Source organism: Streptomyces sp. NPDC048473, assembly GCF_043200155.1.
In the GTDB taxonomy this organism is placed as follows: domain Bacteria; phylum Actinomycetota; class Actinomycetes; order Streptomycetales; family Streptomycetaceae; genus Streptomyces.
Genome location: NZ_JBICXE010000008.1, coordinates 56,110 through 113,780, shown reverse-complemented (window position 1 = coordinate 113,780; position 57,671 = coordinate 56,110). Strand labels below are relative to the sequence as shown.

Below are 57,671 nucleotides of genomic sequence, written 5' to 3'. Positions count from 1 at the left end.
GACCCGAAGGCCCATCTGCGCGGGCTGAAGACCATCCCCGAGGTCGAGCTGATCGCCGACCCCTGCATCGAGTGCGGCTTCTGCGAACCCACCTGTCCCAGCCATGATCTGACCACCTCGCCGCGCCAACGGATCGTGCTGCGCCGGGAGATGATGCGGCAGCCGGGCGGTTCACCGGTGGAGAAGCAGCTGCTCGACGCGTACGGCTATGACGCCGTCGACACCTGTGCGGGCGACTCGACCTGCAAGCTCGCCTGCCCGGTCGGCATCGACACCGGCGCCATGATGAAGGACTTCCGCCACCAGCGGCACTCGCCGCGCGAGGAGCGGATCGCGGCGCTCACCGCGAAGAACTTCAAGGCGGTGGAGGCGGCGGCACGGCTCGCGGTCGCCGCGGCCGACCGGATCGGCGACCGGATCGGTGACGGGCCGCTGGAGACGCTCACCGGGCTCGCCCGCAAGGTCGTGCGTCCCGATCTGATGCCCGAGTGGCTGCCCGAGATCCCCGGCGCCGCCGCCCGGAAGCTGCCCCGTACCGCCCGGGTCGGGGCGAGCGCCGTCTACTACCCGGCGTGTGTGAACCGTATCTTCGGCGGCCCCGAGGGCCATCGCGGCCCGTCGCTGCCGCAGGCCGTCGTCGCCGTCTCCGCCCGCGCCGGAAAGCCGGTATGGATCCCGGACGATGTCGCGGGGACCTGCTGCGCGACGATCTGGCACTCCAAGGGGTACGACGAGGGCAATGCCGTGATGGCCAACCGCATCGTGGAAGCGGCCTGGGGCTGGACAGCGGGCGGAAAGCTGCCGCTGGTCGTCGACGCATCGTCGTGCACGCTGGGCATCGCCCATGAGGTGGTGCCGTATCTCACCGACGACAACCGGGAGTTGCACCGGGAGCTGACCGTTGTCGACTCCCTGGTCTGGGCGGCAGACGAGCTGCTTCCCGAGCTGACGGTGCTCCGGAAGACAGGTTCGGCGGTCCTGCATCCGACATGTTCCATGCAGCATCTGGACGACGTGGAGCAGCTGCGTACGGTCGCGGAGGCCTGCGCGGAAGAGGTCGTGATCCCTGACGATGCCGGGTGCTGCGCCTTCGCGGGCGACCGCGGCATGCTGCACAAGGAGTTGACGGCCTCCGCGACGGCGAAGGAGGCCGCCGAGGTGAATGCGCGGGAGTACGACGCGTATCTCTCGGCCAACCGGATGTGCGAGATCGGTATGGACCGGGCCACGGGGCGGTCGTACTACTCGGTGGTGATGGAGCTGGAGCGGGCCACGCGGCCGGGGGCTGTTGTGCGGTGATCACCGGGGCCATCCGGTGACCGATTCGGCCTCGGTCGCCCGACGGTCCTGACGATGTCCTCAATCGCCGGGCAGGGCTCGCTTTCCGAGCCCGCCCGGCTTTTGCGTGTGCATAAATCTTTTCCGTGTGCACGAAAGTCCATGGTTTCGGAGCAGGAGTCCAATCCTCCCCCTTGCGCATCAGCAGCCTCAACTACCAAGGTCCTTAACGAGGTTCATCCACCAGCCGCGCACGTCAGACCCCCCTTCTGGAGGATCGATGAACGACGCAGCACAGCAGAACGACGGTACGCAGGACGGCGACGAAGGCTCCATGAGCCGCCGCTCGGTTCTATGGACGACCGCCTCAGTGGCCGGCGCCGGGCTCGGACTCGGCGGCATCGGCAGCGGCACCGCAGCAGCAGCCCCCGCCCGGAGCCCGGAGGCCGCCGTCGCGGGACAGCCGACCGCTCCCAAGCGCCAGGGGCGCACCATGGTGGGGGTGCCGTTCGACCCGCGCTCCACCGTCCGGGTCGGCATGGTCGGCCTCGGCAACCGCGGTGGCAGCATGATCGATCTCTTCCTCGCCGTCACCGGCGTACAGGTCGTCGCCGTATGCGACCCGGTCAGGGAGAAGGCCGAACGGGCGGCCGCGAAGGTGACCGCCGCCGGTCAGCCGGCGCCCGCCGTCTACACCAACGGCGAGGACGACTACGAGAATCTCTGCAAGCGCGGGGACATCGACTTCGTCTATGTGGCGACGCCCTGGGACTTCCACTTCGAGATGGCGAAGACCGCCATGCTGAACGGCAAACATGTCGGCGTGGAGTGTCCGATCGCTCTCCAGCTCGACCAGCTCTGGGAGTTGGTCGATCTCTCCGAGCGCACCGGACGCCACTGCATGCAGCTGGAGAACTGCTGTTACGGGCAGAACGAGATGCGGGTGCTGCGCATGGCGCATGCCGGTCTCTTCGGTGATCTGCTGCACGGCGCGGGCGCGTACAACCACGATCTGCGCGGCCTGATGTTCGACCCGGGGTACTACGAAGGTCCCTGGCGCCGGCTGTGGCACACCAGGCTGCGCGGCGATCTCTACCCCAACCACGGCTTCGGTCCGGTCGCCAACTACATGGACATCAACCGCGGCGACCGCGCGGTGAGCATCACCAGTGTCGGTTCCCCGTCCCTGGGGCTCGCCGAGTACCGCGAGAAGAACATGCCGGCCGGTGATCCGAGCTGGAAGGAGACCTATATCGAGAGCGACCGGACGATCAGTCTCGTCCAGACCGCCAAGGGACGGGTCATCCGGCTGGAGCACGATGTGTCCACTCCGCATCCGTACTCGCGGATCAACAGCCTCGGCGGTACGAAGGGTGTCTTCGAGGACTATCCGGCCCGTATCTACATCGAGCCCGACCACACCGACGACAACTGGGGAGACTTCGCCGAGTACGCCCAGTGGGACCACTGGCTGTGGAAGGAACACGCCAACCCGCCCGGCGGTCACGGCGGTATGGACTACATGCTGGTTTTCCGGCTGATGCAGTGCATGCGGCTCGGCCTCGTTCCCGACTTCGATGTGTACGACGCGGCGACGTGGACGTCGCCCGTGCCGCTCAGCCATCTGTCCATCAAGGCGAAGGGCGCGCCGCAGCAGATTCCGGACTTCACCCGCGGTGAGTGGAAGAAGGCCCGCTCCGGCATGGACTCGGAGAATCCGGAGAAGGCCTGACGGGCCGATACGACGGGCTGCGGGGCTCGCTCGGCTGGACCCGGGCCCCGCAGCGCCTCGCCCGCCCGTATCGCGACCATGGCGCGATATGTGCCGTTCCTGGAGAAAACCAATTGCTCCGAAGGACGTCCCGGGGCGAACCTTGCACGGTTTGAGTCATTCACCGAACAAACCGACACACACCGAACCATGGGACGTCATGCAGATTCGCGATCTTCCGTACTCGGACCCTGGCGATCCCGATGTCCGGTCAGGCCCACGCTTCCTGCTCTGGCTCGGCCGCAACCAGCTCCGCGGCCAGCTCAAGTCCATGTCCTGGGGCCTGTTGCACCAGTGCTCCCTTGCCGGGCTGCCGCCTGCCGTCGGCTTCGCCGTGCAGGCGGTCGTCGACCGTTCAGGCAGCCGGCTCGCGTGGGCGGGTGGCCTGATCGCGATCCTGGGTGTACTGATCGCGCTGGGCGACACCATGCTCCACCGGACCGCCGTCACCAACTGGATCACTGCCGCCGCGCGCGTTCAGCAGCTGCTGGCCCGTAAGACCGCGGAACTCGGCGCGGCACTGACCCGCCGGGTCGCCGCGGGCGAGGTCGTCGCGGTGTCCACCGGCGACGTCGAGAAAATCGGCTGGTTCGTCGAGGCGCTCTCCCGCTTCGCGGCCGCTGCTGCCGCCCTCGTGCTGATCTGCGTGGGGCTCATCCTCTATCTGCCGTCGCTGGGCGTCCTGGTGGCACTCGCCATGCCGCTGCTTGCCCTGGCCGTACTGCCCCTGCTCCCCCGGGCCACCCGGCGCGCCGACCTCCAGCGCGAAAAGGCGGGCAAGGCCACCGAACTGGCCTCGGACACCGTGGCCGGGCTGCGGGTACTGCGCGGGATCGGCGGCGAGGAGCTGTTCCTCGGCCGCTACCGGCGCGCCTCGCAGGAGGTCCGCAAGGCCGCGGTGCGCAGCGCGCGGATGTGGTCGCTGATCTCGGCGATCCAGGTGCTGCTGCCGGGCGTGCTGCTCATCTCGCTGGTCGTGTACGGGGCGGCCCTGGCCCGCGACGGCCGGATCGAGGTCGGTCAGCTGGTCACGGTGTACAGCGCGGCGTCGATGCTGCTGTTCCCGCTGCGCCACTTCGAGGAGATCGCGATGGCGTACTCCTTCTCGCGGCCCTCCGCCCAGCGCGCGGTCCGGGTGCTGTCGCTGCACCGTACGGACCGGCCGTCGACCGTCGACGCGACACCGACCGGCGATCTGTACGACCCGGTCACCGGGCTGATGGCCCCGGCCGGACTGTTCACCGCGGTGGTCTGCGGCGATCCTGACGAGGCGGGCCGGCTGGCCGAGCGGCTCGGCGGACACGCGCATGTAAACGCAGACGAGGACGGGAACGCGAACGGGGCGGAGGATGCGGCAGGGAACGGAACACGCGACTCCACGGACGACGCCACTACGGAGCCGAAGACCCCGTCCGTCCTGCTCGGTGGCGTACCGCTGGACGAACTCCCGCTGGACTCGGCGCGGACCGCCGTACTGGTCCAGGACAAGGACCCGGTACTGCTCTCCGGCACCCTGCGCGAGCTGCTCGACGTTCCGTCGTCCGGCCGGGTGACCGCCGAGGACGCGCTGTCCGCCGCCCACTGCGGCGATGTGCTGGACTCATTGGCGCAGGCGTCCGTCGCCACCGACGGCGACCCCATGACGACACGCATCACCGAACGCGGCCGGTCGCTCTCGGGCGGCCAGCGCCAGCGGCTCGCACTGGCCCGCTCGTTGGTGACCGACCCGGAGGCGCTGGTTCTCGACGAGCCGACCTCCGCCGTCGACTCGCACACGGAGGCCCGGGTCGCCGCCGGAATCAAGGCACTGCGCCAGGGCCGTACCACCGTGGCGTTCGCCTCGTCACCGCTGCTGCTCGACCTCGCGGACCGAGTGGTCCTGGTACACCGGGGCACGGTCGTCGCGGTCGGCGCACACCGTGAACTCCTGCACACCGACCCGCGTTACCGGGCGGTCGTGACACGCGATACGGACGACGAGATCGCGGTCCTGACCCCTCAGGACGCGATCAAGGGAATCAAGACGATCGAGGAAATCGAGGAACGGGCATGATCGGCGTCGCAGAACCGGCGTACGACCCGGCCGCACCTGAGTCGGCGACGACCCTGCCGGTCGGCACCCCCACCACCGTACGGAGCTATGTACGGGAGCTGCTGCGGCGCCACCGCAGGCCGTTCACCGTGCTCATCTCGTTCAACGCCATCGCGGTGAGCGCCTCGATCGTCGGCCCGTATCTGCTGGGCGGGCTGGTCGAGGACCTCTCCGACGGCGTCACCGACCTGCATCTGGAGCGCACCGCCGGAGTGTTCGCGCTCGCGCTGATCGTGCAGACCGTTTTCACCCGGATGATGCGCCTGCGCAGCGCGATGCTCGGTGAGGAGATGCTGGCCGATCTGCGCGAGGACTTCCTCGTACGGTCGGTCGGGCTGCCGCCGGGCGTGCTGGAGCGGGCCGGGACCGGTGATCTGCTCTCCAGGATCACCACGGACATCGACCGGCTGGCCAATGCGATGCGCGAGGCCGTGCCGCAGCTGGCGATCGGTGTGGTGTGGGCGGGGCTGCTCCTGACCGCGCTCGCCGTGACGGCTCCGCCGCTGGCACTCTCGGTCCTGATCGCCCTGCCCGTGCTGATCCTCGGCTGTCGCTGGTACTTCAAGCGGGCGCCGTCCGCGTACCGTTCGGAGGCCGCCGGATACGCGGCGGTCGCAGCGATGCTCGCGGAGACCGTGGATGCCGGACGGACGGTGGAGGCCCACCGCCTGGGCACGCGCCGGGTGGCGCTGTCGGACACACGCATCCAGCAGTGGACTGCGTGGGAACGGTACACACTGTTCCTGCGTTCCGTGCTCTTCCCTGTCATCAATGTCACCTATGTGACGATTCTCGGCGCGGTGCTGATGCTCGGCGGCTGGTTCGTCATCGAGGGCTGGCTGACCGTGGGGCAGCTGACGACGGGTGCGCTGCTGGCGCAGATGATGGTCGACCCGATCGGCCTGATCCTGCGCTGGTACGACGAGTTGCAGGTCGCGCAGGTATCGCTGGCCCGGCTGGTCGGCGTACGGGACATCGAGCCGGACGCGGGCGATGCGGAGGTCGTCCCGGACGGCCGTGATGTCCGGGCCGACGAAGTGCACTTCGGCTACCGCGCCGGGCTCGACGTCCTGCACAAGGTGTCGTTGGACGTCGCACCGGGTACGCGCCTCGCGCTGGTCGGCCCGTCCGGCGCCGGCAAGTCCACGCTGGGACGGCTGCTGGCCGGGATCTACGCCCCACGTACGGGTGAAGTCACGCTCGGTGGCGCTGAGTTGTCACGGATGAAGGCGGAGCGCGTACGTACACATGTGGCGCTGGTCAACCAGGAGCACCATGTGTTCGTCGGTTCGCTGCGGGACAACCTCCTGCTGGCCCGTACCGGCGCCGGGGACACCGAGCTGTGGGCGTCGCTCGCGGCGGTCGACGCGGACGGCTGGGCGAGGGCCCTGGAGGAGGGGCTGGACTCCGAGGTCGGCTCCGGCGGCCTGGCGCTGACACCGGCTCAGGCCCAGCAGATCGCACTGGCCCGGCTGGTCCTGGCCGATCCGCACACACTGGTGCTGGACGAGGCGACATCATTGCTGGACCCGCGGGCCGCCCGGCACCTGGAGCGCTCGCTGGCCCGGGTGCTGGATGGCCGTACGGTCGTGGCGATCGCCCACCGGCTGCACACCGCACACGACGCGGATGTGATCGCGGTGGTGGAGAGCGGCCGGATCAGTGAGCTGGGCAGCCATGACGAGCTGGTGGCGGCGGACGGTGCCTATGCGGCGCTGTGGCGGTCCTGGCACGGCTGAGGAGCTGAAGCCTGAACTTGTAGGTTCCGCGTTTCGATGGACAACGGACCCGTGAAATGGGCAACAGATGGGCAATTTCACGGGTCCTCGATCACTGACTGCGCTCAGTGACTACGGTCCTCCGCATGGTGATCAAGAGTCCAGCCCCTGTCAGCAGGAAGCACGAGTTGGCCATGACATCGATCCGGTACGACGACGTCAGTGCGTGAAGTCCCATTCCGTGATGTGCGGTTGGCGGATTTCACGTGGTCGGTACCGTGGCGAAGTTTTCGCTCCGTCCGCGGTCAGATGCATCACTCGGGACGCTCTGCATCAGCAACGATGGCTGGTCCCGTGGTCTATGAGAGCCGACTGGAGCTTGCTCGGCTGCTTTTAGCCGACATGGATCCTGCGGTACGCGGAATCTACGCCCAGCCGTGCCGTCTGACTGCCCGTGTCGGTGGACGTGTGCGTCGATATATTCCGGACTTCCTGCTGGTCATGGCCTCGGGGACAGTTCGCGTGGTCAACGTCGAACCGGCAGAGCGGCTCTCCGGTCCGGAAATCGTGGAAGCCCTGGCCCGGCCGGGGGAATTGATCGAGCGGCATGGCTGGGAGTAAGAAATCTGGTCTGGAACAGACCGCGTGCTTTTGGAGAACGTCCGCTTCCTGGCGGCATATCGCCGCCCCGGTGTGGTCGCTGAAGCCAAGATTGAGGTCTTCTCGGCAACGTGACGGTTGCGGTGCGTGACGGGGTGCGGGTGCCCGCTCGCGGCCTAGTTCTGCGGTGCCAGGGTGCGTAGGACGCAGAACTCGTTGCCCTCAAGGTCTGTCATGACCACCCAGTTTCGGTCTGAGCCCCGGCCCACATCCGTCTTGGTGGCGCCGAGGCCGAGCAATCTGGTCACCTCGTCCTCGGTGCTGCCGTCGATCGGGCTGACGTCGAGATGAAGCCGGTTCTTCACGGTCTTGCCCTCGGGCACCTGGATGAACAGCAGGGTGGGCGGCATCTGACGGGCCCGAACATCCCCGACGGTCGGCACCCAGGAGCCGATCTCGACCTTGCCCTCGCTCCGGTCGATCACCTTGAAGTCCAGGACCTCGCACCAGAAGGCCGCGAGCCTCTCCGGATCATGGCAGTCAACGGCCAACTCGGTGAACCTACTTGTCACGACTCTCCCAGATAGTGCGGACGGCGCTCAGAGTATGCCGCCCGTCCGACAGATCCGAGATCTTTCTGACTAGGGACAGGCTTGACCCAGCATCAGATACGCGTGAAGCCCCTGGTAGGAACAGGTCTGCGAAGAACAGGTTCCGGGTACCGAGGGGCTTCACGCGTTGACCAGTATCACCTGCACCGGCGTGCTCGATGTCAGCCGGGCCACTGCTGAGGCCCTCGCGAAGCTGCTGCTCGAACACCGCGAGCGTCTCGGGACCCGCAGGGGCACTCGCGCCCTGGGGCCTTTCAGGCAGAGCGTGTTGATCCTGCGCTGGTTCCTGGACGGTACCCGGCTGGCTCAACTCGCCCGCGACAACCGGATCTCCGTCCCGACGACCTACCGCTACCTCCACGAAGGGCTGACCGTGCTCGCCGACCACGCCCCAGACCTGTCCACCACCCTGGAGCGCGCGGTCGCGGCCGGCTATACACACCTCAACCTCGGCGGCACCGTCATCCGTGCCGATCGCGTCGCCGTCCCCGGCCCGAACAAGGCCGACCTGTGGTGGTCGGCAAACACAAGCACCACGGCGGCAACGTCCAGGTCATTTCCGCACCCGACGGCTGGCCGCTCGGCTGCGGACAGTAACTGGGACGCTCGATATTGGTTGGCCACCGGCCGTGCGGTTCTGCCAGGGTGGCGGCCATGACACGTGTCTTCCTGCCCGGTCTCGAGCTGGCACGACTCTTCCACGCCGAGGCCGTCACCCCCATCCTGAACACGGCGTTGGACGGGTTGCCGTATTCGGCAGCACTGATCGGCTGGGGCTCCGAAGTGCAGGGCTTCGACACCGCACGTTCAACCGACCACGCCTGGGGCCCACGGATGCAGGTGTTCCTCAGCAGCGACGGCTTCCGCGCACACGCGGATGAGCTCCGTGCACTGCTCGACCGCGAGTTGCCGGAGACGTTCCGCGGCTACCCGGTCCGCTTTCCGTTTCCCGACGATGCACCGGCCCGGCACTGGGTTGACGTCAATGACCTTCAGGGCTTCTTCACCGAGCACCTCGGCGAGGATCCGGCCGTGGGCCTGTCGGTGTCCGGCTGGCTGACGACCCCGACACAGGTGCTGCGCGAGCTGACCGGCGGAGCGGTCTTCCACGACGGACTCGGCCTGCTTGATTCCTACCGCAACGAGCTGACCTGGTATCCGGACGACGTCTGGCGCTACATCCTGGCTTGCCAGTGGATGCGTTTGTCGCAGGAGGAGCCGTTCGTCGGGCGCTGCGGTGAGGTCGGTGACGACCTGGGTTCCGCAGTAGTGACCGGCCGACAGGTGCGCGACCTGATGAAGCTGTGTCTGCTGATGAACCGGGTCTATCCGCCGTACAGCAAATGGTTGGGCACCGCGTTCGCGAAGCTCCCGTGCGCGGCAGCGCTCACGCCGCTTCTGTCAGGGGCGCTGGCGGCGCGAAGCTGGCAGGAGCGCGAGCGGCATCTTTCGCCGGCCTATGAGATCGCCGCAGGCATGCACAACGACCTGGGCCTGACCGAACCACTGGAGACAAAGGCCCGCTACTTCCACACCCGGCCGTTCCTTGTCATGGACAGCTACCGCTTCACCGACACCCTGATGGCGACAATCAACGACCCGCAGATCAGGTCGCTGCCGCCCGTTGGGGCGATCGACCAGTTCGTCGACAGCACCGACGTGACCCAATTCGCCGACCGTCGCAAGCGCTACATCACAGGTGTCGAACCGGCCACGTCACAGCTCGACAAGTAGGCAGGTGACGGCCCGCCGGACGCCATCACTGAATGTGACAGGCGGCCTGCCCGACAGGGCTCCGATTGCACACGGAGGACCGACATCCGCAGTGACTGCTTCACGCGGAATCCGGTTTTTCCGCTGGAGCCAGTGCGCACGAGAAGGTGGAACCTACAAACGTGCACGACAAAACCGGGTCAGGAGAGACGGGGCGGCGCTAGCCTGACGGGGTGTCGATTCGCTATTACCTCTACATCAGCGACGCCAAGGTCGACATGCTGCTCTCGCAGATCGACCCGTCCTTCACCGGTCGACGCACCACGGAGGCCGGCATGAGCTTGAAGCTCTTCAGTTTCAAGCGCAGCGTCGAGGCGTCCGCGCCGGACCGGGTGGCCAGGCTGGAGCGGGTGCTTGAGCACCTGCGCGAGCATGAACGGACAGGGTCGGTGGACGATCCGGGTCCCTATTTCCGCGGCACCCTGCCGATGCAGTGGGGACCGCTGCGCGGCGAGGGCGGTGGGTCGTCGGTGTACTTCGGCGGCCGAACCGCGCGGACGGTCGTCGGGCTCGGTGGAGCCGGCAGCCATGTGCTCGGCGGGAGCACTCCGCAGGATCCGGTGTTCGCGCCGTCCTCGATGCCGTCACTGCTCGCGGGTCTCGCTGCGGCTTTCGCCGCTGACGGCGTCGAGATGCCCACCGACCCGTCGGCACTGGCCTGGGTGCACTCCGCCGGACGCCTTCTGCGCGGTCCGGCGCAGTCCGTGGAATTCGTGGCCCGGCGCCTGCTGGAGGGCGCCAGTCCGTACCCCGAACTGGACCCCCGTCCGGACATGCGGGTTCTCCTGGGCAGTCCTCTGTACGTCGCCATGGCCGACTGATGGCACCGGAGAGCTGGCAGCCCGGCGAGGTGATCCTCGACCTGTACGAGGTGCTGGACGTCGTACACAGCGGCGGTATGGGCGTGGTCCACCGGGTGCGGCACCGCGGTTGGAACGTCGACCTCGCGGTGAAGACACCCCGCCCGGAACTGGTCGCCTCAGCCGGGGGCAGACGCCGGTTCGAGGCGGAGGCGGGCACCTGGGTCGGTCTCGGGCTGCACCCGCACGCGGTCAACTGCTCGTACGTCCGGACCGTCGACGGGCTGCCCCGGGTCTTCGCCGAGTGGGTCGACGGCGGCAGCCTCGCCGAGGCCGTCACCGACGGCAGGCTCTACGAGGGCGGCCCGGTCACCGCCCTGCGTCGGATCCTCGACATCGCCGTGCAGATCGCGTGGGGCCTGGACCACGCGCACACCGCCGGCCTGGTCCACCAGGACGTCAAACCCGCAAATGTGATGCTCGAACCCGACGGCACCGCCAAGGTCACCGACTTCGGCCTGGCCGGGATGCGCCCGGCCGGCGACGGGACCCCGCACGGCGCGCCTCCCGACGTCACCTTCGGCGGGATGACGCCCGCCTACTGCTCCCCCGAGCAGGCACTCGCCGCCACCGGGCGGCGGGAGATCCGGCTGACGCCCGCCACCGACGTGTGGTCGTGGGCGCTCACCGTGCTGGAGTTGTTCACCGGCCGGCGCCCCACCCGGCACGGCCAGGCCGCCGCCGAAGCGCTCGAGGAACTGATGGCGGGCGAGCCGGCCGACGCCCGGGTGCCCACCGTGCCCCCGGCGGTCGTCGGGTTGCTGCGCCAGTGCTTCGTGACCACCCCCGAGGACCGCCCGGCTCTGGGAGATCTCGCCGGCGTCCTCGGTGATCTGTACGGCGACCTCACGGGCACGCCGTTCCCCCGGAGGGCGCCGCAGGCCGTCGCGCTGCTGGCCGACGGGCTGTCCAACCAGGCGCTGTCGCTGCTCGACCTGGGGCGCGCCGAGGAGGCGGAGGCACTGTGGCGGGAGGCGATCGCAGCCGACCCCCACCATCCGATCGCCGGCTTCAACTACGGCCTGTACCTGTGGCGCAAGGGAGACAAGACCGACCTGGAGCTGGTCGCCGAATTGGAGGCCGCCCGGGACATCGGCGGGGACGCCCGGCTCGCCGGCCGCCTGCTGGGATTCGTCCACCTCGAGCGCGACGACCGGGAGCGGGCCGTCGAACTGCTGCGAGAAGCCGCACGTGAGGAGCCGGATTCGGCGGAGATCACCGAGGCTCTGGCCGAGGCGGAGCGCCGTCCGGACCTGCGGCCGGTCGTCCTGACCGGGCACGTCAACAGCGTCACCGCGGTGGCCGTGACCGCCGACGGGCGCCGGGTGCTGGCCGGCGACTACCACGGAGGCGTACGCGTGTGGGCGGCGGACAGTGGCCGCTGCCTGCACGAGCTGACCACCGATGGCGCCAATGTCGTCGCAACCGCCGTCGACGCCGAGGGCCTGACCGGCCTGGTGGTCCGCGGCCAGGCGACGTTGGAGGTGTGGGACCTCACCCGCGGCGAGCGGGTGCCGCTGCCGGACGGGATCGAAGCTGCGTCCGTCACCGCTGTCGCGCTCAGCGGTGACGGTACGGTCGCCGCCACCGGTCACGCTGACGGCACCTTGCAGTTCTGGAACCTCCGCACCGGAAAGATCCTGCGGCGGATGCGGGGCCATGAAGGGCCCGTGGACGCCATGAGCCTGAGCGTCGACGGCGCCGTCGCGCTGTCCGCCTCGTCCGACATGTCGCGAGATCAGACGGTCCGCGCCTGGGACGTCGCCGGCGGACAGTGTCATGCGGTTCTGACCGCGCCGTCGGACGAACGGGGACACGGGGCCTGGGGGGCGGTCCACTACGGCAGCGCGCTCTCGGCCGACGCGCGGCACGCGCTGCAGATCTGGGCCGAAGGACCGATGGTCCTGTGGGACTCCCGGACAAGCCGTGTCGTCGCCGAGGTACGGCACCGCCTCCGGCAGGTGCACATCAGTGCGCTCGCCCCGGGCGGCTCCCTCGCGGTCGTGGGAATCAGCGGCGTGCCGGTGCGCATGTGGGAACCGCTGACCGGCCGCTGCCTGCGCACGCTCGAATCCGAGGATCCGGACCGCGCGGACGACACGACATTCGCCCGATCCGCCGCCGTCAGTGCCGACGGCCGCACCGCCGTTCTGGGTCTGTACGAGGCGATCCGCGTGCAGCCGATGCCGTCGGTCGGCTACCGGGCCCCCTGGGCGTATGCCCGTCCCAAGGCCGCAGGGGAACTGACCGACCACGGCGAGCGGTTCCGGGACCGCATGGAGCAGGCGGTCCGGCTCGCACGCCAGGGGCGGTTCGCGCAGAGCGCAGACTGCCTGCGGGCCGCGGAGGCCGTTCCCGGCTTCGAGCGGCACCCCGAACTGCGGGACGTCTGGAGACACGTGGGCCGGCACGGGCGCCGGACGAGGCTGCGCGGCGCGTGGTCGGGTTTCGACCTCGACGGGGCCGGGCACTTCCCCGATCCGCTCACACTGGCGCTCAGCCGGTCCGGCAACTACTTCGCCACCGTCCGGCTCGGGGGACCGATCGACGTCTGGAATGCGGCCGACGGCCGACGGTTCGCCGAATTCACCTGGGATGTGGGGTCGGCGACGACCCTCCTTCTGACCGGCGACGACCAGGCGGCCGTCATCCACGACAAACACCACCGGAACGTGTCCTTGCTCGATCTCGTCGGCGACTGCGCCTACCCCCTGTCGAGCACCGGCAAGGCCGAAGCGATGGCGATGACTCCGGCGGGGGACCGGGTGCTCACCGGCGAGAGCAGCGGCGAACTGCGCTGGTGCGATCTGGCGATCGACAGGGCGCAGCGCACGGTCAATGCGCGTTGGGTCACCGTCACCTCCCATCGCCATGCTGTGGCCGCGGTCGCCATCAGCGTCGACGGCCGGTTCGCGGCGTCGAGGGCCCACACCCGCGGGGATGTGTCCGAGACCTGGTACCGCCATGAGGACGAGATCTGCCTGTGGGACCTGCAATCGGGCGAGCGGCTGTGGAATCGCACCGAGCGGCCTCCCGGACTCAGCCTGGGCTTCAGCCCTGACGGCCGAACGCTGCTGGACTACGGCGGCCACGGCCTGTGGGCCTTCGACACCCTGACGGGCCGGCAGCTCTACTCCCTGGAGGGCACCAACAACGAACACATTCTGGCGACCAGCGCCGACAGCCGGCGGGGAGTGACCGCCGACTACTCGACGCTGACCATGTTCGACCTCGCCACGGGTCGCGTCCTGCGATCGATCCCCGACGCGGGCGAGACCACGGCGCTCGCCCTCACCGGCGAGGGCCGGTTCGCCGTGACCGGCGTCCGCGGACGGCAGATCCGCGTCTGGGATCTGGACACCGGCCGCCTGCTGCGCGTTCTGGAGGGACATCGGAGCAAGGTGCACACCGTGTCCCTCAGTGAAGACGACCATCGGCTGGTGAGCGGCGACTACCACGGCACTGTCCGGGGGTGGGAGCTCAACTGGGACTTCGACTTCACGCCGCAGCCGTCACCCGGCGGGGAAGGCCGCGGGTAGCGTGCCCCCCTCGGTGTCGTTGATCGTCCGCGCCGGTTCGTCCGCCGAGGTCCACACCTTCACCCGCCGCACTACCTGCCTGGTCGGGCGCGGCGAGGAATGCGGCATCCGGCTGGCCCGGAGCGAGAAGAAGGTCTCCCGCCACCACTGCATGTTCGACGTCAATCCGCCGCACCTGCGGGTGAAGGATCTCGGCAGCCGCAACGGCACGTACGTCAACGGGAGGCCACTGAAGGGAAGCCCGGCCGCCTGGGAGCTGACCGATGGAGACGAGATCCGCCTCGGAAATGCGCTCCTGCTGGTCACTGTCACCGGCGCGAAGCCCGCGACCGTGCCCGATGCCCGCCAGGACCCCGCCGACGCCCTGCACACGCTGCTGGCCGCCGCGGAGGCGGGCGGAACCGACCTCACCGCGATCCGCGGCTACCAACTGCTCCAGGAGCTCGGCCGTGGCGGGCAGGGCGTCGTCCACCTCGCCCGCCGGGAGGAGACGGGTGAACTCCTCGCTTTGAAGACGCTGTTGGCCCATGGTTCCGTCAGCCGGGCGGCCCGCGACGGGTTCCTGCGCGAGTTCGCCTGCACGCGGGCCCTGCGGCACCGCAATGTGGTCGCCTTCCACGGTGGCGGCGTGCACGGCAGCACGTTCTACTTCACCTGCGAGTTCTGCCGTTGGGGCAGTGTCGCCGACTGGGTCGCCCGGGTCGGCGGCAGACTGAGCGTCGAGCAGGCGCTGGCGATCACCCTGCAGACGCTGCGCGGGCTGGACTACGCACACACCGCGGAGGTACCCGTACGACTCTCCGACGGGACCGTCACCGTGAGTCACGGGATGGTGCATCGCGACATCAAACCGCAGAATCTGCTGCTCACCGGCGACCGGGAGCGGATGACACTCAAGATCGCGGACTTCGGCCTGGCCAAGGCGTTCGACAGCGCCGGACTGTCCGGGCACACCCTGACCGGCGCGATGGGCGGAAGCCTGGCCTTCATGCCGCGCGGCCAGGTGATCGACTTCAAGTACGCTCGCCCGGAAGCCGATCTGTGGGCCGTGACAGCCTGCCTGTACTGGATGCTCACCGGCTCGGCCCCACGTGACTTCCCGCCCGGCGCCGACCCGGTCGCCGTCGTCCTGCGCGAGCCGCCGGTGCCGGTACGTGACCGGTTGCCCTCCCTCCCCCGGCGGCTCGCCGAGCTGATCGACTCCGGCCTCATCGACCGGCCCCGGATCACTCTGACCACCGCCTCCGACCTTCGGAGCGCTATCCGTCAGGCCATGTGAGGCGCGTCCTCCACTGCAATTGCATATGCCCACGCAGGTCAAAATCCCCTGCGTGGGCATCTGCAACTGCACACGGACTGTCACCAACCGTCATGCGCCTATGACCCTGATTGCTCACTCTCGAACGACGGCACCGGCGCGCACCGAGCGCGGATTCCGGCGTTTCCGCAAGAAACACTGCGCACGAAGCCGTGGACCCTGCATCCCGGTCGGCTGACCGGGAGGCCGTGGCCTGGCCCCCTTGAGCGCCGGTCATCGGCGCGGGTGTGCACAGAGCGCTGCCAGCCCTCGACGCCGCACGCCTCGGCGAGCGGGAACTGTCCGCGGGGATCGAATGACGGCTCTTCAGTCGCGCTTCGAGGCCCGGACGATCCGGGCCACGATCTCTTCCGCGACGGCCTCCACGTCGGCGTCCACGACCAGGTCCACGTTGCCGTCCGGATCGGCCGTGAAGACGGTCAGCCCTTCGTCGGTGACCTCGACCGTGCCGCGTTCGGTGGTGTAGAGGTCGGGACGCAGCAGGGAGAGCGCGGTGATGGGGTCGTGCGGGACGCTCCACGGTTCGCCGGTGAAGCCGGTCCAGGCGTCGATCTCGCGGGCGAGCGCCGCGCCGTACGCGCCGGCCTCGCGGATCGCTTCGATGCCGGGCTGTTCGATGCGCAGCCGCGTGGTGACGTCCAGGCCGGTGACGACGGTGCGGATGCCGGAGCCGAAGACGACGCGGGCGGCCGTGATGTCGCTGACGATGTTGTGCTCCGCCTTGGCCTCGGTCCCAAAGCTGCCGCCCATCATGTACAGGGTGCGTACGCCCGCCGCGAAGCGGTCGTCGAGCCTGATCGCGCGGGCGATGTTGGCGAGCGGGGCGATGGCGATGACATCGGTCGCGCCGGGCCGGGCGAGGACGGAGTCGACGAGGAAGCGGTCGGCGGCGACGGTGTCGCGTACCGGCTCGGTCTCCAGGTCGGTGAAGGCCCTGCCCTCGTGTCCGGCCCACCAGACCTCCTTGCCGGAGAGGGTCTCGGTGGCTCCGGGGACGACGGTGAGGTCGTGTCCGGCGAGGGCACCGAGCCGGTGCGCGAGGCGGGCCCGGAGCAGGGTGTCGCCGTAGACGGTGGTGATGCCGGTGATCCGGGCCTCGGGTGAGCCGAGCAGCACGCCGAGGGCGAGCGCGTCGTCGACGTCGCTGCCGATGTCGGTGTCGAGGAGGATGTCGGCGAGGGGGTGGTTCACGGTGTTCCTCGGGTCGGTGTGGATGGGTTTCGGTGTTCCGGCGGTCGGTTCAGCCGGCGGTCACTTCAGACCGCTGCCGGCGATCGACTGTGTGAAATACCGCTGCAGGCGCAGCAGGACGACGAGCGGGATGACGGTCAGGACGACGGCGGCGGCGAACACTTGGCCGTAGTCGACGACCATCTGGCCCTGAAGGGTGCCGAGGGCGACCGGACCGAGTTGTTTGTCCGGTTCGGTGCCGACGAGCAGCGGCCACATGTAGGACTGCCACTGGAAGGTGAACAGGGTGAGTCCGGCGCCGATCAGGGCGGGCCACGACAGGGGTACGTAGACCTTCCGGAAGATGCCCCACCAGCCGAGCCCGTCCATCCGGGCGGCCTCGACGAGTTCGCGCGGGATGGCCAGGAAGAACTGGCGCAGCAGGAAGATCGCCAGGCCGTTGCCGATGCCGGGCAGGATCAGTCCGGTGTAGGTGTTCTGCAGGCCCCAGTCGCGGAAGATGTCCGAGAGCGGGATCGCTATGGCGTCGAACGGGATCATGAAGCTGAGCAGGATCACGGCGAAGACGAGGCCGCGGCCGCGGAATTGGAACACCGAGAGTGCGAACGCGGCCATCGCGGAGAGCAGCAGTCCGAGCAGGACGGTGGCGGCTGCCACGCCGATGGAGTTGAGCACGGCGCGGCCGAAGTCGCCCTGGAAGAGCGTCACATAGTTGTGCAGCGTGGCGTCGGTCGGGATCAGGCTGCTCCAGGAGAGCCGGTCGAGTCCGGCCAGGACCTTGTCGCCGGGACGGAGCGATCCGGTGAGCACCCACAGGAGCGGGAGGGCGAAGAGCAGTCCGATGACGACGGCGGTGGCGAGCGGCATGTGCCTCAGCGCGGAGGGCCGGCGCCCCGTCGGCTGCTGGGGGGCGGTCGTTGTCTTCATCGATTCACTCCTCGCCCTTGCCCTGCATCATCCGGAATTGGACGGCGACGACCGCGAGGGTGATCGCGACGAGCACCACCACTTCGGCCTGGGCGAAGTTGATGTCGCCGACGCTGTAGGCGCGGCGGAACACGTCGTACATCATGAGATTGGTCGAGCCGTCGGGACCGCCGCGGGTCAGCAGTTGCACGGGGGCGAACACCAGGAAGTTGGAGACGGTGTCGGCGACCAGTACGAAGGCGAGCGGGCGGCGCAGCAGCGGCAGTGTGACATGGACGAACCGCTGCCAGGCGGAGGCGCCGTCGACGGCGGCCGCGTCGTAGCACTCCTGCGGGATGTCCTGCAGCCCGGCGATGAGGAACATCATCCAGTAGCCGACGCCGACCCAGGACATCAGCACGATGAGGGCGAAGAGTGCCTGTTGCGAGCTGGTGAGGAAGGGCTGCGGCGGAATGCCCATCGTGCCGAGGATCGCGTTGAGCGGTCCTTCGGGGCGGTAGAGGATGCCCCAGATGACCGCGGAGACGGCCGGCGGCACGGCGATGGGCGCGAAGACCAGCGACCTCCAGAAGCGGACGCCGGCGAAGCGGCGGTTCAGCAGGACGGCGAGACCGAGGGCGATCAGTACCTGGAGCGGGTTGATGACCAGGCTGAACAGCAGTGTCACGCGGACGCTCTGCCAGAACTGGCTGTCGCCGAAGAGGTCCGCGTAGTTGTCGAAGCCGACGAAGGTGGTGACGCCGTCGACCAGGCTGTGGTGGCGCAGGCTGCTGACGAGTGCCATCGCGGCGGGCAGCAGTCGCAGGACGGCGAGGGCGAGCAGCGCGGGCGCCAGGAAGTACAGGGCGGTCCTGCCCTGCGAGGTGGAGCGGCGGCGCGGCGTGCGCTTCGGGGAGCGGGTTGCTGTGGTGGTCATCGCAGTCGCTCCCAGGTGCGCACCAGTTCTCCGGAGGCTTTCGCCAGCCGGGGTTCCACTGCGAGGCCGTTGCGGATGTCTGAGAAGGCGGAGCCCATGACGGTCTCGAACTGGGTGTAGCCGATGCTGCGCGGCCGGCTGACGGCGGTGTGCGCCAGTTCGTACCGCATGGTCGTGGCCACGCCGGCGGTGCTCTTCGTGGCCTTGTGCTCCAGGTCCGCCGCATAGCGGTCGAAGGCCTTGCGGTTCGACGGGATGAGCGGGGACGCCTCGACGGTCGCGAGGCTGCCGTCGGTGGTCAGGGCGGCATACTCCATGAACCGCAGTGCCGCGTCGGGGTGTTCGGCGTACGGGTTCACACCCCAGGACCAGGAGTCGGTGGGGGTGACGGCGCGGCCGTGGGCGAACTTCGGCTGCGGCGCGGTGCCCCAGGCGAAGTCCTTCAGTCCCGCGAAGGCGCCGAGGTTCCACGGGCCGCCGACGAAGAACGGCACCCGGCCCGAGGTGAAGAGCGAGGAGAGCTGGTACGAGGGGACGCCGCGCGGCGACGAGCCGTCGGCGAAGAGCGTGCGGTACCAGTCGAGGGCGTCGATCCAGCCCTGGGTGGTGACGGCGGGGGTGAGCATGTCCTTGCCGGTGATGCCGGAGCCGCCGTGCAGGGACTCGATGAGCGGCTGGAGCCCGTAGTAGAGGTCGGTCTGTTCCAGCAGCAGGGCATAGTCGGCGCCTGCCCTGTCCATCGTCCGGCGGCCGACGCTCTTGGTCTGCTCCCAGCTCCAGCGGTCCGCGGGGGCCCCTCCGGGGAGCGGCGCGCCGGCCTTGGTGAGCAGGTCCGCGTTGTAGAAGAGGTACTGGGTGGAGGTCCAGATCGGCAGGGAGCGGAGCCTGCCCTGCCAGGAGCTGACGCCGTACTGCTCGGGGGTGACGGCGGCCCTGGTGCGGTCCGCGACCGGGTCGAGGTCGGTGAGGAAGCCGCGCGCGGTGAGTGCCGGTACCCGGGGCTGGTCGACGGTGTACACGTCGATCGCGCTGTCCTTCGCGGAGAGCCGCAGCTGGAGAACGTCGCCGAGTTGGTCGGGCGGCACGGGGGTGTAGTCGATCCGCAGGTCGGGGTGGGCGCGCTCGAAGCCTCGGATGACCGCCCGGAACGTCTCGGGGGTCTCCGGGCCGAGGAACCGTACCGCTGTTCTGCCGTCCGCCGGGCGGCCGCCCGAGCAGCCGGCCAGGGCCGCCGCGGACGCCACGCCGAGTGCGGCGCCGAGCACGGTTCTGCGGCTGGGAGAGCTCGTCATACGGCTCTCCGGCCTGCGATGGACATCGGTTCTCCAAATCGTTTTGCATAACCTGACTCGGCCCTTGTCAGCCGCGATAGCGAGCACCATACAAAACGTTTTGCACAATGGGTAGAGTGACTTCGAACACCAGGACAACAATCCTGGACGACAAGAGGAGGCCGATGGTGCAGGGCGGGAGCCGGATCAAGATCGTGGATGTGGCGTCCGAAGCGGGCGTCAGCGTCACCACGGTCTCCCATGTGCTGAGCGGCCGCCGCCCGGTCTCGGCCACCACCCGGGCCCGGGTCGAGGACGTCATACAGCGGCTCGGCTACCAGGCCGACCCCTCGGCGCGCGGTCTGCGCACCCAGCGCACCCGCACCCTGGGCCTGGTCGTCCCGGACATCACCAACCCGTTCAACACCTCGATCGCCGCGGGCATGCAGGAGATCGCCCTCACCCACGAGTATCTGACGGTGGTCTGCGAGGCTCCGATGGACGGCCCGCATCTGCCCGCGGTGATCCGGCAGCTGGTGGCGCGCCGCATAGACGGCATCGTGATCGGCCGGTACGGCGCCACCCGGCGCGATCTGGACCGGATCGTGGCCTCGGGATCGAAACTGGTACGGCTCGGCGGACGGCTGGAGCCGGCGCTCGGCGATGTGGTCAGGGCCGCCGAGACCGAGGGGATGTACGACCTGGTCAGCCATCTGGTGGGCCGCGGCTACCGGCGTATCGCCTTCATCGGCGGTGCGCCGGGGGTGGAGCCGGGCGAGGAGCGCTTCGCGGGCTACCGCAAGGCCCTGGAGGCGGCCGGGCTGCCGGTGCCCGGTGAGCTGGTCGCCTGGACCGGCTTCACCCGCGAGGGCGGGCGGGCCGGGGCCACCGCCGTGCTGAACGCCACGCAGCGGCCCGACGCCGTTGTGTGCGCCAACGACCTGATCGCGATCGGCGCGCTGGACACGGCGCGGGCCGCAGGGCTGCGGGTGCCGCACGACGTGGCGATCACCGGGTACGACGACATCGAGGCGGCCTCACTGGTCTCCCCCGCACTCACCACGGTCCTCAACCCGGCTCGGGAGATCGGCCGTTCGGCCGCGCAGCTGCTGGTCGACCGGCTCGACGGGGACGGTCCGGGAACGGCCAGGGAGATCGTCCTGGCCCACCGGCTGGTGCCTCGCGAGTCGGCCTGAGCAGTCGTCCGCACGCCGCCGGCCATCGGTCCCGGCGGTCAGATGAAGTTCAGCGCGGCCGCCCCGCCCACTCCCCCGAGCACCATGAACGCCGGCATCAGCACCTTCAGCTCCACCCAGCTGCCGGCCCTGAACCGCATGCCCTTCGGCGGACCGATCGGGTGCCAGCGCTTGCGGCCCAGCGGTATGGGCCACAGGATCGGGCAGCCGGAGACGGTCAGCGCGTCACCGATGTCATGGACGAGGGCGCCGAGCACGATAGGCAGCCCGAGCCACAGATACTCCTGGCCGGGCGCGCTGAACAGCCAGTCCGAGCCGTTCCCCGGCTTGTCCAGGACGCCGGCCAGTATCCAGGCGCTGGTCGCGCCGAGCAGCCACACCAGGACATCGCTGGACATCCGGGCGGCCCGCCACAGCAGTCCTTCGACGGCGAGCACCAGGTGGACGAAGAGGATCGCCAGGACCGCCCACCGGCCGCCGGTGATCGCCGCGGCGGAGGCCCCGCCGCCGATCAGGACCGCCCACAGCCAGGTGTGCGTCAGGGTCCGGTGGCCGCCGTTCCTGCGCGGGTCGCCGGAGCCCCGGGTCGCCTTGTAGACGGCGTGCGAGAGCTTGTCGACGATCTCGCAGAGTCCCCGGGAGACCGGCCCGAAGGCGCGCGAGATGGTCGCGGACTTGTGGTCGAGGTCCGGGGCCAGCGCGGCTCCGGCGGTGATCAGCGCACCGACGACGAGGACGGGCCACGGCATCGCGTGGCCGGCGGCGGCCGCCGCCGCGCCCACCCCCAGCCAGGCCGCTGCCCCTGACAGAGAGTGTGCCGGTCCCATCATGGTTCTTCCCGCCCCCAAAGTTGTCCTGCTGCCATTGCCGCCCAGGCACGGCCGAGTTGAGTGGGCAGCGTATCGTCCGTGATCTTCGTATGGTCGTCCGGTTCCCTCATCCGGGCGGAAGGCAGGCAAGATGGGGGCGTGACCCTTATCGATCAGCTGCCCCCGACCGACGACCCCGACGCCCTCTTCGAGGCTTTCTCGTCATGGACGAAGACGCAGGGCATCACCCTCTATCCCGCTCAGGAGGAGGCGCTGATCGAGGTGGTCTCCGGCGCGAATGTGATCCTTTCCACCCCGACCGGCTCCGGAAAGAGCCTGGTCGCGGCGGCTGCTCACTTCACCGCCCTGGCCCAGGACAAGGTCACCTTCTACACCGCGCCGATCAAGGCGCTGGTCTCGGAGAAGTTCTTCGACCTGTGCAAGCTGTTCGGTACGGAGAACGTCGGCATGCTCACCGGCGACGCCTCCGTCAACGCCGACGCCCCGGTGATCTGCTGCACGGCCGAGGTGCTGGCCTCCATCGCGCTGCGCGACGGGAAGTACGCCGACATCGGCCAGGTCGTGATGGACGAGTTCCACTTCTACGCCGAGCCGGACCGCGGCTGGGCCTGGCAGATCCCGCTCCTGGAGCTGCCGCAGGCCCAGTTCATCCTGATGTCGGCCACGCTCGGTGACGTCAAGATGTTCGAGGAGGACCTGACCCGCCGCACCGGCCGCCCCACTTCCGTGGTGCGCTCCGCGACCCGGCCGGTGCCGCTCAGTTACGAGTACCGGCTGACCCCGATCACCGAGACCCTCACCGAACTCCTGGAGACCAGGCAGTCGCCGGTCTACATCGTGCACTTCACCCAGGCCGCGGCCGTCGAGCGGGCGCAGTCGCTGATGAGCATCAATATGTGCACCAAGGAGGAGAAGGAGAAGATCGCCGATCTGATCGGCAACTTCCGCTTCACCACCAAGTTCGGCCAGAACCTCTCCCGCTATGTGCGGCACGGCATCGGGGTGCACCACGCGGGCATGCTGCCGAAGTACCGGCGCCTGGTGGAGAAGCTCGCCCAGGCCGGTCTGCTGAAGGTGATCTGCGGTACGGACACCCTCGGCGTCGGTGTCAACGTGCCGATCCGTACGGTGCTGTTCACGGCGCTCACCAAGTACGACGGCACTCGCGTCCGTACGCTGCGCGCCCGTGAGTTCCACCAGATCGCGGGCCGCGCGGGCCGGGCCGGATTCGACACGGCGGGCTTCGTCGTGGCGCAGGCGCCGGAGCACGTCATCGAGAACGAGAAGGCCGTCAAGAAGGCGGGCGACGACCCGAAGAAGAAGCGCAAGGTGGTCCGCAAGAAGGCCCCCGAGGGCTTTGTCGCCTGGTCGGAGACCACCTTCGACAAGCTGATCCAGTCCGATCCGGAGCCGCTGACCTCCCGCTTCCGGGTCACGCACACGATGCTGCTGGCCGTGATCGCGCGTCCCGGCAATGCCTTCGCGGCGATGCGGCATCTGCTGGAGGACAACCACGAGCCGCGCAGGGCGCAGCTGCGTCACATCCGCCGGGCCATCGCGATCTACCGCTCGTTGCTGGACGGCGGTGTCGTGGAGCAGCTCGACAAGCCGGACGCGGAGGGCCGTATCGTCCGGCTCACCGTCGATCTCCAGCAGGACTTCGCGCTCAACCAGCCGCTGTCCACCTTCGCGTTGGCCGCGTTCGACCTGCTGGACCCCGACTCCCCCTCGTACGCGCTGGACATGGTCTCCGTCGTCGAATCGACGCTCGACGACCCGCGGCAGATCCTCGCCGCCCAGCAGAACAAGGCGCGCGGCGAAGCGGTCGGGCAGATGAAGGCGGACGGAGTCGAGTACGAGGAGCGCATGGAGCTGCTCCAGGACGTCACGTACCCGAAGCCGCTGAGCGAGCTGCTGTGGCACGCGTACGACGTCTACCGCAGGAGCCACCCGTGGGTGGGCGACCACCCGGTGTCGCCGAAGTCCGTGATCCGTGACATGTACGAACGCGCCATGACGTTCACGGAGTTCACCTCCAACTATGAGCTGGCCCGCACCGAGGGCATCGTGCTGCGCTATCTCGCGAGCGCGTACAAGGCCCTTGAGCACACCATCCCGGACGACATCAAGTCCGAGGACCTGGAGGATCTGATCGCCTGGCTGGGCGAGATGGTCCGTCAGGTGGACTCCAGTCTCCTCGACGAGTGGGAGCAGCTCGCCAACCCGGAGGTGGAGACCGCCGAGGAGGCGCAGGAGCGTGCCGACGAGGTGAAGCCGGTCACGGCCAACGCCCGTGCCTTCCGGGTGCTGGTGCGCAACGCGATGTTCCGCCGGGTCGAGCTGGCCGCGCTGGACAAGGTCGGCGAGCTCGGCGGGCTGGACGGCGACGCGGGCTGGGACGAGGACGCGTGGGGCGACGCGATGGACGCCTACTGGGACGAGTACGACGATCTGGGCACCGGTCCGGATGCCCGCGGGCCGAAGCTTCTGAAGATCGACGAGGACGCCGCGCACGGCCTGTGGCGGGTCCGGCAGACCTTCGCCGACCCGAATGGCGACCACGACTGGGGCATCAGCGCCGAGATCGATCTGGCCGCCTCCGACGAGGAGGGCCGGGCTGTCGTCCGCGTCACCTCCGTGGGTCAGCTGTGAGGGCGTACGCCGTGGCGGCGGCGCCGCTGCGAGAGTGGAGACGAACCGCATGACGAACCCCGCCGAGCGCCTGGTCGATCTCCTCGACCTGGAGCGGATCGAGGTCAATATCTTCCGTGGGCGCAGCCCCCAGGAGTCCCTGCAGCGGGTCTTCGGCGGGCAGGTCGCCGGGCAGGCGCTGGTCGCGGCCGGCCGTACCACCGACGGGGACCGGCCGGTCCATTCGCTGCACGCCTACTTCCTGCGTCCGGGGCGTCCGGGTGTGCCGATCGTCTACGAGGTCGAGCGCATCCGGGACGGCCGGTCGTTCACCACCCGCCGGGTCACTGCCGTCCAGCAGGGCCGGACGATCTTCAATCTGACGGCGTCCTTCCACCGGCCGGAGGAGGCGGGCTTCGAGCACCAGCTGCCGCCCGCCCGCGAGGTCCCCGACCCCGAGGAGCTGCCGACCGTCGCCGAGGAGGTCCGTGAGCACCTCGGGACGCTTCCGGAGGCGTTGGACCGCATGGCCCGTCGACAGCCTTTCGACATCCGGTACGTCGACCGGCTGCGCTGGACGCAGGAGGAGACCAAGGGCGCGGACCCGCGCAGCGCGGTCTGGATGCGTGCGGTCGGCCCGCTCGGCGACGACCCGCTGGTGCACACCTGCGCCCTGACGTACGCCAGCGACATGACGCTGCTCGACGCGGTCCGTATCCCGGTGGAGCCGCTGTGGGGCCCGCGCGGTTTCGACATGGCGTCGCTGGACCACGCGATGTGGTTCCACCGGCCGTTCCGGGCGGACGAGTGGTTCCTCTACGACCAGGAGTCGCCGATCGCAACAGGCGGACGAGGGCTGGCGCGCGGCCGGATCTACGACCGCGGGGGCAATCTGCTGGTGTCCGTGGTGCAGGAGGGGCTGTTCCGTCGCCTGGGCGAGTAGCCGTGCCCGGGCTCAGATGCCGGGGAGCGGGTCCTGCTCGACCTCGTGGCGGCGGGTGCGGATGTCCGGGGGCGCGGGGTGCAGTTTGGCGTCGCAGGCGGGGCCGAGGCCGGTGCGGCGGGACTCCGTACCGGTGAGCGGACGACCGCACATGCGGCAGCGGACCACCCTCCGGCGGGCGGTCCGGTCGGCCGGGCCGCCCTCGGGCAGGGGCTCGATGCCGGCTTCGGGGAAGGGTTCAGCGCAGTCCACGCATCGATCTTCTCAAGACACCCGTCTACTCTGCGACTTCCGAACGGCACACAACAGCACACAACGGAGGAGTTCGCGGGTGAGCAGCGTGCTGACATTGAAGCCGGTCCCCCAGCCGAAGAAGGACAAGAAGGCGAAAGGGGGCATCGGCCCGGATGTGGCCGCGCCCATCGGCCATGTCATCAAGTTCGCGGACGAGCCCGGCGGGGCGTCCCGGGTGGTCGCCCATGTGGAGCGCGAACTGCCGCAGGGCGGGATACCGGCGTACCTCGCGGCCCGCACGACAGGTGCGCGTTCCTTCGTGCTGTGGGCCGACCCCGATCGCCGGGCCCGGCTGGCGACCCTGGTCACCGCGTCCGCGGCCAATGGAGTCGCCACGTACCAGGTGCTGGGCGCGCAGGGTGAGCTCATCGGCACGCTCGTCCGCGAGAAGGCCCTCTCCGGGAGAGGGCTGCGGACTCGCTGGACGGTCGCCCAGAGCGGTTGCCCGGAGGCGGTGGGCCTCAAGGGCCGGATCTTCTGGTGGTACGTGTGGTGGCTGCTGCTCCCCCTCCAGGTGGCCATCGGTGTAGGCAGCGTCCTGAGCGGCAGCGGCGATGTGGCGCGCGGGCCGCGGCGCATCGTCTGGCGGGCCGGCCAGGAGGTCCCGCTGGAGTTCTGGTCGGACGACGACGAGATCCATGTCCACGCGCCGTGGGTCGACTGGCGGCTCGCAGCCACGCTGTCGGCGCTGATCCGCACCTTCGACAGCTGGATGGGCACTCCCTGGGACGACAAGCGGCAGTGAACCAGCGGCGCCGGTGGCACGCCCGGACGGGTCAGGAGGCGAGGATTCTGGCCTTCTGAGCCGCGAACTCGCTGTCGCTCAGCACTCCTTGGCTCTTGAGGTCACCGAGGTCCTTGAGCTGAGCGATCTTGTTGCTCATCTCGTCCTCGGGCGCGAGAGACGTGGGAGCGGGCGGCAAAGGCGCTGCGGGGGCGGGCTGGGCCTGCGCCTGCGTGGCGTCCTGCCGCGCCCAGCGGCCCGCCTGCCGCCGGGAGACCCGGTTGGAGACCGAGGTGGCGGTTCCGGCGATCACCGCTGTACGGGCGACGCCGCGAAGAAGGCCTGGCATGGTGCATCTCCTTTGACTGGCTCTGCGGGGACGGCCGGCCCGGCTGAGGCGCTGGCGGAACGGTCTGCCCGGCTGAGGATCTGCGGGGACTGCCGGCCCGGTTGAGGATCTGCGGGGACTACCGGCCCGACGAGACCGTGAAGGGCTCAGACCCTGGACTCGACCGCGTCGAGCGAGGCCAGGACCTCTTGGATCGGGATACGCCCATTGGCGACGAGCCGGCCTCCGGAGCGGCGCAGCGCGGCCGCGAACGGTCCCGCCCACACGTTCTCGTAGACGAGGATTCCTGCAGCGCTGCCGGGTTCGAGGACCGCGCTCGCCTCGTCGATGTCGTCCTGGCCGAGCAGGCCCGACGACGCCCCTTCGAACACGGCGAGGTCATCGCCGCCGTCCCCGGTCAGTTCGGCGAGTTCCACGCCCTCGACCGTTCCGTCCTGATTCTTCCTGACGAAGATCAGATCCAGGATCCGGATGATGCCCCGGTCGACCAGGTCGACCAGCAGGGGCAGTCCTTCTCCCGTCATCCGGCTTCCCGCCGGGAACTCGACCACCAGGTAGTCGATCGGTCCCGTCTCGTCGCTCTCGCCGCTCACGCCAGCTCCTCAGAATCTCGACTGCCCCGGTTCCGCCGGAGACCACGGCCTCCGCCATTCCAACAGCGGGTGGACCGCGGCGCATCTCGGCCCTGGATGTGGGTGAGCGTGGGTCCCCGTTACGCCATTGGAGGGACAGCGGGCCCTCCCACGGCCGAGTGGTGCGAGCCGCTCCCCTCCTGTCCCCCGCCGCCGCGGATGGTTGTCGCGCGCGACGGTCTGCGGGGCGGGCCCGGATTCCTGCGGGGAGGCGCAGACGTGACGGCCGATCAAGTGCTGGTGGGGGACTCATCGTGGTGCCGGCGGTCGGCTCCCAACTGCTGGCGAGCCGGTTGCGTGTGCCCGCACTGCTGATCCTGCTGCCGGCCGGTTTCACCGCCGGGGCGCTGACGGACCACGTCGATCCCGAGAAACTGCTGGGCGTCGCCTTCTCGCCGCTGGTCTCCCTGGCGGTGGCGGTGATCCTCTACGACGCCGGACTCGGCCTGGACATCAAGAGGTTCCGGGGGCACACGCGGCGCATCGTGGTCCGGCTGATCTGGCTCGGGGCGCTTCTCACCTGAGTGTCCGCCGCGCTGTTCGCCGCACCGGTGCTGAACATGTCCAGCTGTCGGCCTGATGGCCGTCGCTGTCAGCGGCGCTCCCGGTCGCGCGCCCGGTCCAGCGCGTCGTCGAGGGTTCGCGCGGCCGTGATGAGCGAGAGGTGGGTGAACGCCTGGGGGAAATTGCCCAGTTGCTCACCGCTGGGGCCGATCTCCTCGGCGAAGAGACCGACATGGTTGGCGTACGTGAGCATCTTCTCGAAGGTGTAGCGCGCCAGGCGCAGCCTGCCGGCGCGGGCCAGCGCGTCGACGTACAGGAAGGTGCAGAGACTGAACGTGCCCTCGGAGCCCCGCAGACCGTCCGGCGAGGCGGCGGGGTCGTAACGGTAGACGAGGCTGTCGGACACCAGGGTGCGGTCCATGGCGTCGAGCGTGGACAGCCAGCCCGGATCCATGGGGGCGAGGAACCCCACCCTGGGCATCAGGAGAAGCGAGGCGTCCAGCACCCCGCCGTCGTAGTGCTGGACGAACGCCTGCTCCGATTCGCTCCACCCGCGTTCCATCACCTGTTCGAGAATGGCGTCCCTGACCCTGGTCCACCGGGCCGTGTCGGCCGGTCTGCTGAGTTCGGCCGCCAGACGCAGGCCGCGGTCGAAAGCGGTCCAGCACATCACCCGGCTGTAGGTGAAGTCCTGGCGTCCGCCGCGGGTCTCCCAGATGCCTTCGTCGGGCCGGTCCCAGAGGTCCGCGAGCCAGTCCAGTGTCCGGGCCACGGCCTTCCAGCCCCGGTAGCCCGCCTGAACACCCACCTCATGTCCTTCGGAGAGTGCGTAGAGGGCTTCGCCGTAGATGTCGAGCTGCAACTGGTCGGCGGCGGCGTTGCCGAGCCGTACCGGGTACGAGCCGCGGTAGCCCTCGAAGTGTTCCAGGATCTCCTCCGTCAGCAGGGGCTCCCCGTCGACGCGGTACATGACCCGGAGGGCTTCGCCCTCGATGCCCTCGCGGTCCCGGAGCCGGTCGGCGAGCCAGTGGGTGAAGGCGGTCGCCTCGTCCACGAATCCCAGGTCGAGCAGGGCCCTGACCGACAGCGAGCCGTCCCTGACCCAGGTGTAGCGGTAGTCCCAGTTCCGTTCGCCGCCGACCTGCTCGGGCAGGCCCATGGTCGCCGCTGCGACCGGTGCGCCGGAGGGCGCGTACGTGAGAAGCTTGAGAGTGATGGCGGAGCGGTTGACCATGTCGGACCAGCGGCCCCGGTAGTGGGAGGTGCGCACCCATCTCTGCCAGAAGTCGACTATCTCCCAGAGCTGTTCGGTGATCGTGTCGACGGTCGGCACCGGTGGAGCGGGCCCGCCCGCGTCGCAGACGGTGAAGACCGTCACCGCTGACTCCCCGACGTTCAGGACCACTTCACCCAGGACGTCCTGGCTGTCGCGCGTCACGGGGAAGCTGCTCTGCAGATGCGCGGCGATCCCCGGCGCCCGGAACACGGCTCCTTCGGGGCGCAGTTCGAGCTCGTGGGAAGCGCGGCCGTAGTCGAAGCGGGGCCGGCACTCCATCGAGAAACGTACGGTCCCGCGCACCGCGCGCACGGCTCGCACCAGGGTGTGCCGGTCGGTGGGGATCCCGGTGCGTACCGGTGGCATCCAGTCGAGCACCTCACCGACCCCGTCCGGCGACATGAAGCGGGTGACCAGGACCGCGGTGTCCGGGTAATACAACTGCTTGCAGGAGTGCCCGGGGGTGCAGGGTGCCAGCCGGAAGCAGCCGCCGCCGCCGTGGTCGAGCAGGGCGGCGAAAATGCTGGGGGAATCGAACCTCGGGGCGGCGAACCAGTCGACGACCCCCTGCGAGGAAACCAGTGCGGCAGTCTGCAGATCGCCCACCAGCCCGTGTTCGGCGATAGGGGGGTATCGGTCCATGAGTGTCCAATCCCAGACAGATCCCGGTGCAATCCACTATCCGTCCGGTGCCCGGAGATCGCCCGATGTGGCCTTGCCGACGCGGCACCCCGAGCTCCTGATGTAAAGGGCCTGGATTGCTGGACGTGTCGTCTGTGGTGTTACTGGAAGAGGAACCACCCGGCACATCCGGTCCGGGTCCGTCCGGCGGCGCCGGGGCGGGATTCGTGGAGGTTCAGGATGGACATGATCCATGTCCGCGCGGTGAGCCCGCCGGATCTGACCGACCAGGTGGTGGGCCTGCTCGCCGATGATCCATGTGTGCTGAATCTGATCGTGCAGCCGGCTGCGGCACGCAACCCGGACGGCGACGGCATCGCCTGCGACGTGCTGACGGGCGCGGCCAATGAAATCCTGCGCAGCCTGCGCGCGCTGCACCTGGACCGCCGCGGCTCGATCGTCATCGAGCCGGTGGACATGGCCTTCTCCGGCCGGGCGACCGACCTCGGAGCCGAACAGCTCGGGCCGCTGACCCGCGCACCGGTCTGGGAGCAGGTGGAGGCACGCATCCGCTCCGAGGGCACGTACGCGCCGAGCTTCTACCTCTACTTCGTCATCGCGGGGATCATCGGCTCGGTCGGGATCGTCACCAACTCCCAGATCCTGATCGTCGCGGCGATGGTCGTCGGCCCCGAGTACGGTGCCATCGTCAGCATTGCGCTGGGCATCGACCAGGGCGACCGGACAAGGATCCGGCGGGGGCTCCTGGCGCTGTTCACGGGCTTTGCGCTGACCATCGTCGTCACCTTTCTCTTCAGTCTCCTGGTCCGCGGTTTCGGCCTGGAGACGGCCGCGTTCGACGCGGGGCTGCGGCCGGTCTCCAACCTGATCAACACCCCCAACTTCTTCTCGGTCGCCGTGGCGGCGCTGGCCGGCATCGTCGGCATCGTGTCCCTCACCGAGGCCAGAACGAGCGCCCTGCTCGGTGTGTTCATCTCGGTCACGACCATCCCGGCCGCCGCGGACATCAGCGTCTCCACCGCGTTCACGAGCTGGCCCGAGGCATGGGGGTCGCTCGTCCAGCTGCTGGTCAACATCGCGGTGCTGATCGTGGTGGGCACGGCCGCGCTCAGGTGTCAGCGGGCGATCTGGCGGCGGGTCGGTCTCCGGCACGACCCGGCGGGGCGGCGATAGCGGTCCGGTCACGGATCGTGACGTACGAGCCGCCCAGATGATGCCGGAACCGCGCCGAGCCGCGATGATCGGACGGAGGACGCACGGTGCAGAGCGGTCAGGAGGGTCTCGGATGCCCCAGGACGCCACCTCGATGCTCCGTACCGCACCGCACGCGACGCCCGGACAGCGAGCGGCTCGCGGCATGGCGGCCCGGCGTGACACGCCACGCTCCAGCCATGCCGCGGCGAGCGACATCTTCCTCGGCCATGCGAGGGTCGACGGGATCGACGGCCGGCGCCGCGACTTCTACGTACGACAGCTGCGCGACCGGAAGGGCCGAGCCGAGCCGGAGGACATGGCACCGGCCGGCATGCGGGTGCTGGGCGAGGTCTGCGGCACCACATTGGCCCGCGCCCACGCGCGGTCCGGCGACCGGATCGCGATCGCCGCCTGTCTCGGGCGCGGCCACACGTTCGACCGGGCGCTGACGTACTTCGCCGAGAAGTACGCCGACCAGAACGCGCGGGACCACCGGGCGCTGGTCGATGCGGTACGCACGGGCCGGCTTCCCTCGGCCGGGGGCGTCTGAGGCACCCGCCGGCATGACGCGTGCTCACATCGGACGGTGACTCCGGCCGTTGTGACCCCGTGGGCGGTAGCCCGCCCACGGCGTTTGGTCCAAGCGAATGGCCGTACGAAAATCACCGCCCGCACACAGCGGGTGCATCACAGCCATGTCCCCGCATTGTGCTAACTCCTTGTGGACGCTTGCGGGACAGCGTGTTCCAGATGGGTTCCGACGCTGAGGAGACAACGATCATGTCGGCCAAGCCCGTCGCGGCACCCACCACGGCGCCACCGGACCCCTTCACGCTGATCCGCACCCGTGCTTACGCCACGCTCCTCATGGTGGCGGCGATTCTCGGAGTCCCGGTCTCGGCGGTGGCATTCGGCTTCCTCGCCCTCGTCCACGAACTCCAGTCGCTCACCTACAACGACCTGCCCAAGGCGCTGGGCTTCACCGGCACGCCCTCCTGGTGGCCGGTGCCGCTGCTCGCCGTCGCGGGCCTGCTGGTCGGGCTGACCGTCCGCCACCTCCCCGGGAAGGGCGGCCACCGGCCCGCAGACGGTCTCATGAACACGGGGGCGCCCTCGGCGGTGGAGCTGCCCGGCATCGCGCTCGCGGCGCTCGCCTCGCTGGGCGTCGGGGCGGTGCTCGGTCCCGAGGCGCCGCTCATCGCGCTCGGCGGCGGTCTGGCCGTGTGCGCGGTGCGCCTGGTCAAGCCCGGCATCAGCCCCAAGGCGAGTGCCGTGGCGGGAGCCGCGGGGAGCTTCGCCGCCATCAGCGCACTGCTGGGCTCTCCGCTCCTGGGCGCCTTTCTCCTGATGGAGGCCTCGGGGCTGGCCGGGATGATGCTCGGAATGATCCTGGTGCCGGGCCTGCTCGCCGCGGGTATCGGAGCGCTGATCTTCACCGGTCTCGGCTCATGGACCGGCCTGGGGACGTACTCCCTGGCGCTCCACCATGTGCCCCACGCCGAGGAACCCGACCTCGCGCAGTTCGGCTGGGCGGTCGTGCTGGGCCTCGCGACAGCCTTCGCCGGTACGGGCATTCAGCGGCTCGCCCTGTTCCTGCAGGCCCGGGTCGAGCGGCGGACAGTGGTGGCCACCGTGGTCATGGGCCTGGTCGTCGGCCTGGTGGCGTTCGTGTACGCACAGGCCACGGGAAGGGACGCGTCCGGGGTGCTGTACTCCGGGGAGAGCGCGCTGGACCCGCTGCTCTCCGAGAGCGCGGGCTACTCGGTTGCCACACTCCTGGTCCTCGCCCTCTGCAAGGCGCTGGCGTACTGCGCGTCCTTGAGCAGTTTCCGGGGAGGCCCCGTCTTCCCGGCGATGTTCGCAGGAGCCGCGGGCGGGATCGCGCTCTCCCATCTCCCCGGGCTGAACCTGACGTCGGGCTTCGCGATGGGCATCGGCGCCATGTGCGTGGCGATGCTGAAGCTGCCGATGACCTCGGTGCTGCTGGCCACCCTGCTGCTGGGGTCCGAGGGCCTCACCGTCATGCCGTTGGTGATCGTCTCGGTCGTGGTCTCCTATGTCGTCACGCTCAGGCTCGCTCCGTCCCCGGCCGCCGTACCTCCGGCACCCGACGCTCCGACGGGTGCCGGCACGCGACCGGATCGAGGATGACGGGCAGGCCGTGACCTCAGGTCCCTTCCTCCCCCTGCGGACTGGCGCACAGCGCCCAGAGGATGAAGACATTGATGGCGATGAGCACGATGGACCAGAACGGGTAGAAGGGCAGCCACAGGAAGTTGGCGAGTGCACCCAGGCCTACGAGCACGATGCCCACGACGCGTGCCCATGCGGCCCCGGTGAACAGCGCACAGCCGGCGAGGACTATGACGATGCCCAGAATGAGGTGGATCCAGCCCCAGCCGGTGAGGCTGAACCGGAACACATAGTTGGGCGTGGTGACGAACACCTTGTCCTTGGCGATGGCGGCGATCCCTTCAAAGATCGCCATCGCTCCGCCGAAGATCATCAGAACCGCCGCGAAGGCAGTCCAGCCATAGCGGAAGGGATGATGCGAACTCGGGGTGGCACCACGCGCCACACTCGGCCCGTTGCTGGCACTGGCCATATCGGCCTCCTCGGGTAGCAGAGCAACCCGGCCGACCCGAGTGGGCCCGCCGGGACCTCCCCGAACAAGGGTGGCACGACAGCACCCGCTCAGCAGAACAACCACGTCCGGCCGTCCCATGACACAGCTTTTCTCCAGTCAGGGATATCATCTCTGACGTGAGAGAATTCGAAGAGGCGGAGCCTGGCTCCGTCGACGCCCGGCTCGCCGCGCGACTGGGCGAACTGCGTACCGAACGCGGCTGGTCGCTGGACGAACTGTCCCGGCGCAGCGGGGTGAGCCGCTCCACGCTGTCCCGGCTGGAGCGCGGCGAGCTGAGCCCGACCGCCGCGCTGCTCGGCAAGTTGTGCACGGTCTACGAGCGGACGATGTCCCGGCTGCTGATGGAGGTGGAGGCGGAACCACCGCAGCTGGTTCCCGCCGCGCGGCAACCGGTGTGGAGGGACGAGGCATCGGGCTTCGTACGCCGCTCGGTCTCGCCGCCGCACGCCGGTCTGCGCGCGGAGGTCATCGAGGGCACTCTCGACGCGGGGGCCGCCATCGCGTACGAGAACGCCCCCGTGTCCGGTGTGGAGCAGCATGTCTGGGTGCTGGAGGGGACGGTCGAGATCACCGTCGACGACGCCGTGCACACCGTGCGCAGCGGCGACTGTCTGCGCTTCCGGCTGCGCGGCCCTTCGCGCTTCCACTGCCCGGGACCGGAGCAGGTCCGCTACGCACTGATGATCGTCCTGCCGTGAACGCTGTGAAAGCCGTGAAAGGACCCGACTCATGACCGAGATCGTCCCGGTCTCCGGACCCGAACTGGTCACCTACGCCGACGAGTTGGCCGCCCTCCTGGTGGAGGCCGTGAACGGCGGATCGTCGGTGGGATTTCTCGCGCCGCTGGAGCGTGACGTGGCCGCCGCCTGGTGGCGGGAGAGGGCCGGGTCCGTCGACGCCGGACACCTTCAGGTCTGGATCGCCCGGGACGCGGAACGGGTGGCCGGGACCATCGGCCTGGTCCGGGCTCCCCTGCCGAACGCCCGCCACCGCGCGGAGGTGGCCAAGCTGATGGTCCGTCCGTCGGCCCGCGGCCGGGGTCTCGGCCGGTCGCTGCTCGCCGCCGCCGAGCGGTCGGCCGCCGAGGCGGGGGTCACACTGCTGGTGCTGGACACCGAGAGCGGCAGTCCCGCCGAACGGCTCTACCGTTCGGCGGGCTGGACGGAGTGCGGATCGATTCCGGACTACGCCTGCGACCCGGCAGGGGTCCTGAAACCGACAACCCTCTACTACAAGGCGGCCGGCCGGGCGACCGGGTTCGTGCCGATCAACTCGCAGACGTGACAATGGCTGTGGAAGTCACCCTCACAAGGAGAGCCTCATGACGCTGTACGACATCCCCCTGCGCACGCTCACCGGCGAGCCCACCTCCCTGGCCGACTACCGCGGCCGGGCGGTCCTGTTGGTGAACGTCGCGTCGAAGTGCGGACTCACCCCGCAGTACGCGGGCCTGGAGCGGCTGCAGAGCGAGTACGCGGACCGCGGTTTCACCGTGCTCGGCGTGCCGTGCAACCAGTTCGCCGGCCAGGAGCCGGGGAGCGCGGAGGAGATCCAGACCTTCTGCTCGACGACGTACGGTGTCAGCTTCCCGCTGCTGGAGAAGACCGACGTGAACGGGGAAGGGCGCCACCCGCTGTATGCCGAGCTGACCGGGCTCGCGGACGAGGACGGCGAGGCCGGTGACGTCCAGTGGAACTTCGAGAAGTTCCTCATCTCGCCCGCGGGCGAGCCGGTCGCGCGCCTGCGCCCGCGCACGGAGCCGGAGGCCCCGGAGCTCATCGCGGCCATCGAGTCCCAGCTGCCCGCCTGACCGGATCGGCCGTTTCGTTCGCGATCGCCGGGCGGGCCGAATTTCAGCCCGCCCGGCGATTGAGGACATGCAGGGCCCCGCGCTAGCGGATCGGCATGCCCGAGAGGGTGCGGGCGATCACCAGGCGCTGGATCTCGCTCGTGCCCTCGAAGATCGTGTAGATCGCCGCGTCCCGGTGCATCCGCTCCACCGGGTACTCACGGGTGAAGCCGTTGCCCCCGAGGATCTGGACGGCCTGCGCGGTGACCTTCTTCGCCGTCTCACTCGCGTACAGCTTGGACATGGAACCCTCGGCCGAGGTGAACGGCTTGCCGGTGGCCGCCATCCAGGAGGCACGCCATACCAGCAGCCGGGCCGCGTCGATCTGCGTGCGCATGTCGGCGAGCTGGAAGGCGATGCCCTGGTTGTCGATGATCGGCCGGCCGAACTGGGTGCGGGTCTTCGCGTAGTCCAGCGCGACCTCGTACGCCGCACGGGCCGTGCCGACCGCCATGGCGCCGACCGCGGGGCGGGATGCCTCGAAGGTGGCCATCGCCGCGTTCTTCACCCGCTCGCCACCGGACGCGGCACGCTCGCGGGCCCGGGCCAGGCGCTGGTCGAGCTTCTCCTTGCCGCCGAGCAGGCAGTGGCCGGGGACACGGACGTCCTCAAGGACGACCTCGGCGGTGTGCGACGCACGGATGCCATGCTTCTTGAACTTCTGGCCCTGGGAGAGGCCGGGGGTGTCCGGCGGCACGATGAACGAGGCGTGCCCCTTGGAGCCGAGCTCCGCATCGACCACGGCGACGACGACATGGACGCCCGCGATGCCGCCGTTGGTCGCCCAGGTCTTGGTGCCGTTCAGCACCCACTCGTCCTTGGCCTGGTCGTACACCGCGCGGGTGCGCATGGAGGCGACGTCGGAGCCCGCGTCCGGCTCGGAGGAGCAGAAGGCGGCGACCTTGACATCGTCGGCGTCGCCGTACATCTGCGGGATCCAGGTGCCGATCTGCTCCTCGGTGCCGTTGGCGAGGACACCCACGGCCGCCAGGCCCGTACCGACGATCGACAGGGCGATGCCCGCGTCCCCCCAGAAGAGCTCCTCCATCGCCATCGGGATACCGAGGCCCGTCGGGTCGAAGAACTGCTGGGCATAGAAGTCGAGGGAGTAGATGCCGACCTTGGCCGCCTCCTGGATGACGGGCCAGGGCGTTTCCTCACGCTCGTCCCACTCCGAAGCCGCCGGACGGATCACATCCGCGGCGAAGCCGTGAAGCCAGTCACGGACCTGCTTCTGGTCATCGTTGAGTTCGAGCGTGAACTCGGCCATATTCCCCTCCACGTACTGCCCTGAAAATCCACTCGTTACTTGCGGTAACCGCAGTCTGTTACCGACAAGTAGCCTCTGTCAACCGCCCGGGTGCCGATCCGCATCCCGCAGGGCAGGGTGTTACGTTGCGCAGGCAGGACGCAATTGCATGGCCAGGGGTGGGGAGAGGCGACATGGAGACCACACGACAGGCCGAGCGCCAGCGGACAGCGGCCGAGAGCCGCCGCCGCGAGCTGCTCGAGGCCGCCGACCGCGTGGTGCTCAGGGACGGGCCGGGGGCGTCGATGAACGCCATCGCGGCGGAGGCCGGAATCACCAAGCCCATCCTCTACCGGCACTTCGGCGACAAGGGCGGCCTCTACCGCGCCCTCGCCAAGCGCCACACCGACGCCCTGCTGATCGCTCTGCGGGCCGCGCTCGACGCACCCGCCGAACGCCGCCGGCGCGTGGAGTCGACGCTCGACACCTATCTCGCGGCGATCGAGGCCCGTCCGCAGGTCTACCGCTTCCTGATGCACCCGTCCGACGACTCGGCACCCTCGACCGAGCAGGGCTTCGATGTCGGACGGCACTCCGCGCCGCTGCTGCGCCGGCTCGGCGAGGAGCTCGCCCTGGTGATCGCCGAGCGGGTGGATCTGGGCCCGGACAGCGAGGCCATGGCCCGCATATGGGGCCACGGCATCGTCGGCATGATGCACGCCGCGGGCGACTGGTGGCTGGGTGAACGCCCCTGCTCCCGCGAGCAGTTGGTGCGCAGCCTGGCGGATCTGCTGTGGGGCAGGCTGGCCGCCGCGGGCGACCGGCCCGGCGGCCCGGGATTCTGAGGGACGTGCGGTCAGCCGCCCGGCGCCCAGGGCGCCCGGCGGGCCGCGCGCAGCGCCCTCGCCCGGCGCAGCCCGGTCAGCCGGTCCGTGTACACCGTGCCTTCGAGGTGGTCGCACTCGTGCTGGAGGCAGCGGGCGAAGAAGCCGGTGCCGGTGACCCGTACCGGTTCGCCCTCGACAGTCACTCCCTCGACGACCGCACGGTCGAAACGCGGGGTGCCGGCCTCGATACCGGGCAGCGAAAGACAGCCCTCCGGGCCACGTACGGTGACGCCGTCCGCCTCGACCAGCTTCGGGTTGACGAGATGCCCGAGGTGACGGACGTCTTCGTCGTCCGGGCAGTCATAGACGAACACCCGCAGCGGAACGCCGACCTGATTGGCCGCGAGTCCGACGCCCTGGGCCGCGTACATGGTGGCGTACATGTCCTCGACGAGGCGGGCGAGGGAGGGGCCGAAGTCCGTGACGGGTTCGCAGGCGCCGTGCAGCACCGGATCACCGAGCAGACTCATGGCACGAATCAGTCCGGAACTGCCGGGGATCGGGCGGTTTCGCATGGCGGCAATCGTACGTTCCACGTGACCTCCACCTTCCCGGAGGTGCCGCGGTGCGGTCGCCGCGCCGGACATCGATAGGCTGGGCGTGGACCGATGCAAGGAGGATCTAGGACGATGGCAGGCAACACGGACCCGCTGTCGCCACGGGCCAAGCTGGCCGTGACGGCGGGTAAGGCCGCGGCGGCGGTGTCGCGCGCTGCGGGGCGCGGCAGCGGATCGGTGATCGGCGGCCGGGTGGCGCTCAAGCTCGACCCCGACCTGCTGGGGCGGCTGGCGCAGCACCTGGATGTGATCCTCGTGTCGGCGACGAACGGCAAGACGACGACGACCCGGCTGATCGCCGAGGCACTGCGGGCCGCGGGTCCGGTCGTGTCGAACGCGCTCGGCGCGAACATGCCGGCGGGCATCACCTCGGCACTGGCGGGCGGCTCGGACGCGAAGTACGGCGTGATAGAGGTCGACGAGAAGTATCTCGCCGGGGTCGCTCGCGACACGACGCCCAAGGTGATCGCGCTGCTCAACCTCTCCCGCGACCAGCTGGACCGCGCCGCGGAGACCCGGATGCTCGCGGAGAAGTGGCGTGAGGGGCTGTCCGGATCGAAGGCCGTGATCGTCGCGAACGCCGACGACCCGCTGATCGTCTGGGCGGCGTCCTCCTCCCCCAATGTGGTGTGGGTGGCGGCCGGCCAGGCGTGGAAGGACGACGCCTGGTCCTGCCCGTCCTGCGGTGGTGTGATGCAGCGTCCCGGCGACGACTGGTTCTGCGGCGAGTGCGGATTCCGCCGCCCCGCCCCCAGCTGGGTGCTGCACGGCGACTACGTCCTGGACCCGCACGGTTCGGCGTGGCCGATCCACCTCCAGTTGCCCGGCCGCGCCAACAAGGCCAACGCCACCAGCTCCGCCGCCGTGGCCGCCGTCTTCGGTGTGCCGCCGCAGGTCGCGCTGGAGCGCATGTACCAGGTGCAGGCCGTCGCGGGACGCTACGACGTGGTGTCCTTCCTCGGCCGTGAGCTGCGGCTGCTGCTGGCGAAGAACCCCGCGGGCTGGCTCGAAACGTTCTCCCTGATCGACCCGCCGCCCACCCCGGTGATCCTCTCCGTCAACGCCCGCGGCGCGGACGGCACGGACACCTCCTGGCTGTGGGACGTGGACTACACCCAGCTCGCCGGTCACCCGATCTTCGTGCTCGGCGACCGCAAGCTGGACCTCGCGGTCCGTCTCGAAGTGGCCGGTCTCGACTTCCGGGTCTGCGAGAACCTCGACGAGGCCGTGCAGCAGGCCCCGCCCGGCCGTATCGAGGTCATTGCCAACTACACCGCCTTCCAGGACCTGCGCCGTCGTGTCGGCAACTGACCCCGGCCCCGGCCACCTCCGGAGAGGACGAAGCATGAGCAACAACGGTCTGCGTCTGGTCTGGGTCTACCCCGACCTCCTCAGCACCTACGGCGACCAGGGCAACGCGCTCGTGGTGGAGCGCCGGGCCCGGCAGCGCGGTCTCGACGTGCAGCGCGTCGACGTCCGCAGCGACCAGCCGGTCCCGACGTCCGGCGACATCTATCTGATCGGCGGCGGTGAGGACCGGCCGCAGCGTCTCGCCGCGGAGCGGCTGCGCCGCGACGGCGGGCTGAGCCGGGCCGCGTCCAACGGCGCGATCATCTTCTCGGTCTGCGCCGGGTACCAGATCCTCGGCCATGAGTTCATCAACGACCTCGGTGAGCGCGAGCCCGGTCTCGGGCTGCTCGACGTGGTCTCCACCCGCGGCGAGGGGGCCCGGTGCGTCGGTGACGTACTGGCCGACATCGACCCGCACCTCGGCCTGCCGCCGCTGACCGGTTTCGAGAACCACCAGGGCATCACCCATCTCGGCCCGACGGCGCGGCCGTTCGCCCGGGTGCAGTTCGGCCGGGGCAACGGCACCGGCGACGGCACCGAGGGTGCGTACAACGACACCGTCTTCGGTACGTACATGCACGGGCCCGTGATGGCGCGCAACCCGCTGATCGCGGATCTGCTGCTGAAGCTGGCCCTCGATGTCAACGCCCTGCCGCCGACGGACGACCGCTGGTTCGAGGCGCTGCGCGCCGAGCGCATCGCCTCGGCGACCCAGCCCGCCTGATGAGGCACATTTCGCTCAGCTGAGCGGCGTCCAGCAGGCGGACGCCCGGTTCGGTCCCGCCACCCTGCGCCGGTAGGGTGGCGGGGATCCAACCGGACGACGTGGTCCGGTCGTCGGCCCACGTTGCAAAGGTTTCCCGGGCAATGCGAATTGGTGTGCTCACCTCCGGCGGCGACTGCCCCGGCCTCAACGCCGTCATCCGTTCCGTCGTGCATCGCGCGGTGGTCGACCACGGCGACGAGGTCATCGGCTTCCACGACGGGTGGAAGGGTCTCCTCGAGTGCGACTACCGCAAGCTCGACCTCGACGCGGTCGGCGGCATTCTCGCCCGCGGCGGTACGATCCTCGGCTCCTCCCGGGTCCAGCCCGCCCATCTGCGGGGCGGCGTCGAACAGGCCAGGGGTCATGTCGCCGATCTCGGCCTCGACGTGATCATCCCGATCGGCGGCGAGGGCACGCTCAAGGCGGCCAATCTGCTCTCCGAGGCGGGCCTGCCGATCGTCGGCGTACCGAAGACGATCGACAACGACATCGCCTCCACCGATGTGACCTTCGGCTTCGACACCGCCGTCGGTGTCGCCACCGAGGCCCTGGACCGGCTGAAGACCACCGCCGAATCGCACCAGCGGGTGCTGATCGTCGAGGTCATGGGCCGCCACACCGGCTGGATCGCCCTGCACTCGGGCATGGCGGCCGGTGCGCACGCCATCGTCGTGCCGGAGCGCCCCTTCGACATCGATGAGCTGACCGGGCTGGTCGGCAAGCGCTTCTCGGCCGGCAAGAAGTTCGCGATCGTCGTGGTCGCCGAGGGCGCCAAGCCGCGCGCGGGATCCATGGAATTCGAGCAGGGCACCAAGGACATCTATGGGCACGAGCGCTTCGCCGGCGTGGCCACGCAGCTCTCCATCGAGCTGGAGCAGCGCCTCGGCAAGGAGGCCCGCCCGGTGATTCTGGGCCATGTGCAGCGCGGCGGCACCCCGACCGCGTACGACCGTGTGCTCGCCACCCGTTTCGGCTGGCACGCGGTGGAGGCCGCGCACCGCGGCGAGTTCGGCATGATGACGGCGCTGCGCGGCACGGACATCACGATGGTGCCGCTGGCGCAGGCCGTGGAGACGCTGAAGACGGTCCCGGCCGAGCGGTACGCCGAGGCGGAGTGCGTGCTCTGAGCGACACCCCTGTCCGACGGACTGCCCCCGGCCGCAGATGCGGCCGGGGGCAGTTCTACTCTGGTCGGGACAACCGGCACGAAACGGGGACGTCCCCAGCGGGAGTGAACAGATGGATCACAGCGGGCACGGCATGAACATGGATCTGCCGCCGTTCACGCTGGGACGTGGGCTCCAATTCTCCGCGGACCCGTTCTTCCTCATCGGCTGCGTGCTCGCCATCGGCCTGTATGGGTACGCCGTACTGCGGCTGCGCAGACGCGGGGACAGCTGGCCGGTCGGCCGTTGCGTCTTCTTCGTCGTCGGTGTGCTGTCCATCGCCCTGGTGATGTGCACCAAGCTCAACGACTACGGCATGGTCATGTTTAGCGTGCACATGGTGCAGCACATGGTGATCAGCATGCTGTCGCCGATCCTGCTGCTGCTGGGCGCTCCGGTGACTCTGGCGCTGCGTGCGCTCCCGGTCGCGGGACGTGGCCGCAAGGGCCCGCGCGAGCTGCTGCTCATGCTGCTGCACAGCCGGTACATGAAGATCATCACGCATCCGGTCTTCACGATTCCGCTCTTCATCGCCAGCCTGTACGCGCTGTACTTCACCCCGCTCTTCGACTTCCTGATGGGTTCGAAGACCGGGCACCTCGCGATGATGGTGCACTTCCTCGCGGTCGGTCTGGTGTTCTTCTGGCCGATCATGGGCGTCGACCCGGGGCCGCACCGGCCCGGTTATGTCATGCGGATGCTGGAGCTGTTCGCGGGGATGCCGTTCCACGCGTTCTTCGGTATCGCGCTGATGATGGCGACCACGCCGATGGTGGAGACCTACAAGAACCCCCCGGCCTCGCTCGGCATCGACGCGCTGAGCGATCAGAACTGGGCGGGCGGTATCGCCTGGGCATTCAGCGAGATCCCGTCGGTGCTGGTCCTGATCGCGCTGGTCTTCCAGTGGTACCGCTCCGAACAGCGGACGGCGAAGCGCTCCGACCGGGCGGCCGACCGGGACGGGGACCAGGAGCTGCAGGCGTACAACGCCTATCTCGCCTCGTTGCAGGCGCGCGGGCAGTAGCGGTGGACATGCCTCCGGGGTGACGATGGCATCCACGGCCGCGTGGCCGACGAGGAGGGTGCGGGCATGTCCGGATCCACAAAGACCATGGGAGTGATCACCGTGGTGGCCCTGGTGGTGGTCACCGCCTACACGGTGGCGCTGGGGAGCAGCGGCTGGCTCTGGTTCGGGTGGGTGGTGCTCGGCCTGATCACCCTGGGGATGGCCGCGACGCGCGAGTCCTGAGCCGGGAGCCCCGGCCCAGGAGGACCGGGGCTCAGAAGCGGAAGACCGGCCCGGTGACCACGTCCATCACACAGGCATTGGGGAACGTCTTCTCCCAGGCGACGGGGCGTCCGTCCCACTTGCCGGTGGCGCTGACCGTCACCGGGTCGTACTCCATGACGCACAGGTGGGGGTCGCCGGGCAGGTCGTCCAGATCGCCTTCCGCCTCCTCGATCGCGGCGCAGGCGGCGGCAGCATGGGGGTGGTGGGCATCCGGGGCGGGCGGGCAGAACAGTGCGACGCCACGGATCCAGGTGTTCTCGCTGCCCGAGACGGTGAGGAGGAGCCCGCGGTCCGGCACCGGGTCCTCGGACTGAACGGCCGCGGCGGGCACGGCGGCGGTGAGGGTGAGCAGGGCAGCGGCGGCGAGAGCGGCGCGCAGGCGCATCGGAGAACTCCTGTGGCTCGGGGGATCCGGGGCGTCCCGGGAACGGACCGGGTACGTCTCGGGGCGTCCTGGGCGTCCCGCGTTCGGGAACCCGGCAAGATGATCTTTTAAGTTCGCACTGGGCAAGGAGCCGCGCCGCGCATCCCACCCTCCGGGGCAGTCGGCGGGTCCGGCTGGAGTACCGGCCGGCGGGCGCCCTGCACCCGGACGGATTCGACCTGCGGGTCACCCCGAGCGCCTGCCCTCTCCCCGGCCGTACGGCCCCTAACGTTCGGGCCAAGTGCCGCCGGAGCGGCGGCCGGATCCGAGGAGCTCTTGTGATGGGGAACCATGCGAGGACAGCCGCTGCCGTGATCGCGGTGGGACTGTTCGCCGCCGCCGTCGGTGGCTGTTCGAACAGCAGCGGTACGAAGCCGACGGCGTCGCAATCCGCCGGTGCGAGCCACATGGCGGCATCGGGAGGCTCCTCGGCCTCGGCCTCGGCCTCCCCGTCGGCATCGGTCTCCGCCTCGGGAACCGTGGCCTCCGCGTCCAGCCCGCTCGGGACCATCCTGGTCGACGGGAAGGGCCGGACGCTCTACCTCTGGGAGGCCGACACCACGTCCGAGTCGACCTGCTCGGGCGAATGCGCCAAGGAATGGCCGCCCCTGATCGTCAGTGGTGAGCCGGTCGCCGGCAAGGGCGTGAAGGCCGGTCTGCTGGGTACGACGAAGCGCAGCGACGGCAGCAGGGAAGTCACGTACAACGGGCACCCGCTGTACTACTTCGCGGATGACAAGAAAGCCGGTGACACCAACGGCCAGAAAGTGAACGACGCCGGCGCCGAGTGGTACGTACTCGACCCATCCGGCAACAAGGTCACGGGCACGGCGAAGTCCGGCACGACGCAGCCGAGCCCGGCTCAGGCGACCAGCGATGGCGGTCACTGACATCATGCGCGCTCCGCTCATGCCCAGCCGGGCAGGTATCGCCGTGGCCGCCGCGATCGTCTGCACGACCGCTCTCGTCGGCTGTTCGAACAGTAGTGGCGGCAGCTCGTCGTCCTCCAGCGCCACACCGCCCTCTTTCTCCTCACCCTCCCCGTCCGCCTCGTCTTCCCCGGTCGGCAAGGTGCTGATCACGATCAAGGACTTCGCGTTCAACCCGGCCCGTCTGACGGTCGCCCCGGGCACGCTGATCACCGTGGTCAACGAGGACGCCGCGACCCACAACGTGACCGCGACCAGCGGCAAGGCGTTCGGCACCGGCGACGTCGTGTCGGGGCGGACGGTCACCTTCACCGCACCCGACAAGGCCGGCACGTACCCGTACGTCTGCACCCTTCACCCTTACATGAAGGGTTCACTCACCGTCCGATGACGCGCACGGAATCCCGTGCGGGCGAAGCACACGGCCCGGCCCCCGGGCACACCTCCTGTCACCAGCAGTTGTGCGCCGTGGGCCGGTCGCCTGCCGGGGCGTCAAGTTAACGGAGCCGTAAAGCAGTTGTGATTTGACTCTTGACAGGTGCGCATCACCACGCCACTTTGGGAGCGCTCCCACAATCAAGAGTTGCACACAAAGGCCGCCGTGCCCCCCGGCAGTGAACCCACCCGGGGCATCGGACCCCGCTCGCCGCCCGGAACCCGCTTCCGCACCACCGCGCCGCGCCTTCCTCCGTCCCTCCACCCCTCCCCCACGACACCCGCCACTGGAGGATTTGTGTCGATATCACGTAGAACGTTCAGTAGCGCCCTGGGCGGCAGCCTGCTCGCCGTGGGGCTGGCCCAGGGCGCCGCAGTCGCCGCGCCGGCCGCCCCGGCGGCCCGCGACGGCGCCCGGGCCACCGCGGCCGACGACCCGTACACCCAGGCCTTCCTCACCCAGTACGGCAAGATCAAGGCGGCGGCCAACGGCTACTTCAGCCCGGAAGGCCTGCCGTACCACTCGGCCGAGACCCTGATGGTCGAGGCGCCGGACCACGGTCACGAGACCACCTCGGAGGCCGTCAGCTTCTGGATGTGGCTGGAGGCGGCGTACGGGCGGGTGACCGGTGACTGGGCCCCGTTCAACGAGGCCTGGGCGGTGGCGGAGAAAACGATCATTCCGCAACATGCCGACCAGCCGACCAGCGACTCGTACAACCCCGGGGCCCCCGCGACGTACGCCCCGGAGTGGCCGCTGCCGGACAACTACCCCTCGCCTCTGGACACTTCGGTCTCCGTCGGCACGGATCCGCTCGCCACCGAACTGGCCGCGTCCTACGGCACGATGGACGTATACGGCATGCACTGGCTGATGGACCTGGACAACACCTACGGCTACGGCAACAAGCCGGGCACCGGCGGCGAGGCGGGCCCGGGCGCCGGCCCTTCGTTCATCAACACCTACCAGCGCGGCGCACAGGAGTCGGTGTGGGAGACCATCCCGCAGCCCACCACCGACCTCTTCAAGTACGGCGGCCCCAACGGCTATCTCGATCTGTTCGTCGGCGACCAGAGCTACGCCAAGCAGTGGAAGTACACGAACGCCCCCGACGCCGACGCCCGCGCGATCCAGGCCGCCTACTGGGCCTATCGCTGGGCCTCGGCACAGGGCAAGGAGAGCGCGGTCGCGGCCTCGGTGGCGAAGGCGGCCAAGATGGGCGACTACCTCCGCTACGCCATGTTCGACAAGTACTTCAAGCGCATCGGCGACTGCACCGACCCCGCCTCCTGCCCCGCCGCTTCCGGCCGCGACTCCCAGCACTACCTGCTGTCCTGGTACTACGCCTGGGGCGGCGCCGCGGCCGGCAGCGGCGGCGGCTGGGCCTGGCGCATCGGTGACGGCGCCTCCCACCAGGGGTACCAGAACCCGCTCTCCGCCTGGGCACTGTCCAACGTGCCCGCGCTCACTCCCAAGTCGGCCACCGCGAGAACGGACTGGGCCAAGAGCCTGACCCGGCAACTGGAGTTCCTCAGCTGGCTGCAGTCCAGCGAGGGCGCGTTCGCGGGCGGGTGCACCAACAGCTGGGAGGGGCAGTACGGTACGCCGCCGGCCGGTACTCCCACCTTCTACGGCATGGCCTACGACTGGCAGCCGGTCTACCACGACCCGCCGAGCAACAACTGGTTCGGCTTCCAGGCGTGGGGCATGGAACGGGTCGCCGCGTACTACTACGTCACCGGCAACGCGACTGCCGGGGCCGTGCTGGACAAATGGGTCGCCTGGGCCTCCGGCGAGACGACGGTCGGCGCGGACGGCAGCTACCGCTTCCCCTCCACGCTGAGCTGGACGGGGCAGCCGGACACCTGGAACCCGGCCTCCCCCGGAAGGAACTCCGGGCTGCATGTATCGGTCGTCGACTACTCCAACGACGTCGGCGTGGGCGCCGCCTACGTCAAGACACTCACGTACTACGCGGCCAAGTCGGGCGACCAGGCCGCGGGCGCACTGGCCAAGGCCCTCCTCGACGCGATGGCGCTGAACGCCGACGACAAGGGCATCGCGGTGCCGGAGACCAGGACCGACTACAAGCGGTTCGAGGACGAGGTGTACGTCCCATCGGGGTGGTCGGGCACGATGCCCAACGGCGACACCGTCGAGCCGGGTGCCACCTTCATCGACATCCGGACCTGGTACCGGGACGACCCGGACTGGCCGAAGGTCCAGGCATATCTGGACGGTGGTGCGGCACCCACCTTCATCTATCACCGCTTCTGGGCACAGGCGGCGCTCGCGCTGGCCTTCGCCATCTATGCGGAACTGCTGGTGGAAGGGGGCGGCGGCGCGGACACCGAAGCGCCGACGGTGCCCGGTGGACTCGGCGTGACCGCCACGACGAGCAACAGTGTGTCGCTCTCCTGGTCGGCCGCCACCGACAACGTCGCGGTGACGGGCTACGACGTGTACCGCAACGGGGTGCTGGCGGGGAACGCGACGACGCGGACGTTCACCGACGAGGGCCTCGCCTCAGCCACCGAGTACAGCTATGCGGTGACCGCGCGGGACGCGGGCGGCAACACATCGGCGCTCTCCGCCGCCGTGTCCGCGACCACGAAGCCGGGCGGCGGTGGCAGCGGCGCGGTGAAGGTCCAGTACAAGAACACCGATTCGGCCGTCGGCGACAACCAGATCCGGCTGGGTCTGCAACTCCTGAACACCGGCAGCGCCCCCGTGGACCTGTCCACGGTGACGGTCCGGTACTGGTTCACCCCCGAAGGCGGCGCGAGCACGTTCAGCACGTACTGCGACTACGCCGCGCTCGGATCGTCGAACATCACCCACAAGGTGGTGGCCGCCGCCGCCCCGAAGACGGGTGCCGAGCGGTATCTGGAAGTCGGCTTCGCCGCAGGTGCGGGCACGCTGGCCGCGGGCGCCTCGACGGGCGAGCTCCAACTGCGCCTGAACAAGACCGACTGGTCCGACTTCAACGAGGCCGACGACTACAGCCGCGCCACCAACACCGCGTACGCCGACGCCTCGAAGGTCGCGGCGTACATCGGCGGCGCCCTTGCCTGGGGGGTCGAGCCGTGAGGAGCCACCCCATGACAGTCGTGCCTGCCGGCCGGCCCGGCCGCCGGCTGCCGGCACTCGTAGGAGCGGCGGCGTCGATGCTGCTCGCCGCGGCGTCGATGCTCACGGGCGCCTCGCCCGCGTCGGCCGCGCCGGTCACCGACTGCACCCAGTGGGGTACCACCGAACTGCAGGGAGGTGAGTACCTCTACCAGCAGAACGAGTGGAATTCCGAGGCCCGGCAGTGTGTGAGCGTCGACCCCGCGACGGGTGCCTGGAGCCTCACCGAGTCCTCGTTCGCGCTCCCGACGAACGGCGCCCCGGCCACGTACCCCTCCAGTTACCAGGGCTGTCACTGGGGCGCGTGCACGACGGACAGCGGACTGCCGTTGCGCGTCGACGAGTTGGGCAGCGTGCGCACCGACTGGTCTACCACCCAGGTCGGCTCCGGCGCGTACAACGTGTCGATGGACATCTGGTTCAACTCCGCCCCGGTCACGGACGACCAGCCGGACGGCACCGAGCTGATGATCTGGATGAACCACCGCGGCGGCGTGCAGCCGATCGGGTCGCGCACCGCCACGGTACAGCTCGACGGCCGGACCTGGGACGTCTGGACAGGTCCCGGCGCCTCGGGCTGGAAGGTGATCTCGTACGTCCTGCAGAACGGCGCCACCGAGCTGACCGACTTCAATGTGAAGGGTCTGATCGACGACAGTGTCACGCGCGGTTCCATCAACCCCGCGCACTATCTGATCGACGCGGAGGCCGGGTTCGAGATCTGGCAGGGCGGCCAGGGGCTCGGGATGAACAAGTTCGCCTTCGAAGCGAGCGCGGAAGGCGGCGGCGAGGGTGACACCGAAGCCCCGTCGGTCCCGGCGGCCGTCGATGTCACCGCAACGACCAGCAGCACAGCCTCCCTGTCCTGGGCTCCATCGGCGGACAACACGGGCGTCACCGGATACGACATCTACCGCGACGGGGTGAAGGCGGGCAGCACGGCCTCGACCTCCTTCACCGACACCGGGCTCGCCGCCTCGTCCTCGTACAGCTACTCCGTGCGGGCCCGCGACGCGGCCGGTAACAGTTCGGCGGCTTCCGCGGCCGTCACCGCGACGACCGAAGAGGGCGGCGGCACGACCGGCGCGCTGAAGGTGCAGTACAAGAACAACGACTCCTCGCCGGGCGACAACCAGATCAGGCCCGGTCTGCAGCTGGTCAACACCGGCACGGCCCCGGTGGACCTGAGCGATGTCACCGTCCGCTACTGGTTCAGCGGCGAATCCGGCGCCACCGCCTACGGCACCGCGTGCGACTACGCCGTCCTCGGCTGCGGCACCGTCACCCACCGCGTGCAGCCCTCCTCCGCCGCCGGCCCGGGCGTCGACCACTACCTGGAGGTCGGTTTCAGCAGCGGCACGCTGGCGGCGGGAGCCTCCACCGGTGAGATCCAGCTTCGGCTGAACAAGACCGACTGGTCGAACTTCAACGAGGCCGACGACTACAGCCGCACCACCGCTGCCTCGTTCACCGACGCACCGAAGGTCGCCGTGTATGCCGACGGGGACCTGGTGTGGGGCACCGCACCCTGACCAGGCCGCTGCCCCTGAGCAACACCCCCACGAACCCGCCTGCGGGGAACCTCCGCAGGCGTATGAGAGGAGCACGGAGCCGCAATGAGAACCAGAGGCACCACCCTGCATGGAGTACGCCGAAAACTGGCCGCACTCTCCGCCCTGGCGCTGGGCGCTGCGCTGGCGGTGGCCATACCCTCGCCGGCGTCGGCCGCAGCCCGGGTCGACAACCCGTACGCGGGCGCCACCGCGTACGTGAACCCCGACTGGTCCGCCAAGGCGGCGGCCGAACCGGGCGGCAGCGCGATCGCCGACGAGCCCTCCTTCGTCTGGATGGACCGGATCGCGGCCATCGAGGGCGCGGGCGACGCGATGAGCCTGCGCGAGCACCTCGACACGGCCCTGGACCAGGGCGCGAACCTGTTCCAGGTGGTCATCTACGACCTGCCGGGACGGGACTGCGCCGCGCTGGCATCCAACGGTGAGCTCGGCCCCACCGAGCTCGACCGGTACAAGACCGAGTACATCAACCCCATCGCCGACGTCCTCGCCGACCCGGCCTACGCGAGTCTGCGCATCGTCACCATCATCGAGCCGGACTCACTGCCGAACCTGGTCACCAACGCCGGCGGCACGGCCGGATCCACCGATGCGTGCGCGACGATGAAGGCGAACGGCAACTACGAGAGGGGTATCGGGTACGCCCTGCACACCCTCGGTGCCATTCCCAACGTCTACAACTACATCGATGCCGCCCACCACGGCTGGCTGGGCTGGGACTCCAACTTCGTCCCGGCGGCCCAGGAGTTCAAGAAGGCCGCGACGACGGAGGGCGCCACGGTCGCCGATGTCCAGGGCTTCATCGTGAACACGGCCAACTACTCGGCCCTGAAGGAGCCGAACTTCAAGGTCACCGACGCTGTGAACGGCACCACGGTGCGCCAGTCCAAGTGGGTGGACTGGAACTTCTATGTCGATGAGCTCTCCTTCGCGCAGGCGCTGCGCACCGAGCTGGTCAACCAGGGCTTCGCCTCGAACATCGGCATGCTGATCGACACGGCCCGCAACGGCTGGGGCGGCTCCGCCCGGCCCACCGCTGCGGGACCACTGACCAGCGTGGACGACTATGTCAACGGGGGCCGCGTCGACCGGCGCATCCACGCGGGCAACTGGTGCAACCAGAGCGGTGCGGGCGTCGGTGAGCGGCCCACCAGCGCCCCCGAACCCGGTATCGACGCCTACGTCTGGGCGAAGCCTCCGGGCGAGTCGGACGGCAACAGCCAGCCCATCGACAACGACGAGGGCAAGGGCTTCGACCGAATGTGCGACCCCACGTACACCGGTAACGGCCGCAACGGCAACAACCTGACCGGCGCCCTGCCGAACTCCCCGCTCGCGGGCCACTGGTTCTCCGCGCAGTTCCAGGAGCTGGTACGCAACGCCTACCCGCCGCTCGACGGCAGTGGCGGTGGTGACGACGACACCCAGGCGCCCACCGTGCCCACGGGGCTGAAGGTCACGGGGAAGACCAGTGGCAGCGTCTCGCTGTCGTGGACGGCGTCGACCGACGACACCGCTGTGACCGCGTACGACGTGTACCGCGCCGGAGTTCAGGTGGGATCCTCCGCGTCGACCTCCTACACGGACATGGGCCTGACGGCCTCGACCGCGTACAGCTACACGGTCAAGGCACGGGATGCGGCCGGTAATGTCTCGGCGGCCTCCGCAGCGGCCTCGGCCACGACCGACCAGGGCGGCGGCACCGGGAGCGGCACCCTCAAGGTCCAGTACAAGAACACCGATTCCTCCGCCACCGACAACCAGATCCGGATGGGTCTGCAACTGGTCAACACCGGATCCGCCGCGGTGGATCTGTCCACGGTGAAGGTGCGGTACTGGTTCACGCCCGAGGCCGGTGCGAGCGCCTTCTCCACCGCGTGCGACTACGCGGTCATCGGCTGCGGCAATGTGACCCATGGCGTTTCCTCCTCGGGCAGTCCGGCCGCGGGGGCCAGCCACTACCTGGAGGTCGGCTTCGGCAGCGGCAGCCTGGCCGCGGGAGCCTCCACCGGGGAGATCCAGCTGCGGCTGAACAAGACCGACTGGTCCAACTTCAATGAGGCCGACGACTACAGCCGGGCCACCAACACGGCCTACGCCGACGCGTCGAAGATCGCCGTCTATGCGGGCGGCGCCCTCTCCTGGGGCACCGCTCCCTGACCGGGTTTCCCGTCGCCGTCCTCATGGGCGGCGACGGGGCCGTGTGCCCGGCGTGATCCAAACGAAAGACCCGAGGGACACGTCCGGCACGATCCGCCCCCTGTCGCTCTCCCGGCAGGGGGCGGCCGCTGTCTCTCAGGCGGGCTGAATCCCGGGACGGCCTGCCTCGGTCACGAGCGAGGTGCGGGTCGAGACGGGGGCGCCGGGGGTGGTGACGTACGGGAGGACCCGGAAGTCGGCGCGGCATCTCTCCCGGGTCAGCGAGCAACGTACGTACCCGCGCTGGAAGTTGGTGAACTTGATGTGCTCGTTGGCCGCGAGGAGCCTGGCCCCGGAGGGGTCCAGGTCCATCCCGTCCTTCGTGGTGGAGATGGACGAACCGACGAACTCGACGCCGAGCGTGGGCGATTGAGGGTCGTCGAAGTTCTGTTTGAGATCGGCGGCGAGGTGACGGTGCATGTCACCGGTGAGTACGACGGGGTTGCTGACGCTGCGGTCGGTGATCTCCTTGAACAGCCGTTTACGTGCGTCCACATAGCCGTCCCAGAAGTCCATCACGAATGCCTGGCCGGGGCCGGGGTCGGTGTCGACCTGGGTCACGGGGATCTGCTGGGAGATCATGTTCCACGTCGTGTCGGAACGCCCGAGGCTGCGGTGGAGCCACTGTTCCTGTTCCGGGCCGAGGATCGTGCGGCCGGGTGTCAGCCGCTCGTCGCAGCCGCTCCTGGTGCCGTCGCCGCAGGGCTGGTCGTCGCGGAAGAGCCTGGTGTCGAGGATATGGAACGTGGCCATCCGTCCGTAGCGCAGGCTGCGGTACATCCGGGCCTCGAAGCCGTTCGGCTTGTTCGGCAGCCTCAACGGCAGATGTTCGTAGTACGCCTGGAAGGCAGCCGCCGCACGTTGCCGGAAGACCGCCGGGTCCTGGTCGGGTTCGGTGTCGGCCTTGGACCTGTCGCGCGCCCAGTTGTCCTCGACCTCGTGGTCGTCCCAGACGACGGCGAACGGGTGAACCTGGTGGGCGGCGATGAGGTCGGGGTCGAAGCGGTGGAGGGCGTGGCGGTTGCGGTACTGGACGAGGTCCATCGGCTCGGGGCGCAGTTCGGCGGCGACGGGGACGTTGCGTACGCCGCCCATCGCGTCGATGGCGTTCTCGTAGATGTAGTCGCCGAGGTGCAGGACCAGGTCGACGTCCTCCTCGGCAAGATGCCGGTAGGCGGTGTAGAAGCCTTCGAACCACGCCTGGCAGGAGACGAAGGCGAAGTCGAGTTCCTTGGGACGGCTGTGCGGCGGGGGTGCGGTGCGGGTGCGCCCGACGGGGCTGTGCACACCGCCGGCGCGGAAGCGGTAGTAGTAGTGCCGGCCCGGCTGCAGTCCGGAGATCTCGACGTGGACGGAGTGGGCGAGTTCAGGGACCGCACGGGTCCGTCCCCGGCGTACGACGGACCGGAAGCGTTCGTCGCGGGCGACCTCCCACTGGACGTCGACGGAGTACGGCGGCATGCCTCCGGCCCCGTCGGGGGCGAGGGGCTGGGGCGCGAGGCGGGTCCACAGTACGAATCCGTCCGGCCATGGATCGCCGGAGGCGACTCCCAGGGCGAACGGGTCGTCGTGGAAGGGGGCGCCACCCCAGGCGTTGCCCGCCGACAGGCCGGCCGCGGCGAGGGCCATCCCGACCGTCCCGCCGAGCATCGCCCGTCTGCCGAATCCTCCGGTGCCGCCTGACCCACTGTTCATCTGCATGCAGCTCGTCCCTTCGTCGGGCGGGATCCCGTGCGGTACGAGGTGGGATCGGCGCGTGATTTCACGTCTGCCCATGTGGTAATCACAGGCTGGATATCACAGGGGAATCACACGCCACAAGACCACGCATGGGTGGTCGCAATGCCGTTCACAGGCGGTTAGTTGGGGAGACATCGGCCATTTCCCGAGGCGTCCGAGCGCCGGGTCGGCAACACCCTTGACACCCCCCAGGGTGGCTCATAGTCTCCACGCCACAGAATTAACGTTAGATTTCACATCGGGAAAATCGGTGCGACGGAAGGACGTGCTCGTGTCCGGTCCCTCGGCAGCGGATGTGCCCGCCCACCGCCCCGCCGAAGGAGCAGCGGCCGGCCGTCCCGAAGACCGGACGCTGCGGCCGTACGGTCTGCGATGCGAGCACCGCACCACCCCGATGGGGATCGACGAACCCGCGCCCCGGCTCTCCTGGCGGCTGGCGTCCGACCGCCGTGGCGACGACCCCGTGGCCTACCGGGTCCGTGTCGCCGAACACCCCGAGGACCTGGACGGGGAAGGTCAACTCCTGTGGGACACGGGCCGGGTGGCGGATCCCGATGCGCTCGCCGTCGAGTACGCCGGACCCGCTCTCCTGGGCCGTACGCGCTATCACTGGCGGGTCTCCGTCTGGCCGGCCGGGACGACGGCGCCCGCCGAGGCCACGTCCTGGTTCGAGACGGCCTTCACCGACGCCGGGGCGTGGCAGGCGTCGTGGATCACCCACGACCCGCATCCGGTCGATGTCCTGGACGCGCCCACCGAGGGCGAGTTCGCCCTCGACGACCACGGGCTCGCCCCGTGCCCCGTCCTGCGACGCACCTTCACCGGCTCGGCCGGCACGCATGCCCGGCTCCTTGTCAGCGCGCGCGGCCTGTACGAGGTCCGGCTCAACGGCGTACGGGTCGGCGACGCCGAACTCGCGCCCGGCTGGACCGACTACCACCGCCGGGTCCAGTACCAGACGTACGACGTGACCGAGTTGCTGCGTGAGGGTGAGAACGTTCTCGCCGCGACCGTCGCCGACGGCTGGTGGAGCGGATTCGTCGGCTTCGAACCGCGCAGGGCCGGGGCACACTACGGCTCGTTCCCCCAGTTCCTGGCCGAACTTCATCTGACCGGTCCGGACGGCCGCGGCACCGCGATCGTCACCGACGACACCTGGCGCACCAGCACGGGAGTCATCCGTCACGCGGATCTGCTGATGGGCGAGTGCCATGACCTGCGGCATGCGGCCGACGGCTGGGAACTGCCCGGCTTCGACGACACCCACTGGTCCCCGGCCCTGATCACGGACACCGGCCACCACCTGCTCGTGGCGTCCGTCGACGAGCCCGTGCGGGCGATGGCCGAGCTGCGCCCGCGCTCGGTCAGGCGTATCTCGACGGATACCCACATCGTCGACTTCGGCCAGAACCTCGCCGGACGTGTACGGCTCCGGATCGCTGAACTCGCTCCCGGGGCAAGGGCGGTGATCCGCCACGCGGAGGTGCTGGACGAGTCGCACCAGCTGTACACGGCCAATCTGCGCACGGCCGCCGCGACCGATGTGCTCATCGGGGACGGGCGCCGGCACATCGTGTTCGAACCGCGATTCACCTATCACGGGTTCCGTTACGCCGAGATCAGTGGAGTCCCTGAGCTGACCGAGTCCGATGTCGTTGCAGTGGCGCTGCACAGCGACATCCCGTGGGCCGGGGAGTTCGACTGCTCGGACGCCGGGCTCCGCCGGCTCCACGACTGTGTCGCGTGGGGGCAACGCTCAAACTTCGTGAGTGTGCCCACGGACTGTCCGCAGCGCGACGAGCGGCTCGGCTGGCTGGCCGACGCCCAGGTCTTCCTGCCGACCGCCGCGCTCAATGCGGACGTCGCCGCGTTCTTCACCAAGTGGCTGCGCGACATCGATGACGCCCGCACCCCCGACGGCGGCTTCACCAACGTCGCCCCGCGCCTCGTGGGAGTCTGTGACGAAGGAGCGCCCGGCTGGGGCGACGCGGGTGTGATCATCCCGTGGCACCTCTACCGCGCCTACGACGACCCGCGGTTCCTCGCCCGGGCGCTGGAGGCCATGCGCGCCTGGGTCGACCTGATCCACCGTCACAACACGGATCTGGTCTGGCGCAGACGGGTTGGTCCGCACTTCTCCGACTGGCTCGCCCCCTCCACCCCCACCCCGCGCGATGTCATCGCCACGGCCCACTTCGCGCACAGTGCCCGCCTCACCGCGAAGGCTGCCGATGTCCTGGGACAGAAGGACGTCGCGGATCAGTACCACCGGCTGGCCGACGACATTCGCCGTACGTTCGCCGAGCACTTCGTCACGGTCGAGCACACCGCTGCCGATGGGCCCGCCGTACGGATCGCAGGGGACACCCAGACCGGATATCTCGTCGCGCTCGCCTTCGAGTTGCTGCCCGCGGACCTCGTCGGCGCCGCCGCACACCGTCTCGCCGAAATAGTCGAGTCGGCCGGTCCCGCCCTCCTGACCGGTTTCCTCGGGGTCGCGCTCGCCGCGCCCGTCCTCGATACCCACGGGCGGGCCGACCTCGCCCATGCGCTCCTGCTCCGTGACGAGGTTCCGTCATGGCGATTTCCGCTGCGGCACGGCGCCACCACGATCTGGGAACGGTGGGACGGCTGGACCCCCGATACGGGGTTCCGCGCACCGTCGATGAACTCCTTCAACCACTACGCGCTCGGCTCGATCGGAGAATGGCTCTACCGCGGTGTCGCCGGCCTCGACCAGGCGCCGGATTCCACCGGATACCGGCAGCTACGGATACGGCCCCGCCCCGGTGCCCTGCGCCACGCGAGCGCCCGCCACGAATCGGTACGCGGCACCGTCGAGGTGGCTTGGGAGAGGCACGGCGGCCGGCTCGCCCTGCGTGTACTGGTGCCACCCGGCGCCACCGCCGATGTGTACGTGCCCACCACGGACCCCCGCTCGATCCGCGAATCGGACGTGACCCCGAGAGCCGACGACCGCCACATCACGCTGCTCGCGACCGCCTCCGGCCACGTTCTCTACCGCGTGTCCTCGGGCGCCTACCGCTTCACCGCGACTCATCCACCGGCAGACGGCCACGCCGAGACGCCTCCGGCGGACCGGCCCGAGCCCTCGCTCATCCCGAGCCGACGCACATCAGGACCGGCGGCGAAACCATCGTCCGCCCGTTCGCACGAGGAGGACACACCATGACGACGCGTTCTCACAGCCGGCCGGGCCGGAGCACGGTCGGCCGCCGGGGATTTCTCCGTATCGGCGGTGGGGTCGCGGCGCTCGCTGCCCTTCCCCCCTCACTGACGGCCTGCTCGGATTCGGGCAGCGGTTCCGGCAAGCTGCGCATCGTCGGCGTCGCCGACCAGCAGAAGCCGATCGAGGAGCTCGTCGCGCTGTACCGCAAGTCCCACCCCGACGAAGAGTTCTCCACCTCCTTCGCACCCACGGACCAGGTACAGACAGTGGTGCGCACCCAGCTCGCCGGTGGCAACGCCCCCGATGTGCATGTGCTCTATCCCGGCAGCGGCAGCGCCATGTCCATGGTCGAGGTGGCCAAGGCCGGGCTGCTCGCCGACCTCAGCGACCAGGCATGGACCAAGGAAGTCCCGGCGAACTTCCACCCCGCTTACCGGTACAAGGGCAAGACATATCTGTATTCGGCGGGAAGCAGCGTCATCGGCGCCATCTACAACAAGAAGGCCTTCGCGAAGGCCGGAGTCGAGCCGCCGAAGACCTGGAGTGAACTTCTCGACGTCTGTGCCGAGTTGAAGGCCAAGGGCGTGATACCGATCGCGCTCGGGGCGCAGACTGCCTGGGTCACCCAACTCATCACCTACGCGCTGGTCCCCAACGCCGTCTACGCGAAGAACCCCGATTTCGACGCCGAGATGGCTGCCGGAAAGGCGCACTTCCGCGGCTCCGGGTGGGCCGATGCGATGGGCAAGTACCAGGAGTTGCAGCGCCGGGGCTTCTTCAACGACAACCCCAACGGAACGACGTACGAGCAGCAGACCTCGATGGTCGCGAGCGGTAAGGCGGCGATGGCCGTCCAGGTCTCCGCCGTACTCGCCAACTTCCGTCAGGCCACCCGGACACCGGACGACCTCGGCATGTTCCCGTTCCCCGGCGGTGACGACGCCGCGACTCCGTGGATCCCGGCAGGCATCGTCGTCGGTCTCGGTGTCTCCGCACGGTCCAAGAAGGCAGCAGGGGCAAAGGCGTTCATCGAATTCCTCGGGAAGCAGGAGAACGTCAACCGCTGGGCACAGTCCGTCGCCGCGATCCCGTTCAAGCGCGATGCGTCCACCAGGATCGACCCCGTCCTCAATGACTTCCTGCCCATCATCGACGGCAACCGGGCCGTCCCCTTCATGGACCAGAGCTGGCCCAACGCCGAGGTGCAG

At 69.4% G+C, this 57,671-nt stretch carries 46 protein-coding genes and 3 pseudogenes (2 of these 49 only partly in view); 34 read left to right on the top strand and 15 right to left on the bottom strand.

The annotated features are described in order from the left end of the window. From ACGFU7_RS16510 to ACGFU7_RS16490, 5 genes are all read left to right on the top strand, one after another. On the top strand, nucleotides 1-1,299 hold the 3' portion of the coding sequence (locus ACGFU7_RS16510; RefSeq protein ID WP_393696358.1) for an FAD-binding and (Fe-S)-binding domain-containing protein. 1,653 nt of this gene lie to the left of the window's left edge; the window shows 1,299 of its 2,952 coding nt (coding positions 1,654-2,952); its start codon lies off the left edge, out of view; the stop codon is at nucleotides 1,297-1,299. A 259-nt stretch (nucleotides 1,300-1,558) separates the two neighbouring features. After that, nucleotides 1,559-3,010 carry a Gfo/Idh/MocA family protein gene (locus ACGFU7_RS16505; protein WP_393696356.1) on the top strand — a complete coding sequence of 484 codons (1,452 nt, stop codon included), beginning with the start codon at nucleotides 1,559-1,561 and terminating at the stop codon, nucleotides 3,008-3,010. Between the two features lie 199 nt (nucleotides 3,011-3,209). Continuing rightward, nucleotides 3,210-5,102 (top strand): ABC transporter transmembrane domain-containing protein, encoded by a 1,893-nt coding sequence (locus ACGFU7_RS16500; RefSeq protein WP_393696354.1) that lies wholly within the window; start codon nucleotides 3,210-3,212, stop codon nucleotides 5,100-5,102. Further along, nucleotides 5,099-6,880 (top strand): ABC transporter ATP-binding protein, encoded by a 1,782-nt coding sequence (locus ACGFU7_RS16495; protein ID WP_393696352.1) that lies wholly within the window; start codon nucleotides 5,099-5,101, stop codon nucleotides 6,878-6,880. The genes ACGFU7_RS16500 and ACGFU7_RS16495 overlap by 4 nt, the downstream gene beginning before the upstream one ends. A 201-nt stretch (nucleotides 6,881-7,081) precedes the next feature. After that, nucleotides 7,082-7,480 (top strand): TnsA-like heteromeric transposase endonuclease subunit, encoded by a 399-nt coding sequence (locus ACGFU7_RS16490; protein WP_393696350.1) that lies wholly within the window; start codon nucleotides 7,082-7,084, stop codon nucleotides 7,478-7,480. A 155-nt stretch (nucleotides 7,481-7,635) separates the two neighbouring features. Here the strand turns inward: ACGFU7_RS16490 and ACGFU7_RS16485 are convergent, their stop codons facing one another. Then, on the bottom strand, nucleotides 7,636-8,031 hold the full coding sequence (locus ACGFU7_RS16485) for a VOC family protein (protein WP_393696348.1): 396 nt from the start codon (nucleotides 8,029-8,031) through the stop codon (nucleotides 7,636-7,638). Between the two features lie 166 nt (nucleotides 8,032-8,197). Here ACGFU7_RS16485 and ACGFU7_RS16480 point away from each other — a divergent pair. From ACGFU7_RS16480 to ACGFU7_RS16460, 5 genes and pseudogenes are all read left to right on the top strand, one after another. Beyond that, nucleotides 8,198-8,652: pseudogene (locus ACGFU7_RS16480) on the top strand (IS5/IS1182 family transposase); the annotation flags it as partial. A gap of 72 nt (nucleotides 8,653-8,724) precedes the next feature. Further along, nucleotides 8,725-9,804: a DUF4037 domain-containing protein gene (locus tag ACGFU7_RS16475; protein WP_393696624.1), complete on the top strand. Its 1,080-nt coding sequence runs from the start codon at nucleotides 8,725-8,727 to the stop codon at nucleotides 9,802-9,804. Nucleotides 9,805-10,016: 212 nt separating this feature from the next. Further along, nucleotides 10,017-10,664, top strand: a complete 648-nt coding sequence (locus tag ACGFU7_RS16470) for a DUF7019 family protein (RefSeq protein ID WP_393696346.1) — start codon at nucleotides 10,017-10,019, stop codon at nucleotides 10,662-10,664. After that, complete coding sequence (locus ACGFU7_RS16465; protein WP_393696344.1) at nucleotides 10,664-14,242, top strand: WD40 repeat domain-containing serine/threonine protein kinase; 3,579 nt, start codon at nucleotides 10,664-10,666, stop codon at nucleotides 14,240-14,242. Before ACGFU7_RS16470 ends, ACGFU7_RS16465 begins: the two co-directional genes overlap by 1 nt. Before the next feature lie 13 nt (nucleotides 14,243-14,255). After that, the gene (locus ACGFU7_RS16460) at nucleotides 14,256-15,521 is read left to right on the top strand and encodes a protein kinase (protein WP_393696342.1); all 1,266 of its coding nucleotides are present in this window, start codon (nucleotides 14,256-14,258) and stop codon (nucleotides 15,519-15,521) included. A 345-nt stretch (nucleotides 15,522-15,866) separates the two neighbouring features. Here ACGFU7_RS16460 and ACGFU7_RS16455 read toward each other — a convergent pair whose 3' ends face one another. From ACGFU7_RS16455 to ACGFU7_RS16440, 4 genes are read right to left on the bottom strand one after another with little or no spacing between them, the layout of a single operon-like run. Then, complete coding sequence (locus ACGFU7_RS16455) at nucleotides 15,867-16,751, bottom strand: nucleoside hydrolase (RefSeq protein ID WP_393696340.1); 885 nt, start codon at nucleotides 16,749-16,751, stop codon at nucleotides 15,867-15,869. Between the two features lie 60 nt (nucleotides 16,752-16,811). Further along, the gene (locus ACGFU7_RS16450; protein WP_393696338.1) at nucleotides 16,812-17,678 is read right to left on the bottom strand and encodes a carbohydrate ABC transporter permease; all 867 of its coding nucleotides are present in this window, start codon (nucleotides 17,676-17,678) and stop codon (nucleotides 16,812-16,814) included. A 4-nt stretch (nucleotides 17,679-17,682) separates the two neighbouring features. After that, nucleotides 17,683-18,594 carry a carbohydrate ABC transporter permease gene (locus ACGFU7_RS16445; protein WP_393696336.1) on the bottom strand — a complete coding sequence of 304 codons (912 nt, stop codon included), beginning with the start codon at nucleotides 18,592-18,594 and terminating at the stop codon, nucleotides 17,683-17,685. Then, nucleotides 18,591-19,886, bottom strand: coding sequence for an ABC transporter substrate-binding protein (locus ACGFU7_RS16440; protein ID WP_393696334.1), 1,296 nt, complete (start codon nucleotides 19,884-19,886; stop codon nucleotides 18,591-18,593). Before ACGFU7_RS16440 ends, ACGFU7_RS16445 begins: the two co-directional genes overlap by 4 nt. Before the next feature lie 116 nt (nucleotides 19,887-20,002). Between ACGFU7_RS16440 and ACGFU7_RS16435 the strand changes: the two genes are divergently transcribed. Then, the gene (locus ACGFU7_RS16435) at nucleotides 20,003-21,061 is read left to right on the top strand and encodes a LacI family DNA-binding transcriptional regulator (protein WP_393696332.1); all 1,059 of its coding nucleotides are present in this window, start codon (nucleotides 20,003-20,005) and stop codon (nucleotides 21,059-21,061) included. A gap of 38 nt (nucleotides 21,062-21,099) precedes the next feature. On the opposite strand, the gene ACGFU7_RS16430 is transcribed toward ACGFU7_RS16435, so the two are convergent. Beyond that, the gene (locus tag ACGFU7_RS16430; RefSeq protein ID WP_393696330.1) at nucleotides 21,100-21,891 is read right to left on the bottom strand and encodes a metal-dependent hydrolase; all 792 of its coding nucleotides are present in this window, start codon (nucleotides 21,889-21,891) and stop codon (nucleotides 21,100-21,102) included. A 138-nt stretch (nucleotides 21,892-22,029) separates the two neighbouring features. Here ACGFU7_RS16430 and ACGFU7_RS16425 point away from each other — a divergent pair, with 138 nt between their 5' ends. Then, nucleotides 22,030-24,543, top strand: coding sequence for a DEAD/DEAH box helicase (locus ACGFU7_RS16425; RefSeq protein WP_393696328.1), 2,514 nt, complete (start codon nucleotides 22,030-22,032; stop codon nucleotides 24,541-24,543). Between the two features lie 49 nt (nucleotides 24,544-24,592). Beyond that, nucleotides 24,593-25,465, top strand: a complete 873-nt coding sequence (locus ACGFU7_RS16420) for an acyl-CoA thioesterase (RefSeq protein ID WP_393696326.1) — start codon at nucleotides 24,593-24,595, stop codon at nucleotides 25,463-25,465. A 12-nt stretch (nucleotides 25,466-25,477) separates the two neighbouring features. Here ACGFU7_RS16420 and ACGFU7_RS16415 read toward each other — a convergent pair whose 3' ends face one another. Continuing rightward, nucleotides 25,478-25,717 (bottom strand): DUF6011 domain-containing protein, encoded by a 240-nt coding sequence (locus tag ACGFU7_RS16415; protein WP_393696325.1) that lies wholly within the window; start codon nucleotides 25,715-25,717, stop codon nucleotides 25,478-25,480. A gap of 79 nt (nucleotides 25,718-25,796) precedes the next feature. Here ACGFU7_RS16415 and ACGFU7_RS16410 point away from each other — a divergent pair, with 79 nt between their 5' ends. Continuing rightward, entirely contained in the window at nucleotides 25,797-26,504 is a 708-nt protein-coding gene (locus tag ACGFU7_RS16410) for a hypothetical protein (RefSeq protein ID WP_393696324.1), read from the top strand. Between the two features lie 31 nt (nucleotides 26,505-26,535). Here the strand turns inward: ACGFU7_RS16410 and ACGFU7_RS16405 are convergent, their stop codons facing one another. Then, nucleotides 26,536-26,832: an SHOCT domain-containing protein gene (locus ACGFU7_RS16405; protein ID WP_393696322.1), complete on the bottom strand. Its 297-nt coding sequence runs from the start codon at nucleotides 26,830-26,832 to the stop codon at nucleotides 26,536-26,538. A 146-nt stretch (nucleotides 26,833-26,978) separates the two neighbouring features. Further along, on the bottom strand, nucleotides 26,979-27,425 hold the full coding sequence (locus tag ACGFU7_RS16400; protein WP_393696320.1) for a DUF6325 family protein: 447 nt from the start codon (nucleotides 27,423-27,425) through the stop codon (nucleotides 26,979-26,981). Nucleotides 27,426-27,661: 236 nt separating this feature from the next. Between ACGFU7_RS16400 and ACGFU7_RS16395 the strand changes: the two are divergent. After that, nucleotides 27,662-27,985: pseudogene (locus ACGFU7_RS16395) on the top strand (hypothetical protein); the annotation flags it as partial. A gap of 71 nt (nucleotides 27,986-28,056) precedes the next feature. Here the strand turns inward: ACGFU7_RS16395 and ACGFU7_RS16390 are convergent. Then, nucleotides 28,057-29,886: a glycoside hydrolase family 15 protein gene (locus ACGFU7_RS16390; protein ID WP_393696318.1), complete on the bottom strand. Its 1,830-nt coding sequence runs from the start codon at nucleotides 29,884-29,886 to the stop codon at nucleotides 28,057-28,059. A gap of 219 nt (nucleotides 29,887-30,105) precedes the next feature. On the opposite strand from ACGFU7_RS16390, the gene ACGFU7_RS16385 reads away from it, so the two are divergent. The 3 genes and pseudogenes from ACGFU7_RS16385 to ACGFU7_RS16375 all read left to right on the top strand — a co-directional run bounded on the left by ACGFU7_RS16385 (nucleotide 30,106) and on the right by ACGFU7_RS16375 (nucleotide 33,231). Then, the gene (locus ACGFU7_RS16385) at nucleotides 30,106-31,059 is read left to right on the top strand and encodes a DUF389 domain-containing protein (RefSeq protein WP_393696317.1); all 954 of its coding nucleotides are present in this window, start codon (nucleotides 30,106-30,108) and stop codon (nucleotides 31,057-31,059) included. A gap of 127 nt (nucleotides 31,060-31,186) precedes the next feature. Further along, nucleotides 31,187-31,630: pseudogene (locus ACGFU7_RS16380) on the top strand (DUF2252 family protein); the annotation flags it as partial. Between the two features lie 230 nt (nucleotides 31,631-31,860). Then, nucleotides 31,861-33,231: a chloride channel protein gene (locus ACGFU7_RS16375; RefSeq protein ID WP_393696315.1), complete on the top strand. Its 1,371-nt coding sequence runs from the start codon at nucleotides 31,861-31,863 to the stop codon at nucleotides 33,229-33,231. A 16-nt stretch (nucleotides 33,232-33,247) separates the two neighbouring features. On the opposite strand, the gene ACGFU7_RS16370 is transcribed toward ACGFU7_RS16375, so the two are convergent. Next, on the bottom strand, nucleotides 33,248-33,685 hold the full coding sequence (locus ACGFU7_RS16370) for a hypothetical protein (protein ID WP_393696313.1): 438 nt from the start codon (nucleotides 33,683-33,685) through the stop codon (nucleotides 33,248-33,250). 158 nt (nucleotides 33,686-33,843) lie between these two features. Between ACGFU7_RS16370 and ACGFU7_RS16365 the strand changes: the two genes are divergently transcribed. From ACGFU7_RS16365 to ACGFU7_RS16355, 3 genes are read left to right on the top strand one after another with little or no spacing between them, the layout of a single operon-like run. Further along, the gene (locus ACGFU7_RS16365; RefSeq protein ID WP_393696311.1) at nucleotides 33,844-34,425 is read left to right on the top strand and encodes a helix-turn-helix domain-containing protein; all 582 of its coding nucleotides are present in this window, start codon (nucleotides 33,844-33,846) and stop codon (nucleotides 34,423-34,425) included. 31 nt (nucleotides 34,426-34,456) lie between these two features. Continuing rightward, nucleotides 34,457-35,011: a GNAT family N-acetyltransferase gene (locus tag ACGFU7_RS16360; protein ID WP_393696310.1), complete on the top strand. Its 555-nt coding sequence runs from the start codon at nucleotides 34,457-34,459 to the stop codon at nucleotides 35,009-35,011. Nucleotides 35,012-35,048: 37 nt separating this feature from the next. Continuing rightward, nucleotides 35,049-35,537, top strand: coding sequence for a glutathione peroxidase (locus ACGFU7_RS16355; RefSeq protein ID WP_393696308.1), 489 nt, complete (start codon nucleotides 35,049-35,051; stop codon nucleotides 35,535-35,537). 82 nt (nucleotides 35,538-35,619) lie between these two features. On the opposite strand, the gene ACGFU7_RS16350 is transcribed toward ACGFU7_RS16355, so the two are convergent. Further along, nucleotides 35,620-36,846, bottom strand: coding sequence for an acyl-CoA dehydrogenase family protein (locus tag ACGFU7_RS16350; protein ID WP_393696306.1), 1,227 nt, complete (start codon nucleotides 36,844-36,846; stop codon nucleotides 35,620-35,622). Nucleotides 36,847-37,019: 173 nt separating this feature from the next. On the opposite strand from ACGFU7_RS16350, the gene ACGFU7_RS16345 reads away from it, so the two are divergent. Further along, nucleotides 37,020-37,670, top strand: coding sequence for a TetR family transcriptional regulator (locus ACGFU7_RS16345; protein ID WP_376221062.1), 651 nt, complete (start codon nucleotides 37,020-37,022; stop codon nucleotides 37,668-37,670). 11 nt (nucleotides 37,671-37,681) lie between these two features. On the opposite strand, the gene def is transcribed toward ACGFU7_RS16345, so the two are convergent. After that, the gene (gene def, locus ACGFU7_RS16340; RefSeq protein ID WP_393696304.1) at nucleotides 37,682-38,227 is read right to left on the bottom strand and encodes a peptide deformylase; all 546 of its coding nucleotides are present in this window, start codon (nucleotides 38,225-38,227) and stop codon (nucleotides 37,682-37,684) included. Between the two features lie 114 nt (nucleotides 38,228-38,341). Here def and ACGFU7_RS16335 point away from each other — a divergent pair, with 114 nt between their 5' ends. From ACGFU7_RS16335 to ACGFU7_RS16315, 5 genes are all read left to right on the top strand, one after another. Further along, nucleotides 38,342-39,580, top strand: a complete 1,239-nt coding sequence (locus ACGFU7_RS16335; protein ID WP_393696302.1) for a MurT ligase domain-containing protein — start codon at nucleotides 38,342-38,344, stop codon at nucleotides 39,578-39,580. 34 nt (nucleotides 39,581-39,614) lie between these two features. Continuing rightward, the gene (locus ACGFU7_RS16330; RefSeq protein WP_393696300.1) at nucleotides 39,615-40,343 is read left to right on the top strand and encodes a type 1 glutamine amidotransferase; all 729 of its coding nucleotides are present in this window, start codon (nucleotides 39,615-39,617) and stop codon (nucleotides 40,341-40,343) included. Between the two features lie 143 nt (nucleotides 40,344-40,486). Then, on the top strand, nucleotides 40,487-41,512 hold the full coding sequence (locus tag ACGFU7_RS16325; protein WP_393696298.1) for a 6-phosphofructokinase: 1,026 nt from the start codon (nucleotides 40,487-40,489) through the stop codon (nucleotides 41,510-41,512). A gap of 112 nt (nucleotides 41,513-41,624) precedes the next feature. After that, the gene (locus tag ACGFU7_RS16320; protein ID WP_393696296.1) at nucleotides 41,625-42,575 is read left to right on the top strand and encodes a cytochrome c oxidase assembly protein; all 951 of its coding nucleotides are present in this window, start codon (nucleotides 41,625-41,627) and stop codon (nucleotides 42,573-42,575) included. A 66-nt stretch (nucleotides 42,576-42,641) separates the two neighbouring features. After that, a complete protein-coding gene (locus ACGFU7_RS16315) occupies nucleotides 42,642-42,800 on the top strand; it encodes a hypothetical protein (protein WP_393696294.1) in 159 nt (52 codons plus the stop codon). A 31-nt stretch (nucleotides 42,801-42,831) separates the two neighbouring features. Here the strand turns inward: ACGFU7_RS16315 and ACGFU7_RS16310 are convergent, their stop codons facing one another. Continuing rightward, nucleotides 42,832-43,227, bottom strand: coding sequence for an SSI family serine proteinase inhibitor (locus ACGFU7_RS16310; protein WP_393696292.1), 396 nt, complete (start codon nucleotides 43,225-43,227; stop codon nucleotides 42,832-42,834). A 320-nt stretch (nucleotides 43,228-43,547) separates the two neighbouring features. Here ACGFU7_RS16310 and ACGFU7_RS16305 point away from each other — a divergent pair, with 320 nt between their 5' ends. The 5 genes from ACGFU7_RS16305 (at nucleotide 43,548) to ACGFU7_RS16285 (ending at nucleotide 51,494) form a co-directional block, all read left to right on the top strand. Continuing rightward, nucleotides 43,548-44,156 carry a hypothetical protein gene (locus ACGFU7_RS16305; protein ID WP_393696290.1) on the top strand — a complete coding sequence of 203 codons (609 nt, stop codon included), beginning with the start codon at nucleotides 43,548-43,550 and terminating at the stop codon, nucleotides 44,154-44,156. After that, nucleotides 44,143-44,586 (top strand): cupredoxin domain-containing protein, encoded by a 444-nt coding sequence (locus ACGFU7_RS16300; RefSeq protein WP_393696288.1) that lies wholly within the window; start codon nucleotides 44,143-44,145, stop codon nucleotides 44,584-44,586. The genes ACGFU7_RS16305 and ACGFU7_RS16300 overlap by 14 nt, the downstream gene beginning before the upstream one ends. A gap of 387 nt (nucleotides 44,587-44,973) precedes the next feature. After that, nucleotides 44,974-47,721 (top strand): glycoside hydrolase family 48 protein, encoded by a 2,748-nt coding sequence (locus tag ACGFU7_RS16295; protein ID WP_393696622.1) that lies wholly within the window; start codon nucleotides 44,974-44,976, stop codon nucleotides 47,719-47,721. 11 nt (nucleotides 47,722-47,732) lie between these two features. Continuing rightward, entirely contained in the window at nucleotides 47,733-49,292 is a 1,560-nt protein-coding gene (locus ACGFU7_RS16290; RefSeq protein ID WP_393696286.1) for a cellulose binding domain-containing protein, read from the top strand. 84 nt (nucleotides 49,293-49,376) lie between these two features. Next, nucleotides 49,377-51,494 (top strand): glycoside hydrolase family 6 protein, encoded by a 2,118-nt coding sequence (locus ACGFU7_RS16285; protein ID WP_393696284.1) that lies wholly within the window; start codon nucleotides 49,377-49,379, stop codon nucleotides 51,492-51,494. A gap of 135 nt (nucleotides 51,495-51,629) precedes the next feature. Here ACGFU7_RS16285 and ACGFU7_RS16280 read toward each other — a convergent pair whose 3' ends face one another. Further along, the gene (locus ACGFU7_RS16280) at nucleotides 51,630-53,234 is read right to left on the bottom strand and encodes an alkaline phosphatase D family protein (protein WP_393696282.1); all 1,605 of its coding nucleotides are present in this window, start codon (nucleotides 53,232-53,234) and stop codon (nucleotides 51,630-51,632) included. A gap of 310 nt (nucleotides 53,235-53,544) precedes the next feature. Here ACGFU7_RS16280 and ACGFU7_RS16275 point away from each other — a divergent pair, with 310 nt between their 5' ends. Then, nucleotides 53,545-56,466 (top strand): family 78 glycoside hydrolase catalytic domain, encoded by a 2,922-nt coding sequence (locus ACGFU7_RS16275; protein ID WP_393696280.1) that lies wholly within the window; start codon nucleotides 53,545-53,547, stop codon nucleotides 56,464-56,466. Next, nucleotides 56,463-57,671, top strand: the 5' portion of a protein-coding gene (locus ACGFU7_RS16270; protein ID WP_393696279.1) for an ABC transporter substrate-binding protein. 99 nt of this gene lie beyond the right edge of the window; the window shows 1,209 of its 1,308 coding nt (coding positions 1-1,209); its start codon is at nucleotides 56,463-56,465; the stop codon falls past the right edge of the window. The genes ACGFU7_RS16275 and ACGFU7_RS16270 overlap by 4 nt, the downstream gene beginning before the upstream one ends.

Coding starts and splice junctions, on each gene's coding strand:
- ACGFU7_RS16505 (WP_393696356.1), top strand. CDS start 1,559: ATGAACGACGCAGCACAGCAGAACGACGGTACGCAGGACGGCGACGAA.
- ACGFU7_RS16500 (WP_393696354.1), top strand. CDS start 3,210: ATGCAGATTCGCGATCTTCCGTACTCGGACCCTGGCGATCCCGATGTC.
- ACGFU7_RS16495 (WP_393696352.1), top strand. CDS start 5,099: ATGATCGGCGTCGCAGAACCGGCGTACGACCCGGCCGCACCTGAGTCG.
- ACGFU7_RS16475 (WP_393696624.1), top strand. CDS start 8,725: ATGACACGTGTCTTCCTGCCCGGTCTCGAGCTGGCACGACTCTTCCAC.
- ACGFU7_RS16465 (WP_393696344.1), top strand. CDS start 10,664: ATGGCACCGGAGAGCTGGCAGCCCGGCGAGGTGATCCTCGACCTGTAC.
- ACGFU7_RS16450 (WP_393696338.1), bottom strand. CDS start 17,678: ATGAAGACAACGACCGCCCCCCAGCAGCCGACGGGGCGCCGGCCCTCC.
- ACGFU7_RS16445 (WP_393696336.1), bottom strand. CDS start 18,594: ATGACCACCACAGCAACCCGCTCCCCGAAGCGCACGCCGCGCCGCCGC.
- ACGFU7_RS16440 (WP_393696334.1), bottom strand. CDS start 19,886: ATGACGAGCTCTCCCAGCCGCAGAACCGTGCTCGGCGCCGCACTCGGC.
- ACGFU7_RS16430 (WP_393696330.1), bottom strand. CDS start 21,891: ATGATGGGACCGGCACACTCTCTGTCAGGGGCAGCGGCCTGGCTGGGG.
- ACGFU7_RS16420 (WP_393696326.1), top strand. CDS start 24,593: ATGACGAACCCCGCCGAGCGCCTGGTCGATCTCCTCGACCTGGAGCGG.
- ACGFU7_RS16405 (WP_393696322.1), bottom strand. CDS start 26,832: ATGCCAGGCCTTCTTCGCGGCGTCGCCCGTACAGCGGTGATCGCCGGA.
- ACGFU7_RS16390 (WP_393696318.1), bottom strand. CDS start 29,886: ATGGACCGATACCCCCCTATCGCCGAACACGGGCTGGTGGGCGATCTG.
- ACGFU7_RS16385 (WP_393696317.1), top strand. CDS start 30,106: ATGGACATGATCCATGTCCGCGCGGTGAGCCCGCCGGATCTGACCGAC.
- ACGFU7_RS16375 (WP_393696315.1), top strand. CDS start 31,861: ATGTCGGCCAAGCCCGTCGCGGCACCCACCACGGCGCCACCGGACCCC.
- ACGFU7_RS16370 (WP_393696313.1), bottom strand. CDS start 33,685: ATGGCCAGTGCCAGCAACGGGCCGAGTGTGGCGCGTGGTGCCACCCCG.
- ACGFU7_RS16360 (WP_393696310.1), top strand. CDS start 34,457: ATGACCGAGATCGTCCCGGTCTCCGGACCCGAACTGGTCACCTACGCC.
- ACGFU7_RS16355 (WP_393696308.1), top strand. CDS start 35,049: ATGACGCTGTACGACATCCCCCTGCGCACGCTCACCGGCGAGCCCACC.
- ACGFU7_RS16350 (WP_393696306.1), bottom strand. CDS start 36,846: ATGGCCGAGTTCACGCTCGAACTCAACGATGACCAGAAGCAGGTCCGT.
- ACGFU7_RS16345 (WP_376221062.1), top strand. CDS start 37,020: ATGGAGACCACACGACAGGCCGAGCGCCAGCGGACAGCGGCCGAGAGC.
- def (WP_393696304.1), bottom strand. CDS start 38,227: ATGCGAAACCGCCCGATCCCCGGCAGTTCCGGACTGATTCGTGCCATG.
- ACGFU7_RS16335 (WP_393696302.1), top strand. CDS start 38,342: ATGGCAGGCAACACGGACCCGCTGTCGCCACGGGCCAAGCTGGCCGTG.
- ACGFU7_RS16330 (WP_393696300.1), top strand. CDS start 39,615: ATGAGCAACAACGGTCTGCGTCTGGTCTGGGTCTACCCCGACCTCCTC.
- ACGFU7_RS16325 (WP_393696298.1), top strand. CDS start 40,487: ATGCGAATTGGTGTGCTCACCTCCGGCGGCGACTGCCCCGGCCTCAAC.
- ACGFU7_RS16320 (WP_393696296.1), top strand. CDS start 41,625: ATGGATCACAGCGGGCACGGCATGAACATGGATCTGCCGCCGTTCACG.
- ACGFU7_RS16315 (WP_393696294.1), top strand. CDS start 42,642: ATGTCCGGATCCACAAAGACCATGGGAGTGATCACCGTGGTGGCCCTG.
- ACGFU7_RS16310 (WP_393696292.1), bottom strand. CDS start 43,227: ATGCGCCTGCGCGCCGCTCTCGCCGCCGCTGCCCTGCTCACCCTCACC.
- ACGFU7_RS16305 (WP_393696290.1), top strand. CDS start 43,548: ATGGGGAACCATGCGAGGACAGCCGCTGCCGTGATCGCGGTGGGACTG.
- ACGFU7_RS16300 (WP_393696288.1), top strand. CDS start 44,143: ATGGCGGTCACTGACATCATGCGCGCTCCGCTCATGCCCAGCCGGGCA.
- ACGFU7_RS16290 (WP_393696286.1), top strand. CDS start 47,733: ATGACAGTCGTGCCTGCCGGCCGGCCCGGCCGCCGGCTGCCGGCACTC.
- ACGFU7_RS16285 (WP_393696284.1), top strand. CDS start 49,377: ATGAGAACCAGAGGCACCACCCTGCATGGAGTACGCCGAAAACTGGCC.
- ACGFU7_RS16280 (WP_393696282.1), bottom strand. CDS start 53,234: ATGCAGATGAACAGTGGGTCAGGCGGCACCGGAGGATTCGGCAGACGG.